Source organism: Carboxydothermus pertinax, from assembly GCF_001950255.1.
Classification (GTDB): Bacteria; Bacillota; Z-2901; order Carboxydothermales; family Carboxydothermaceae; genus Carboxydothermus; species Carboxydothermus pertinax.
On record NZ_BDJK01000018.1, the window covers coordinates 1 to 55,656 of the forward strand.

Here is a 55,656-nt window from a genome sequence, read left to right on the forward strand (position 1 = left end):
CATTGCCCTATCCTCCTGGCAGGTAAAGCTATTTAAAGTATTGCCATTTTAGTTAGGTAAAAACCATTTACACAAAACTATTTACATTCCCATAATTATAAACAACGTGCATGCCAAGAATGGAAAAATGCTGAAATGAAAAGATTTCATGGTCTAGACCGTGCCCAAGGGTATGGTCTATTAAGCATGTCCAAACAAGCTAAATTAACAGCAATTGCAGTAAATTTAAAGAGGATAGCAAGTATACTATCCTCTTTAAATCATTTTATTTTTGTGTTACTACATAAATATTTGTTTAAAGGAAGATTTTACAGCTATAAAAAGCCAATTTGCACCTAAAAAATGTTACTTTTTCAGTCCTCTCGGACGGTTCTTACATGGACCTTTTTCAAAAAAATTCCCCGGCAGAACCGGGGTATAATGGGCTTATATGGTTTAGAAAAAAGATAGGGTATATAAAAATAAATAAACCAAATAGAAAAACCCTTCTCCGAACAAGAGAAGGGCTTTAATGCAAATACACCGCTTCTTCCCTGTCCGCGCAAGGAATAAAAGCTTTCCCTCAGGGCAGGTCTCCTGGCTACAGCTCATCGCTTTTCTTCCCTTCCCATCCCGTTAGGATAGTGGTTAAAAAGAAAAGCTCCCTGTTTACAGTGGCGGGACCGCGCCGTTACCCGAAATTCAGGCTCGGACTTCCCTTTTAAGCCTTATAGGCACCCATTTTGGAGGTATGAATTTGGAGGTTGGAAGTTGGAAAGAACCTTTAAAAGCAGACTTTTTAAACTTTATTATGCTTCTGCTTTTTCTTCTTTTTTGTCCTCTAAAGCAATTTCATCTTGTATTTCTTTGGCTCCCTTACGGAACTCCTTAACCGTCTGGCCAAAGGCTTTACCAAGTTCGGGAAGTTTAGACGGACCAAAGATAATAAGAGCAATTAACAAAACTACCAAAAGTTCTTGCCAGCCAAAACCGCCAAACATAATTTAGCCTCCTTCAAATAAATTATCCCTTTTTAATCCCTGGGTGATGTAACAATTAAGGCATAAATCTTCAGCATTTATTGGAGTAAAGGTTTTACCACATTTTTGACAAGTTTTTACTAAGATTTTTGCCAAAACTTTTTCCTTCTTTAAATATACATCATTCACAGTAATTTTACCATCGTTTTTTAAGATTTTTTTAGGACAAGCCTCAAGGCAAAGACCGCAATTTAGACAAAAAGCAGGATTAAATAGCAGTTGACCCTCTTTGATAGATAATGCCCCGGTTGGACAAAGCCGTTCACATACCCCACAACCATTGCAATCGCCCAGCGCTTTCAAGTTTTCCCCTAATGCATTTTCCCCGGAAATTTGCCCCTGATAAAGTTCCAGTGCTTTTAAAAAATAGCGGTGTTTTAACGACACGCGTTTGGCAAAAATATCGTTGGGGTCGTCTTTTTCTTTTAAAAGAAAACTTGCTGCGGTATTTCTTAACTTCCCCGTTAAAAAGCTAAAAAACTCCCGTCGGGAAAATTCTTTAGGCGGTTGACCCTTTTGGTGCAGGATAAAAGCTGACAAATTTCCCAAACGTTCCTCAGCAGTCTTTAGGTGTTGCAGGAAAAGTTCCTTACCTTGAGAATAACGGCAACCATTGCAGCTTTCTAAGTAAAAATTCAATTTCTTTCCTGACGCCGCAAGAATTGCTATTTCCCCGGTATCTAAAAAGCCGTAACAGGGAAGATTAATTTTGCTGGAATTAGCGGGGTTTAAAGTACAACCAATATGGCCTTCTTCCTGAATTTCGGCAACTTCTTTTAACGGGGTTACCCCACTTAAATTAATCGCCCCGGTGGGACATACAGCTTTACAAAACCCGCAGTTTACGCAGTCTTCTTTATTTATGGCGATTTTCTCCCCGTCTTTAAAAATAGCCTTGGTAGGACATACTGTAACGCATTTTCCGCATTTAAAGGGTAAATAGCGATGTTCTAAACAAAAGGAAGGCGCGATTTCCGCCTTCCCGGTAAAAGCCTCAAAAAAATCGCTCATACTCTCCCGCCCATTTCAAAGTATTTAAGCAAAAAATGGAACAAGTTATCGATCTCCCCAAAACCAAATACCGGACAGTCTACCTCTAAATTTAAATCACTAACCACCGCCACCAGAAGTTCCGGTGGAGAAAAAGGTTCCTGGTAAATTTCACTTCTAATTACCTCTATCCGGGGAAATGGCCGGTTTTTAAAGCCTTCCACCAGGATAAGGTCCATATCCCGGTAAAATTCAAAAACTTCTTCGAGTAGTACTTCCCTTTCCACCATAAACGCTGCCTTGCCAGGTCCAAGAATTCCAACCTTCACTCCGCCCGCCTGCCGGTAACGATAAGTATCCTTTCCCGGTTGGTCCACTTCAAAGCCGTGAACATCGTGTTTTACAACCCCTACTTTAAACCCATGCCCGGTAAAGAGCTGCACTAATTTTTCTGCTACGGTAGTTTTGCCGGAATTAGAATAGCCCACTATCTGGAGTATCGAAGGCACTTAAGCTTCCTCCTTCAATTAAAACAATATTAACCGGATCATTGGTTTTTAAGGGCGGACAATTTTTGGGAATTTCCACCAGAGCATTGGAGTTTAAAACCCCTTTTAACGAGCCGGGGGAAAGCCAGGGTAAGATTTTTACCCGAAACTCTCCTTCTTTTAAGTAACAATAGCCCCGGGCAAAACGCCGTTGTCCCCGGGTTTTATCAAAGGGGTGATCCAAAAATGCCTTCACCCGGGCATGGTAAATATTTTGCCGACCGGTTAATTTTCTGATCACGGGGTAAGCAATTAGCTCGAAAGAAGTCATGGCTGCCTGGGGATTTCCCGATAAACCAATAACTATTTTCCCGTTAGCCACAGCTCCAATCACCGGTGTACCGGGTTTAAAATCGGTTTTCCAGAATAAAATTTCGGCACCGATACTTTCTAAAGCTTTAATTATTAAATCATATTCCCCCACCGATGCTCCCCCGGTGGTCAGCACCAAATCGGCCATTTCCAGCCCCCGTTTTATTTCTTGCGCAATTAAATTTAAATCATCGTTTACAATCTGACCTAAAACAGGCTCTCCTCCGGATCTTGCCACCAATGCCCCGATGCTGTATAAATTGGTATTGCGAATTTTCCCCGGACCGGGAATCTGTTCAATATCCACCAGTTCACTGCCCGTGCAAATAATGTAAACTTTAGGTATTTTATAAACCGCTACCTTCTTTTTCCCAGCCAACGCCAAAAGAGAAATGGTATTAGCATTAATTACCCGGTCTTTTTCAATTATAACATCCCCGGGTAAAAAATCTTCTCCCTTTTTGACAATATTAGCTCCAGGTTTTACGGGAAAGTCAATTACTACATAACCGTTTTCTTCCACCACATCTTCAAATTTAACTACCGCATCGGCACCTTCGGGAATCATAGCCCCGGTCATAAGCTTAACCGCTTCACCGGAGTTTACCGGCCTTGTAGCCGGCACTCCCGCTGGAAGGTAATCGACAATTTTAAACATCACCTTTTGGCCTTTTTCCCGGGGAGTATCAGAACTCCTAAAAGCAAAGCCATCCAAAGGAGAACGGGAAAAAGGTGGCACCATTATATCAGCAAAAACATCCTCCGCCAGTACCCGGTTCTGGCTCTTTAAAATTTCCACGGTCTCAATGTCGGGTTTGGGGACATATGCCAAAAGCATATTTAAAGCTTTTTCCAAAGCTACGTTGGTTTCCATGTTACTACTCCTTTGAAATAAAAATTTTTAACAGTTTTTCATAATCCGCCGGGGTATTAACATTTAAAAGATATTCTTCCTTCTGTAAGTTTGCGGGAAGGTCTTCAAAATTAATAACCTTAACTTTAACTTGCGGGTAAAACTCAATAATTTTATTTTTCTTAAGAGCTAAATGTTGGTCCACCACAGGATAAATACTTTTCCGGTAAATACCAATTAGAGGCTCAATTTTGCCTTTAAACGCCAGAACTGTTACATCAAAATCCCCGGTATTTACTGCTAAATGACCAGGAATACCAGCCGGCAACAATGGTAAATCACAGGCAGTAATAAAAACCTTTTCATTAGTGGCAACCCTTAAGGCCGTTTCAATCCCTGCCAGTGGCCCCTGGGCCGGATAACGATCGTTATACACCGGAAGCCCAAGAAAATCATACTCGCTGGTGTTGGCAACAATAAAAAGCTCAGAGGCAATTGGTTGGAAATTAGTTATTAAATGTTCAATTATAGTTTTTGACTCAAGGGGAAGCAAAGCTTTGTTTCGCCCCATGCGCGAACTTTTGCCGCCGGCCAAAATGGCAACAGTTAAATTTTGCATTTAACCCTCCTTGAAATTATTTTCTTTAACCGCATTTACCTCTTTTGTTATGCTTTCTTCAATTTCGGTAGTAGCCTTTTTAAACTCCCGGATTCCTCTTCCTAAAGCCCGGCCAAGTTCTGGAAGTTTGGAAGGTCCAAAAATGACCAAGGCAATAACCAGGATTACCGCTATCTCCGGAAAACCAATATTGTTAAACATAAGCCCCCTCTTTGATTCAGTTTTTTTACCAAACAGTAGCTAACCGCTAATCAAAGCAAAAATACTAAATTTTGAGATTAATTACGCTAACAGGTGAATCCCCCGTTCGGTAAATTTACTGGTTAATTTTATTTTACCACAAGAGGATTCACCTGTTTGCTTATTTTTTATCATTTTGGATTTTTTCTTTAGTATTTTAGCCCTAGCAGGAATAAATTTTTAAAACATCCCTACCTTCAAAGCTACCACGGAACTGTAGAACAGTTCCCGTCCGATAATTTCGCCCACCAGGGTTAAAAGGAAAAGATAGGCTACCATATTCTTTTCGGAAAAACCTTTTTTTACTACCAGCAGAGACACCAGGGCTAAAGGTATAAGCCAGCCCAAAACCGTCCTGAACCAGAAAGCCCCGCTCTGAATAATGTTTAACCCGTTTTGATAACCGGCACCCTGCCCGGATAGCAGCACGGACACATACACCATAAAAACAACCAGGCTTAAGGCTAAAACCATTCCGGTAAAATTTAGCGGTATTGGATTATCCTCTCCCCGGAATTGGAACAAAGTACCGATATACAACGGTCCAAGCAAGGCAGCCGTAAGCAAAAAGAAAACAATGGGGCTGACATTATTCCAGGCGGGACGAGCCGGTAAGACATAGATCATTGCAGAAGACACTACCGCCAGGACGGCAATTAACGCTGTAATCCCGCCGGTTATTTTCCGCAGACTCTTTTCGGAATCCTTCCATAATAAACAGTATACTACAGAAGCCAGTAAAAATAAGGAAAATAACACAACTTCCCGGCTCAACCAGGAGCTACCAATATTCGTTAACGCCCGGTAGGCGTTAAACGGGTGGCCAAGGTGAAATAGGGACACCAGCAGGCTTAAGGCCGTAACCCCAACAATGGTCTTGGCAGCCAGCCGGCCTGAGGCAATTTCGATCTTTTCCGAAAAAGCATCCAGTAACCAAAGGGTGACCAGGGCACCGGCCGCCAACTGCGATAAAACGGTAAAAAACACTAACGGGTACTCCATTACCTGTCCCTCCTTATTTGAACTCCCATTTTCGGGTTCACAAACCGGGTAGTAGGTTTGGTAATTGAAGGGTCGGGAAATCCGGGCAAACTCTTTACCGTCCCGTATTCATTAAATGAGTTTAAATCAATAACGCTGAGGGCTTCCATCGGGCAGCTGGCCACACAGACCGGTTTCTCCCCTCGGTCCTGCCTCTGAGCGCACATGTGACATTTTTCCACTTTTTTATACCGCTCATTAAATTGGGGCACGCCATAAGGACAGGCCATGATACACATTTTACAGCCAATGCAACGGTCATGGTTCTGAATAACTATGCCATCCTCACGCTTGGTATAGGCTTTCACCGGGCAAACCCTGACACACTCCGGTTGTTCACAATGATTACAGGCCAAAGACATGAAATTCCTTTCGGGTAGGGGAAAGCCTTCCTCTTTAAGAGGATAAACCTTGCGCCAACGAATAGACGGATCCAACTGGTATTCATTTTTACAAGCCATTTCGCAAGCGTGACAACCTATGCAGCGCTCCGAATTCACCAGAAAACCTAACTTTTTAGCCATTTCAGTCTCCCCCCTTTACACCTTCTCCAGGTTTACAAAATTGTCATGAAACGCCAGTCCCGGCATACCGGTGGCTTTTCGACCCATGTCGGATGGAACGGCCTTAAGCGTATAATTGATATTATAGTTTTTATCTTTATACCAGGCCTCATATACTGCTACGGTATCAGGGGGTACGGTTTCGGTTATTTTAGCCGGCAAAATGACATATCCAAGATCGTTATACACTTTTACGTAATCTTTATCCTTAATACCATATTTTGCTGCTAAGGCAGGATGGATCTCCAATACCGGTTCATCGTTGATGGCAGCCATCCAGTCAAGGTTTTGGAACTGGCTGTGAAGGCCCAGCTTCCAGTGCGAAGAAATACACCGTATAGGGTACTTATCCGGTGGCTGTAATTCCTCAACGTAAACCGGCAGGGGATGATGCCCGTACTTCTTTGCTTCCTCGGACCAGAATTCGTACTTGCCGGAAGGAGTTCTGAATTTGCCGTCCTGCCAAGCAATAAGTCCCTGCTTTGCTTTGACGGGACCTTTCTTGAGCTCTTTCCAGTCGCTGATCCCAAACTGGCCATATAACTTGGAGTTAAATTCCTTGCCAACCCATTCCTCCAGGTCACCTGCTGTGGGAAAAGTGCAAGAACCCGGCTCCAGCTCATTTAGCTTTTGGGAAAGCCCCATGGCAATGTGCAAATCATGCTTGGCTTCATACATAGGCTTTATTGCCTGCTGATTTAACGCCAGCCAGTAGTGCCAATAGCTGACATTCACGCCGGGAGCTTCAAAGGGAGTGGTTACGGGAAGAACTATGTCGGACATTGCCACCGTTGGTGTCATGAAAAGGTCGCAGGTAACCACCAGGTCCATAGCTTCAAAGGCTTTTTTCACCACCGATGTTTCCGGGTCCTGGGTTAAAGGGTTTCGGCAGGCAATCCACAGCATTTTGATTGGCGGGTTCTTAGCCGCCAGGACCTCGGCACCAAAATTGTTGATATTGATATACCGGTCGCCGTCGCCGCTGCTGTCCGCAGGAGGTTTTTGTAGCATAGCATGGTAGTTAAAACCCCAGGTCTCCAATTGGGCATATTGCGCCCCGCCACCGGATTTACCAATGTTTCCGGTCATAGCTGCCAGGGCATCGATAGCCCGAACGTTTTGCCCACCGTTAGTATGGCGTTGCATACCGTATCCAATCCAGATGTTGGCCGGTTTGGTAGTTGCGTACTCATGGGCCAGGGTTTCGATGACCTGACGGGGTACTCCAGTTTTTTCGGAAGCCCAGTCGAGAGTAATGTCCGTTTTTAGATAAGTGAAAAACTCCTGATATCCTATAGCATTTTTTGCCAGCCACTCTTCGTCATACAATCCGTTATCAAGAATATATCTGGCCATCCCCAAGGCCAAAGCTCCATCCGTACTGGGTTTAATCTGAATATATAAATCAGCCTTGCTGGCCGTCTGGGTAAGCAGCGGATCAATAACCACGATTTTACAGCCGCGTCTTTGGGCTTCTTCCACAAAATACATGGAATGTACCGAGCACCAGGCCGGGTTAACACCCCACAAAATAAGGTACTTGGAATTCACCAGGTCTTCCGGGTCATTGTTATAAATTGTCCCAAAGTCGAAGGTCTGGGCATCGATACCTGCCGGCCAGCATGGTGTACCGAGTGCCCTGGTAGTATAACCAATGCTGGACATCAAACCCTCTATCCCGTAATGCAGGATGTCAAAGTTTCCCGAGTATTTGTTTAAACAAATCGGCAGGGTCGATCCGTATTCCTTTTTAATCCGAAGGATAGTCTTTGCTATTTCCGTAAAGGCTTCATCCCAACTGATGCGTTCCCACTTGCCCGAACCACGACCTTTTTGCCGCATGGGGTATTTGATCCGGTCGGGGCTGTACACCATTCTCGTGTAGCTATAACCCTTGGCGCAAAGCCTTCCCCGGGTAAAAGTGTTATTGGGATTGCCTTCAACTTTCACCAACACCCCATCCTTAACGGTTGATATGATCGAACAAGTATCATAACAATTCCGCGGGCAGGCATTCAAAAAAGTTTCTACTTTTTCGGCATCTTCAGCAGTAGCCTTATTCAAACCCATCAGCTTAAAGTCCAAAAGGGAACCAGCCACCCCTGCAACTAGAGCACCTTTAATAAAGGAACGCCTCGTAAAGGTGAATTTTTTCTCCATTTTCTCCCTCCTTATTGGTTTTTTGCCTCCACATCCAAAAACCCGGCCAACACGAGGGCCATTCCCCTGCAGGCATCGTTTTGGCTGTTGGCCAGGATATCCCGGCAATGGGCAGGAAGCCACTTGGATAAATGGTTAACAAAGAAATTCCGGTAAGCAGTTAAATGTAGATTGAAGTTACTCAAATCCTTTTGGGCCAAAAATTTCGCCGCTTGGTGCAGCAGGTAGCAGGCAAACTCTGCTTCAAAACCGATAAAGTCATCGGGTTCACAGTTTTTGTTCTGAACCTCCAGGCCCATACTCCGGTAAAACTCCCTGACTTCTAGGGTTTCCTTCTGCATCAGCAAGCCTTCGGAGTTAAGGTAGGCGCTCTCATAAGGCGGAGCCACTAATTTGCCAGGGCCAACAAATAACCTGTTAAACTCGTAAACAGCGCTGCTGTCATAAGCTTGGAGCAGGAATAGCCCTGAAAGGTAATCCTCGTTTTGAGTGAATTCTTCCAGGCCGGACAATATCTCCACCGCTTCCAGCCACCTCTGGCCATCATCCCACAGGTGGCCAAAATAATAACTTCTGATAACCGCATAAAACCGGTACCGGCATTCGATAGCTGAAAGGTCATTAGATTTGCGGTTTTGCTTCATTTTTACCTCCACTTTGGCCGGCTGAATTTTGCCCTTTTCCATTCTTACCATCGGTTTCCCCTATCATTTTTTTGAATTTTTCGGAAAGCTTTGGTTTTTGGGGAATCTTGGGATTGAGAACGCCACGATACTGCTTAGCTATAACCCCACTTTCTATACGAGTCTTTTCTGGAGAAGTTACCGTTTCACAACCCCAAACCGATAAAGCTAAAAGAAAGGATAATGCCAAAGACGCCAAAAGAAATTTTTTACCTGCCACCTATATCTACCTCCTTATCTGCTAAAGTGGCTTTTCGACACACTGGCAAAATAGTGTTCGAGAACTAAGTTTTCCGGAAAAACCCATCACCTCCAAGTCGGCAGCTTGTGAAAGAGCCATCTTTCTCGAAATAAGCAGGCAACCACTTTCAATCACAAGCGAGGCTTAACGCCTCGAAACTTTTAACTTTTTAATTTAGTGATTCGTTGCTACAAAAATTTTACCTTTGTACGTTCTTCTAAAATAAAAGACCGGTACTTTATTGCTTTAAACAATAAGTACCGGTCTTTAGCTCCAACCTTTTTGACTTAAAATCCTAAGCGCTACAAATAAGTTTAATTGAACATCCAAAAGGTTTAAATCCATCCCCAATAATTCCTCAACTTTTTTTAACCTGTATCGTAAGGTATTCACATGAACAAAAAGTTTCTCGGCAGTAGTGTTAATATCAGCATTGCATTGAAAATAAGTTTTCAGGGTTTCAAGGAGCTGCCCTTCATTTTTCCGGTCGTAATCCATAATCGGTTCCAGCAAACTGTAACAAAACTTTTTCAGCTCCCATTCTCCCATTTTATAAAGTAAACTAAATACCCCCAGTTCATCAAAATAAGTTACATCATCAATCTTATTGAAAAATCTTCCCAGCTCTAATGCCGTTTTGGCCTCCTGATAACTGCGAAACAGTTCATCGGCCGTAGGATAGAGGTGCCCAATGCCCACGGAAAAAGATTTTTCTAGTCTACCATAAACATATTTTTTAACTTGCCGAATTAAAGAATCAATTTCTCGTTTAAGTTCTAAAAAAGTTACTTTTCTTTCCAAAGGCAAAAAAATAACCAGATACGTTCCGCGCCTGGTAACTACAGGATTAGGCCAGTACATTTTTAAGGATGATTGCAACAAAATTTTGAGGTGCTCAAGGGTTTTTTCCGCTTCCGCCAACTCTTCCTCATCAAGCCCGACCACTGCCAAAACATGAGGAGAGGAGAAATCCAGCCCTAAAGTTTTTCCCCGTTGGATCAAAACTTCTTTGTTTTCAAAATTGTTATATAACAAATCGTGAAGAAATTCATCGCGATATTTTAAATGAATTTTTTGGATCTCTCGTTCCTGTTTTAATGCTATTAAAAAAATCTGAGCACTTTGTTTAAGGCTCTTTGCCATTTCATTCGACCAGGGATTTTCGGTTAGAAGGAGAAAGATAAAGCCTTCCAGCTCGGTCCAAATCAAAGGATAAGAAGCATAGGGAACTGCTTTTCCTTCGGATGTTGCGATTATGCCCCTTTCAATTTGGGACTCCAACGGTTTTGTTGCCTGTTGCTTTATTGTTACAGGTAAAAAATCATTCCAGAGAAAAGTTTCCTTCCGCCCCGTATCCTGATACACAAGGATTTTGCCAAAAGGATCAGTTATAATTACCGGATTGCCCAAAAAATCCACCAAAATTTTAGCTAAAGAAGGTAAACCCCCTCCCCCGGTTAGAACTCCTAAAAGCTTAGACATTAATGTATTTTCAGCCAATAAGCTCACCTCACTTTAGAGAAATCGACAAAAAATAACTTACAAAATTATCAAAGGCTACAATTTTGACTTACATAACCCCTTCCTATGAAATGCTGGGGGGAAAAAGCGAATCGACGGACGGGTCAATTTGATATCAGGCAAAGAAGGCAATGACTTTAAAAACTTTGTCTCATCCATTTCATCCAAAAAAGCCATCTTCAAGGCACCGTTGGTACAAGCATCGATACAAACCGGTCGCAGTCCCTGATCTAAGCGACTTACGCAAAAATCACATTTATCTACCTTGCCCGTTTCCACATCAAACTGGGGAGCACCATAAGGACATGCCTTTATACAGGTACAACAGCCATCGCACAAATCGGGATCATGGACTACAATACCATCGCGGCGTTTCCTAAAGGTGTGATTAGGGCAAACTCGAAAACACTCCGGGCTTTCGCAGTGATTACAAGCTAAGGAAAGATAAAAAAAACCTCTTTCCTTTTCCCTCTTCCATTCCACTTCTTCCACGCGACGAAAACGCTGCGTCTCCCCAAGCCCAAAATAATTTTTGCACGCCACCTCGCAGGCCCGGCAACCAAGACACCTGCTCACATCCACCAGAAAACCTACTTGTCGCATTTCGCGCCTCCTTTTGCGGGACACAGGTTAACAAATGTATCATGAAAAGCAAGAGCCGGGCGTCCCGTTACTTTTCTTCCCATATCAGTAGGACTACCGTTGATCAGGTCGTTTAGGTTATTCTCTCCGCTACCCTGCCATCCCTGAAAACATACAAGCGTATCTTCACTAACCGCGACAGTAAGTTTTACCGGAAGTAAAATTTCACCCTGCTGGTTATAAACCCTGACATAATCACCATTATTTAAGCCAAACCTTTTAGCTGTTTTTGGGTTAATTCTAAGACAAGGTTCCTTAATCCCCCAGGTGAGCCATGGTAAATTTAAAAACTGCGAGTTGTTACCCACCGGATAGTGCGGAGTAATTAATCTAAAGGGATAGGCCTGGGGAGCTGGAGTTTGTTCGGTATAAGTTGGTAGTAAAGGGAATCCCTCCCGGGAAGCGGTAGCAGAAGCTATTTCAAATTTTCCGGAGGGAGTTTTAAACTTTAGATCTGCAAAAGCCACCTCCGGCCATTTAAGCTTCCTGGGGCCATTTAATAATTCTCTATAATCTTTGATCTCCAGGCGAGAGTAAAGTTCCTGGTTAAATTCGTTTGCCAACCACTCCTCTTCCTTGCCCTCGGTGGGGAAACCACATACGCCAGGTGACAATTCATTAAGTTTTCGGGATAATTCCCAGGCAATCTCTAAGTCTGACTTGCATTCCCCAAGGGGAGCTATAGCCGGCTCATTAATCCCTACCCAGTGATGCCAATAGCTTGGTACAACATCCCATTCTTCAAATTGAGTGGTTGCCGGCAAAAAATATCGGCATAACGGGAACTTTGATTCATAAATTGGTCCACTTGTACTATTAATTCAAGATCTTCCAGGGCACTTTTAAGACTTGCGGTCTCCGCATCTTGAAATAAGTTTCTCTGCGTCAGCCACAGCATTTTCACCGGTGGATTAGCAATTTTTTCTAACTCTTTCCCCAAGGTATTGATATTAACTTTCCTATGCAAAACAGGATTTTTAGAGGAAATATAATCCCTCGTATAAAAAGAAAACAATTCCCAATGTTTCATTGAAGCATAGTACACGCCAGCTCCAGATTTGCCCAAGTTTCCGGTAAGTGCCGCCAGGGTTATTATGGCTCTGATATTCTGCCCTCCATTAGTATGCCGTTGTAATCCAAATCCAGTCCAAAGGGCAGCCGGAGAGTTTTTAGCGTATAGTTCGGCAACTTCCCAAATTGCCTCTTTCGGCAAAGCGGTTCTATCTTCGACCCAATCGTAACTAATAGTTTTTAAATATTCAAAAAATGCTTTATAACCATAAACATGATGAACCAAAAATTTTTCATCATATAAAGCATTATCCACAATGTATTTGGCAATTCCCAAAGCCAGGGCACCATCGCTACCAGCCTTAGGCTGAAGATAAAGATCTGCTTGTATTGCGGTTGCCGTAAAAATTGGATCGATAACCACTACCTGAGCTCCCCGGTTTCTAGCCTGGTCGATAAAATACATCTGGTGGACTGCGGTCCAGGCGGGATTGACGCCCCACAGAATAATCACTTTACTGTTTACCATATCCTCTGGGTCAGATTTTTCTACTGTCCCAGTACAGTAAAGATAGGCATCTAGACCCGCAGACCAGCAAGCACTGCCCTCGGTTACTGTAATAGAACCTAAACCATCAAACAAAGCCTCCGGGGCATAATGCAAAAGCCCCATATTTCCGTAATGCTTACATAAACAAACCGGCAAAAAACTGTCGTAACGTCCCTTTAATTCCAGCATTTTACTGGCAATAATTTGCAGAGCTTCATCCCAGCTGATCCGGCGCCAGTTCCCTGAACCTCTAGGAAATTGCCGGAGAGGATAAAGGATGCGCTTAGGACTATAAACCCTTTCCACGTAGGCATAACCCTTGGCACAAAGTTTTCCCCGTGTAAAGCCGTGAGCTGGATCGCCACTTACCCGCACGAGTTTTCCCTTTTCCACGTAACTTAAGATACTGCAGGTCGAAAAACAATTCCGCGGGCAAAGGTTACGGAAGAGTTTTTGCAAAACAAACACCTCGGTTTTAAATAATTAGCCCAAGCTTTGCTTTTAACTTTACTTTTTGCTTTCGGTTTCCCTTATTTCCTTGCTTATACTTTCTTCAATTTCGGTAGTAGCCTTTTTAAACTCCCGGATTCCTCTTCCTAAAGCCCGACCAAGTTCTGGAAGTTTGGAAGGTCCAAAAATAATAAGAGTGATAATTAATACTACCAGCAGTTCCTGAAAACCAAAATTACCCATAGAAATGCCTCCCTGTTCAAATAATTTTCCATGATAATATTATACTTCACCCTCATAGGGAAATTTAAGTCCAATAAATTTTGCAAAATTTCCAGGTTTTACAGATCCAAAACCCTTCTCCTGAAGAAGTTTAAAATTATTTTCTGCAGCAATTTTTATTACTTCCTGGGGCGGTATACCGGCTTTTAAATAAAGGTCCATCTCTTCCCAGAGTGCTTCTCCAAAACTTAAAAAGGTAGTTCCGCTGTCGGTCCCCATACCAAGTTTTACCCCAAGTTCAAAGGCTTTTTTAACTTTTAAAAGCTGCTCCTTATACACATAAAAAGCCGTTTCTCTCTCTTTTGGGCTCAGTTCTTCGCGGTAAATCTGGTTACGAATGGCCGCAACGGTGGGAATCCACCATGTACCCGCATTCCGCATTTTTAAAAGAAGCTCTTCAGTTATGTAGTAGCCATGTTCTATGGTATCTACCCCGGCTTCAAGGCAAAGCGAAATCCCCTCCGGGCCATTGGCATGGGCAGAAACCATTAGCCCCAGTTTATGGGCAATATTGACTATTTCTTTTAACTCTTCAAGGCAAAATCCGGCAGGTCCAACTTTCCCCCTTTCCTTTAAACTCACCAAGCCAGTAACAAATACTTTTATAAACTGCGCTCCGTCTTCGTGGAGATGCAAAATTTTTTTGATAGCATCCTTTTTATCTTTTACAGGGATTCCCGCAATTCTTCCATAATAACCTTCTTTATAAAGTCCGTTTCCCGAAAATATTCCTTTTAAGTAAGAACATTGGTTTTTTGCAGTTTTCCAGAATTCGCTCTTATCCCCGCACTCGCGAAAACCCATTATGCCATGGCTGGTTAGTTTTGCCATGATTTCAGGAAGAGTAGGTCCATTTTGTTCCATTAAGTTTAAGTGGAGGTGGACATCGGCTAATACAGGATACAAGTAATAAGGAATTTTTAATTCCGCATCCCCTTCTTTTTCAATCTTCGAAATGATTCCGCCGCTTATAGTAATAACACCAGGTTTTATTTGATCTCCATCAAAATACCCCCAGGGCAAAATTCTTAAACTTTTTCCACTAAAATCAAAAACTTTTAAATTCATCCCCCATCTCCCCTTTTTAAGAAAATAAATTTTTTATATAATTGATAATGACTTAACCTAGGGAGGCGTTTATAATGGTTAAAACTGGCGATTTAGCTCCAGATTTTTCCCTGCCTTCTACCGCGGGGAAAAATTTAAGCTTCAAAGATTTCCCCGGTAGGTAGAAAGTCATGCCGAAGAGGTTCTAAAGTTTTTACAGCAGGTGGAGGTATCCTAATGGAAGATAAACCGATGACGTTGTTTGAACACCTGGAAGCTTTACGGAAAGTAATTATTATTAGCGTTATTGCCATAGTTATTGGCTCAATAATTGCTTATAATTATGTCGACTATTTTCTAACCATCCTCCTTCAGCCGGTTACTGCTCTTAAAATGAAATTAGTTTTTATAAATGTAACCGAAGCATTTATGACTAAAATTAAAATTGCAATTTTACTGGGTGCTATAGCTTCATCACCCATAATCTTATGGCAACTGTGGACCTTTATTGCTCCAGGGCTAAAACCCGAGGAACGAAAATTTATCTTGAGGATGATTCCAATAATAATATTATTATTCGTCGCTGGTATCCTCTTTGCCTTCTTTACTGTATTTCAAATTGCCACCAGATTTTTATTACAGTTTGGCGGCGATGTTATGAGTCCAATGATCACTATTGGTAAATATATTTCTTTTGCTTTAAATTTTCTAATACCCTTTGGCCTGGTCTTCGAGCTGCCGGTAATTGTTTATATCCTAGCTAAGCTAAATTTTATCTCCCATGAATTCTTAGTAAAAAACCGGAAATACGCCTTACTGGTGATATTTATCTTAGCCGCTGCACTAACCCCAGGCCCCGATGTCATTAGTCAGCTCTTAATGGCCGCACCCCTTTTAATCCTCTATGAAGTAAGTATCTTTATTGCCAAGTTTGTTAAACCAAAAGATATTGCTAAAAGTAGTTAAAGAGGGCGAAAACTCGCCCTCTTTTCTATTCGGTTTTTAATTGCCAAGTATCGCCGTTTAAATTAATATATACTTCCATTGGGGCTGCTTTAATTAAAGTGTTACTTACCCGGCAGTATTTGGTCTGGGATAAAAATACTGCCCTCTCGATTCTATCTTTGGGTAAGTTTTCGCCTTTAAAACAGTAGGTCATTTTTACATGTTTTAAAATCCTGGGATGTTCCTCCGCCCAGGTCGGTTCAATTTCGAGCCAAAACTCATAACCCGTCACTTGCATTTTATTTAAAATTGCGACTACGTCCATCCCGGTACAGCCACCTAAAGACATCATCATCATTTCTGCAGGACGGGCTGCCGTATCCTCACCACCGGCGGCATCGGTATCCATGAATACTTCATGATTGGAAGGACCTATCCCACGAAACTTCATTTTTCCTTCCCAGGTAACCTTAATCATCATTTCACCCCCTGCTTTTTCTTTTATTTTATGTTTTTTTAACCGATTTGTCGAGTCACGAATATTTTCATTCACCAAAGACTATAAATTTTTAGGAAAGGAGGGTGATACATGGAATACTTAAAAAAAATTACCATTGCCCTTGGGGTAGTTTTACTTAGTATCGTCTTACTTAAAATTGTTGTTTCCTATAAAAACTACGAACAATACCTTGAATTAAAACAAATTATGGACACTCCCTGGGAAAAACTTAATAAAGCTACCCTGCAAAAGCTTGCCGACGGAGTATTTCCGGTGGCAGGAAAGGAATATTTAATTTCCGCCAACTGGCAGGCCCCTCGGGAAGGAGGCAGGATTCACCTCGGGATAGATATCTTTGCTCCAGAAGGGACTGAAGTCCGCGCTACTCTTTCCGGTACCGTTGAAAAAACCGGATGGCTTCCTCTTGGGGGTAACCGGGTATTAATAAAAGATCAAAGCGGCCTTTACCACTACTATGCCCATTTAAAAGGAATCCGCCCGGAAATTAAACCCGGGCGGAAAATAAAAAAAGGTGAGGTTATCGGTTATGTGGGACATACCGGTAACGCCGATTTTACCCCCGATCACCTGCATTATGGCCTTTATGCTCCTGGAATGCAGGCCATAAACCCTTATAATCTGTTGAAATACTGGGAAAACAACTAATTATTCCTTTTTAATGATATCGGTTTCGGGACAGCAGTTATATTCAAATTGAATTGTCAGGTGATTGATACCAAAACGCTCTCTTAAGATATGTTCAATGCGCTGATAAATAGAATTAGTTTGACTTAAAAGGACATCCTCTTGAAGATTAACATGAGCTTCAAAAAATAAATGGTTTTCATTTAATCCCCAAAGATGAACATGGTGGACATCCCGTATCCCTTCAATTTTTTTAAGTTCTTGGACAATCTCCAGGATATCGATATCTTCCGGTACACCCTGCATTAAAATATTGGTTGCTTTCTTTAATATTTCAAAACTTTCTTTTAAAACATAAATACTGATAATAACCGTTAACAGGGGATCTATCCAATAAAGACTAAAATAATAAATAACTACGCCCCCAACAACTACTGCCGCCGAGGACATGGCATCACTAAATAAATGGAGATAAGCGGATTTAATGTTCATGTCTTTTTCTGAACTATGGTGCAGTAAAAAGGCTCCTAAGGTATTAGCTACTAAGCCCACCATGGCAACTATAATCATTATCCTTCCTGTAACCGGCTCCGGATTTATGAATTTAAAATAGGCCTCCCGTAAAAGAAATCCCGAAAGGAATATTAATACTGAAGAATTAATAACTGCAGCTAAAATAGTCGACCGCTTGTAACCAAAAGTACGCTTTTCATCACTTCCCTTCTGGGCAAGTTTTAAGGCAAAGTAGCTAATAATTAAAGCTAAACCGTCACTAAAATTATGAAGGGCATCGGATATTAAAGATAAACTATGGGCATAAATTCCTCCAATAATTTCAGCGACAGTTATAATAAAATTTAATAAAGTTGTAAAAAACAAATTAGAAGTATGATGATGAGCGTGATTATGTCCCGACACGTTTAATTTCTCCTCTCATAAACTTTGCCTCACTTATTTATGGCCAATATGCTTTTGACCCTCCTGTAAAATTTTTAAGATATGTTCGTCATCTAAGCTATAATAAACCATTTTTCCTGCCCGACGGTATTTTACCAGACGGACATTTCTTAAGACCCGAAGTTGGTGAGAAATAGCAGACTGGCTCATCGATAAAGCCGCTGCTAAATCACAGACACAACATTCCTTTACTTTTAAGGCCAGTAAAATTTTAAGCCTGGTCCCATCCCCCAGAGATTTAAAAAGCTCTGAAAGCTCGATAACCTTTTCTTCGCAGGGTAAATTGTTACGAATCATCTGAACAGTCTCCTCATCAAACAAACTTACTTTGCATACTGGAGCTTTTTCTTTCATTATTTCACCTCATATGTTCATTTGTTCATATTTTATTATATGTTTTTCTTATCTTTTTAACAAGAGCTGGTTTTGTAATTAAAGAAAAAAAGATATAATTTTTAAAAAGAGGGGGAAATTGCCTTGAATCTTTCGTTAAAGCACCTTTTTATCTTACTTTTACTTTTTACCGTCAAACCCAAAAGAGAAAAAGACCTTCATAATTTAATCTACCTCTTGTACTTTTACGGTCGTCCCTTTGAACCGTTTTACCGGTTTAATTTTATAAAACGGGGTAAGGGAGTTTTTAGCCCTTATGTTCAGCAATTACTGGGAGAACTGCGCCAATGGAATTTAGTGGAGAAGGATTCATTAAAGTTAACCCCAAAAGGTCAGGCAACATATATGGATTTTTCCTCTTTAATTTGGTATGAACCTTCCTTAAAAAAGCTTTATGAAATTTCCATCCGTTATGCCCAAAACCCTAACCTCATTGCTAAGGACATTCGTTTAAATTTTATTGTGCAAAAAACTCCTGCTGGAAAAAAAATTAGCATCTAAAAAGGACTGGCTTAAAAGTATCTTAAGCCAAATTTCCTGCTTATTTTTCCGGATTTTGCGTCATTTTTTCAGAAAAGGCTCAACTAATTCAATAGGGAAGGGGAATAAGACGGTAGAATTTTTCTCGGCGGAAATTTCCACTAAGGTTTGCAAGAAGCGAAGCTGCAGAGCAGTTGGAACTTTACCGATTAAATCTGCTGCAGCGGTAAGTTTTTCCGCCGCCTGAAACTCACCTTCGGCAGAAATAATTTTGGCCCTTCTTTCCCGTTCCGCCTCCGCCTGTTTGGCCATGGCCCGCTTCATGCCTTCGGGCAACTCTACCGCTTTTAACTCCACAGAAGTAACCTTAATCCCCCAGGGGTCCGTAGCTTCATCGATGATTTTTTGCAGCTCGTGGTTTATAGCTTCCCTTTTAGTTAAAACATCATCAAGCTCCGCCTGGCCCAGAACTGACCTAAGGGTAGTCTGGGAAAACTGGGAGGTAGCATAAATGTAATTTTCCACTTCTACCACCGCTTTTACCGGATCCATCACCCGAAAGTAAACCACGGCATCGACTTTGATGGGAACGTTGTCCCGGGTGATTACTTCCTGAGGAGGTACATCCATCGCCACAGTCCGCAGGTCAATTTTCCACACCCGATCAATGACGGGAATAACGATAATAAGACCCGGACCCTTAGCCCCAATCACGCGACCCAAGCGAAAAATAACCGCCCGCTCGTACTCGCGGATAACCTTCACCGCCGAAAAAAGGAAAAATAATACCAGGACCAAAAGTGGCCCCATCGCCCCTAATAAGGAAGCTAAAATGTCCATTGACATCCCTCCTGAAAAAGTTAGGTTAATTTTCTTTCCCCCTCATCCACAATTAAGGTTAACCCACTAACCCCAACAACCGTTACCGGTGTACCCCGGAGTATTGGTTTACCATCAGCGGATTTTGCTTTCCAGATTTCCCCCCTTACCATGACAAATCCCTCCGGCTGAAGATCCGCGGTGACTTTGCCGGTTAGGCCAATCATTCCTTCGGTACCGGTAGTAGGTTTTCTTTTTTGCGCCTGGACGGCAAGTTTTATTAAAAAATACACTCCAATGGCCAAGAGTAATACCATTGGAATTATGTTTATTAAGTTTATACTTAGTCCCGGTAAATCGGTACCAAAGAGAAATAACGAACCAAGGGGTATACTTATCACCCCTCCCACCCCTAACGCTCCAAAAGTCGGAAATAAATTTCGGCAATAATTAGTGCCAAACCAAAGAGAAGCAATAAAATTCCCGCTAAAGTAGTTGGCAAAACCGAGAGGCTGTAAAAGGAAAGTAAAAGACAAACTACCCCGATAATCCCGCCTACAAATCCGCCGGGATGGACAAACCGAAATTCCAATTAATCCCTGCCACCAAAATCCTCTCCTTTTGGCTTATTATACCATAAATTTACTTTTGATATATTCTTTACATAAAAAAAAGCTGTCATTTCGACAGCTTAAGGCTTAATTCTCATTCCGTTGTTAAAGTGATTCATACTTCCTATTAAATCAATCAAACTTATCGCTTCAATAATCTCTTTATCAGTTATTCCTATTTTTTTCGCTTGCATTGTATAGTTTCTAATACAAAATTCGCAGTTGTTTAATGTAGAAATCACTAATGCAATCAAAACTTTTGTTTTTGGATCAAGGGAATTTTCCTCCCAAAGAACCTTATGTTTTTCCACAAATAGTTTTAGGTAGGCCGGATTATTTGCCATTACCTTTATTGGCAAAGGAACTTCACCAAAATTCTTTTTAAAATTTTCATAAATAGGTTTTAATTCTTCTGCTACTTTTTCTTCTTCAATAGGCATTACCCGATCTTCCATCGAAATACCCCCTTTTTATAATCGTCATATTAATTTTAACTTTATCTATATTCGCCGTCAATACTATTTTCGAAATATTTGTTTAGCATTAATAAACCCTGTCTTAATAGACAGGGTTAAAATTTTAATTAATTGCTTTTTTCTTTGATTAACCTTTCTACTTCTTTAATTTTGGATTGCAATTCTAAAATTTCCTGCTCATACTGCTTTACTTTACCGCCGGATACATGAAATCCGCTCTGCCCCAAAACAAAAAACTTTTCTTCCTCTACCTCTTCAAGGGTTTCTTTAAGTTTTTGAAGTTCTTCCTGGAGCTGCTCTAAACTCATTTCTCCATACTCCATTTGCCGCTCCCCTCCATTTTGTCTAAATTTTTTGTTTAATTATACTATTCTTTATTTTCGCTGTCAATGTTTAGATTTTTCTGTTTATCAAGTTCAAGGTTAACAAGACGGTCTGCGGCTTTATTGTCTTTCCGGTAGACATGGGTTAGAGTCACTTGTAGCGCAGGATTGGAAGCTAGCTTTCTAACTTCAGCATAAATTTCTTTCAATTTTTCATCCCTTACTTTATATAAGCCGTTAAACTGTTTTACCATAAGCTCACTATCAGCATAAATCTCGGCTTCTACCTTTCCGTGCCTTTGGGCCAAAAAGGTCAGTGCCATTAATGCCCCTTTAAGAGCTTCCCACTCCGCAACATTGTTGGTAGTAAAACCAAGATATTTACTTTTTTCGTAAAGAACCTCGCCCTTTTCATCATAGATAACCATAGCAGAAGCGGCAGGCCCCGGGTTTCCCCGGGAACCTCCATCGATATGAACTTTATACTTCATCTTAATCCCCCAGGAGTTCATTTACTTTATAAACCACATATTGAATATAAGGTGCGCAGTTTTTTATATCATAAGGAGCAGAACTGGCATCGTTACAATCATGCCGAGTTAAGGTGTGGCAGTTAACAGCACCAAATTTTTCCTCAAAGCCCTTGTAAAGCTTCTGGGCCAGTTCCCGAATTTCCGGCTTTTTTAAGCCCTTTTGCGCACCTTTTAAGCCAAGCATCATTAAACCTCCGGAAATAGCTCCGCACATATGACCAAGGCTCCCGATACCTCCGCCAAAGGGCATGGCTAAAGCTGTATAGGTTTTCGCAGCCAAACCCATTTCCTCCGAAAAAGCAGCAACTATCCCTTCAGCACAATTGTAACTATCTTCCACAAAATTGTAAACCGCTTTTTGTGCTACTTTTTCCACGTTATTTTGAAGTTTTTCCACAGCCATTGTCAGCGCCTCCTTGTGTATTTCGTCACTTTTACTTCGCTACATAAAGTATTATAGTAAACCTTCTCGGTAATGGCAACTATATATTTTTTTAAAATGTATAAATTTCTTTCCCCTGCAAAAATTAAAACAGGAGGTGTTATGGTGGAAAGCAGTCATAAACCGGCAGAAATAAATTTACACCAAAAAAATCGTTTCTTTGCAAGAAGCTGGGTTGATAAAAACGAAACTGGAGTGAAAGAGGAAAAGGAGGATAACAATGCCTAAAAAAACAGAAAAAAATAACAATAATAATAATGAAAAGAAAAAACGTAATGCAATGCCCGTTGAAGCTGTTACCGTTGATGATCCAGTAACTCAAACTTTAGCCGCAAAAAACATAAATCAGGAAAAGCAATAAAAGTATGGCCGGCTTTTGCCGGCCATATTTTTATAAGAGCAATTTTATAAGCCAACAGGAGTCAGCCCTACGGTTTGAGAGGAATGCGCCCTACATTTTATTTATTTAGTTTACTTAGTCCGCCATACCAAAAAAATAAAGGCAGCAGAAGCTGCCACTATAACATTACCTTATTATTTATACTTTATTTCACCGCTTCGGCAAAGTTCTTGCCAAATTCAAAACACCGTTTTAGAGCGTCAGTATCGGGATTCCAGAGTTCTCTGATCCCATCCATTACTACTTCAAATCCCGCTTCTTTTAATATTTCGGTAATGATTTTAACCCCTTCACCGCTCCAGCCGTAAGCACCAAACGCCGCCGCTTTTTTGCCTTTAAACTGTAAGCTCTTGATTAAATCAAGCTGTCCTGCTAAGTTATATAATATATTCCTGTTTACGGTGGGTGAGCCGGCTAATATAGCTTTAGACCTAAACACCTCTACTACAATATCATTATTGTCCGACCGGGCACAGTTATAAAGTTTAACGGTAACTTCCGGGGCAGCGGCTTTAATCCCCCGAGCTATTTCTTCCGCCATCCGGCGGGTACCGTCCCACATGGTATCGTAAATGATGGTGATTTGGTTTTCTTGATAATCCTTCGCCCATTCTAAATATTTATTAACTATCTGCAAAGGATTATCCCGCCAGATAATCCCGTGGCTGGGCGCAATCATTTTCACCGGAAGATTTAAGGCAAGAACTTCTTCAATCTTCTTTACCACCCGGGCACTAAAGGGGGTCAAGATGTTAGCATAATATTTTAAGGCTTCCTCAAAAAGTTCATGCTGGTCCACTAAATCATTAAACAGCCTTTCCGAAGCATAATGTTGACCAAAAGCATCGTTGGAGAATAAAATCTCTTCCCCGGTCAAATACGCCATCATGCTATCGGGCCAGTGGAGCATCGGTGCTTCAATAAAAATAAGCTTTTTACTGCCAAGATCCAAGGTGTCCCCGGTTTTAACCACCTGGAAGTTCCAATCCTGATGATATTGACCTTTTAACGATTTTACCGCGTTGGCCGAGCATACAATAGGTTTATCGGGAATAAGGCGCATTAATTCCGGCAGCGCCCCGCTGTGGTCAATTTCCCCATGAAGAGCTATAACATAATCAATTTTATGTAAATCAATTTCCTCGGAAAGTTTTTTTACATACTCTTTGTCAAATTTTATCCAAGCAGTATCAATTAGTGCTACCTTTTCATCCCGGATTAAATAAGAATTGTAACTTGACCCCCGGTGGGTGGAAAGCTCCTCTCCGTGAAACCGCCGAAGCTCCCAGTCAATTTTCCCGACATATGTAACTGCGTCGCTAATTTTCATACCCATATCCGGCACCTCCTGTAATTTTGATTATATTTATAATATACCATAAATTTTCATCCAAAACATAATTAATAATAAAAAAGCCCCGCTCGGGGCCATAATTTATAATTTTCTTTTAAAACTTTCTTTAATATTTTTCCACTGGGATTTCTCGGAATAGTATCAGCAAAGAAAATCACTTTTGGCTGTTTGTATTTGGCCAATCGTTTTGCCGCGTATTCGATGATTTTTTCTTCCGTTAAAGTGGCTTCCGGTTTTAAAACAACTGTCACACACACCGTTTCTCCCCACTCCGGTGCGAAGGGGCAGAATGGATGAGGGGCATTAAGATCAATACTTTATCGCGGTAGTAAATGTTCATTTCGTACATATACATCATTCCCGCAAAATAAACCGTCCGGTGGGAAAGTAAAACTCCCTTTGGTTTGCCAGTAGTACCGGAAGTGTAGAGAATTTCCGCAATACTACACCCCCGGCTTTTAAGATGGCCTATAACGAAGTCCGGAGTATTGTTTAAATAAAGACCAACTTTTCCCCGGGTTGAAAATCCTTTTCTATAAAATATGCAGCTAATTTATCACTTCTTTGCTCAATCTCCTGCCAGGCCAGGTAAAGTACAAATCCCCTTTAGGCCAGTAAACTCCCAGGTCCTGGGGATATTTTGCCGCGTTTCTCTTTAATAAAGAAACTAAATTCTCCACAAAACTCCCTCCTTTTATTCGTATACTTTCTCCTCTTTCCGGTCCGCTTCCCTGGCGTCTTTTTCAAGGTTTCTGCCGGCCATGCTTTCTTCCTGCAGCTTTTTATAATACTCGTGTTGAATAATCAAGTTCATAATTTCACTGGTGCCAGTCCAGATCATTAAGATCCGGCTGTCCCGCACCATTTTTTCAATGGGATAAATATTGGTATAACCAATACCACCCATAACCTGCATGGCGTTATTGGTCACCCGCCAGGCCATTTCGGTGGCAAACTTCTTGGCTTCGGACACCAACCGCCGCTGTTCCGAAGGTTCAACTCCCTGGTCTATCAGGCGGGCGGTCATATTGGTTAAGGCCCGGGCAGCATCAAGCTCGGTCAAGCTTTCGGCAATTTTAAAGCTAACCCCCTGAAATTCCCGAATTTTCCGGCCAAAAGCCTTCCTCCGGGTAGAATAGCGAGCAGCGATATCCAGAGCTCCAGCGGCAAGACCAATCGCCCCAATCGCGCTGGTCATCCTTTCGGGCACCATCATCTGGTAAAAGATTTCCGCCGCACCGTTTTCTTTTCCCACTAAATTTTCCCTGAGCACCCGTACATTATTAAAAACAATGCGTCCAGCTCCTCCTCCCCGGGTACCCAGGAGTCCGTAAACATAACCCACTTCTACCCCGGGGCCCCTCTCCACGATAAAAGCACTTAATGATTTATGAGGCGGTGCATCCGGGTCGGTTTTGGCATAAACAAAAAAGTAATCGGCACCTTCCGCTCCCACCACAAAACGCTTTTGCCCGTTTAAAATATAGTAGTCCCCTTCTTTTTTAGCGTAAGTAGTAGCTCCAAAAAAGTCCGAACCACCCCGGGGCTCGGTCAAAGCTTCAGCAGTAAACATTTTTCCGGCAAGGGTAGGCTTTAAATATTTTTCCTTTTGCTCTTCGGTACCAAAGGTGTTAATTGCTTCACCCACAATACTGACCAATGAATACAGACAGGCAAGGGAAGTTCCCAGTACCCCTATTTCCTCCAGGGCGATATATTCTTCCTGCCAGCCCAGCCCCCGACCGCCATACTTCTTGGGAAAACGCAGGCCCAAAAGATTTCTTTTCCCCGCTTCCACCAAAAACTCCCGGGGATATTGCACCCGGTCTTCATCCATGGCTACCAGTAAATCTCGCGGTACCCACTTCACAAACTCCCTGACTTCCTCCCGTAACTTTCTTTGCACTTCAGAATATAAATGTTCGTGCACTTTAAAGCCTCCCTTTTTTAAGAATTTTCCAAAGCTAAAAGCGCAGCACCCAGGGCCGCGGTAATTGTCGAATCCTCAGGCACCACCAACGAAATCCCAAGTTTTCGTTCTAATGCCTTCACCACTCCAGTATTTTTAGCAACCCCGCCGGTAAACACTATCGGCTCTACCACCCCTACTTTCTGAGCCAAAACCGCCGTCCGGGACGCGACCGCCTCACAAATCCCCCGGGCTACCGTTTCCCGGCTTTGCCCCTGGGATAATTTTGAAACCACTTCGGATTCGGCAAAAACGGTGCAAACGGAAGAAATCCTGGCCGCTTCACTACTTTTCTCGGCAAGTTGTCCAATCTCTTCCAGACTTACTTCAAGAGCCTGGCTCATTACTTCTAAAAAACGGCCCGTTCCCGCCGCACATTTATCGTTCATCGCAAAATCTAAGACTTTACCGTTTTTCCCAACCGCTATAACCTTGCTGTCCTGCCCGCCGATATCAATAATAGTTCTGACCCCGGGAAAAAGATGCGCCACTCCCCTGGCCTGACAGGTAATCTCCGAATACTCCCGGCCGGAAAATAAAACCCGACCGTAACCGGTAGCCACCGTACCTTTAACCTTCTCTTCCGCAACTCCTACCCTGGCCAGTATTTCCTTGATAAGCTTTAAAGCAGAATCTTTGCCCGAAGGTCCGGTACGCTGGTATTTAAAGTCTATAACTTTCTTATCTTCAGCAATTAAAACTACTTTAGTTGTAAGTGACCCAATATCCACTCCCAAATACAAAGGGAAAACCTCCTTCTTAACTCTCTAAATTCTCCAAAAACGCCTGCACCCGGTTTAGTACCGTTTCTTCCGCATACAGTCGGGAATCGGTCATATCGGCATCGACAATTAAACCAGGTACTCCAAGAGTGCGCATGAGCTGCCGGCGAATTTCCTCCTGCACAAAAGAGTACGCTTTGCAGGAACGGTTGGAATGCATCACAAAACCGTCCGCATTAAATTCTTCAATAAAGGACCTTAGCTGATTTTTGCGAAACTCTAAATCCCGGTTTAAAAAAACTCCGGTATAAGACTCAGCAATAGCATAAAAGAGGGGTCCACCTTTAATGTTATTGGCCCAGCCTCCAGTATAAGAGTCGGTAACAAATACCGCTCCCCTTTGGGCAAAATAGCCGTAAAAGCGGTAAAGGCCATACCAGATGGGAATATTGTCCCAGACCAAACGGTACTTTTCCCCCTCCACCGCCGGAATTCCCGCTTTGTATCTTGCCTCCACCTCACGGTACATCTCTTCGTAAAAATCCCGGGCTACTTCTGTACCTCTCACCACTACCAGAGGGCCTAAATTAATAAATAAATCAGTAACATTTACCGGCGATGGCTTATGTTTAGCAAAATCTCTAATCCCTTTCCATAAATCCACGGTCTCATTGGAAAGCTTAACAATTTTTTCTAAGCGGTTTAGGTCTAATTTTTTCCTGAGTAATCTTTCTAGGCTTTCTACCAGCTTTTCAAGCTGCTTTGCTACATACTCAATTTGCCACGTCTTCGGCTCCCCGCTAATAAAAGGGGTATCAATAATAAAAAGAGGTATATTAAACTCCCGGCTTAAAGTTTCATACCACTTTAAAACCGTGCCGCAAATGTTGTTGCAGACTACTAATAAATCCGGTCGGGGTAAACCATTAAACGGGATATCCTGGGGGTTCCAGATACTACCGAGGTTACTTTTGGCATAGGAGCATAAATCAATAGAATAACCGCGGTTCTCGGCTACCTGACAAAGATGAGTCGATACCCGACGCGCCCCGCAGATTGCTCCATAGTTTTCGGGATACACCGGCTCAAGTCCAAACGCCCTTAAGATTTCTACCGGCGCACCGCTGGTAACCCAGGCGGTTTTATAGCCAAAAACCCGCCCCATTTTGGGGACGAGCTTGGTTTTTAAATAGTGATTTCTTAAAATTTTATTCATTTTTTCGTTCGCTTTTAGCGGTTTAAAAACTTTAGCCAACTAAATCCCCCCAATCCTTTCCCGAAACGCCTGCAACCGGGTTTTATTTTGTTCTCCGACTACTCCACCATCCACCTCCAAAACCAACGCCGGTATTCCTTCCTTTTTAAAGTAATCCAGAAGATAAGGCACATCCCAGGCAAAGGGGTCACAAAACTTGTTTTGCACTAATAAAATCGCCCTGGCTTTTTTACTTTCATAAAGAGTTTTTAAATGCTGGGCCCTCTCCCACATCCCCTTATGCCGGCAGGGGCAGGGAGGTTTAGAGATATAATAAGAAGCAATTTGGGCAAAGATATTATCATCGTCAACAACCTCGCCGGCAAAGTGGCGAAAACCGGTGCAGGTATCGTCATAAAATACCCGAAAACCCTGCTCCTCCAGGAGCTTATAAAGATTATTTTGGGTAATAACCGCTCCGGTTAAAATAAGCCCTATTTGCTTTGAATCTTGATTTTCGCTAAAATCCTTAAAAGACTCCAAATATGCTAAAGCTTCATCCACCGGCATTGTTTGGATTTTCTTTAAGAGGTCAAAAATTTCCCAGGAAGATACATAAGGGGCAAGATTTTCTAAAGCTTTAACCTTTGCCCTGAGAGCCTGGTATTTTTCCCAGGTAGCTTTTAGTTCTGCTAAATCGTCTAAATCTTTTTTGCCGGCAAGCTCCTGCCAGAGATTGGTAAGCGCCTGGGTGTAGTATTCCCGGGCTTCCGGCGTAGTTAAATCTACCGGCGGTACCAGTAAAAATACTTTATCGTTTCCTAAAAGACTTTTAGCAATACCGTACATACACTGCATGGTGTCACAACTATGGGCAAAACCAAACAGCATGTCTAAAGCTTCTTCCTCCATTTCCGCAAGACTTCCCTTGGCATAAGAACAGCAGTAAGACGGAAGCCTTACCGGCACTTTTGCTTCATCCCGAGGAAAGTAGCGGACGGTAGGAAAACCTGCCCCTTCGGAGATTTCTACCGGCCAGTAACTGCAAAAATACGCTAATTTCATTGTTTTGCCTCACTCTCCATTTCTTTTAGCGCCCGCCGCAGTATTTTACCTATGGCGCTCTTGGGAAGGTCTTTTTTTAACTCAATAACTTTGGGTACTTTATAATGAGTTAAATTTTCCCGGCAAAAGGCTTTTAAATCTTCAACCGAAGTTTTTGCTCCCTCTTTTAAAACAACATAAGCTTTAACAATCTCTCCATAGTAAGGATCCGGTACCCCCAAAACACAGGCTTCTTTTACCTCGGGATGAGAATAAAGCACATCCTCTACTTCCCGGGGGTAAACATTAAAGCCACCGGTTATTATTAAATCTTTCTTTCGGTCCACGATATAGAAGTATCCATCTTCGTCCATCTTGCCAATGTCGCCGGTATAAAGCCAGCCGTCTTTTAAGACTTCCCGGGTAGCCTCGTCATTTTGATAGTAACCTAGCATTAAGTCCGGACTTTTTAGCCGGATTTCCCCAATTTCTCCGGGCGGTAAAGGTTCCCCGGTAAACGCATCAACAATCTCCATTACAGTATCGGGAAAAGGAATCCCGATGCTGCCAGTTTTATTTACCCCGCGGTAAGGATTACAACACTTGGCGGTTACTGCTTCGGTAAGGCCATACCCTTCTAAAATTTGCGCCCCAGTTAGCTTTTCAAACTGCTCTTTGACCTCTGGCGGCATGGCCGTTGCGCCTACAAAACAGCCTCTAAAGGAAGATAAATCGTATTTGGTTAAATCTTTATGATTTAACATCGCTACAAACATGGTGGGCACGCCGGCAAACAACGTTGGCCGGTGTTTAGCCACCCCTTTAAAAAACTCTTCCACCGAAAAGCGCGGCATTAATACTACCGTTGAGCCCGATAAAAGGGGAGCGTTCATCCCAACGCTCATCCCAAAGCCATGGAAAATTGGTAGTATGGTAAGCATGATGTCCCTGGAAGTTAAATCTCCCCAGGCTTTTACATGCCAGGCATTTACAACTAAAGCGTATTCGGAAAGCATTACTCCTTTGGGTTTACCGGTAGTCCCCGAGGTATAGATTATAACTGCCGGGTCATTTTTTAGATCCCGGGTTTTTTGGTAGGTAAACTCTCCGGTTCTTTTAAGAAACGGTAAAAAGGCAAATATCTCCTTTAAATCGTAGGAAATTGCTGGCTCTTTTTCTTTTAATTTATAAAGTAAATTTAGGGGAAAAGAGAGAAAATCCGCTATAGAAGTATAAATCTTTTTTACCCCGGTAAAGCTTTTTAGTTTATCCGTAAAAAGGGTTAGAGCAAAAATGGCTTTAACTCCGGCATCGTCGGCTATAAACCGAAGTTCTCGTTCCGAAAGAAGGGGGTTTAAGGGGACAGCGACAATTCCGGCTGCCATTAAGGCAAAGTAAACAATTACATACTGGGGAGAGTTGGGCAGCATTATTCCTACCCGGTCACCCGGTGCTAAATTAAGTTTTTTTAAATTTGTAGCTAAATTTTCAGTATATTCCAATAATTTTTGGTAAGATATGCGGGTATTAAAAAAGATAAGTGCAGGATTTTCATTGTTCCAAGCTTTCTCGCGAAATAATTCATATAAACTTTTTTCAGGGTAAATAAGATTTAACGAAACATTAGGAGGATAATGTTTGGCCCACGGATAATCCATCAATAAATCCCTCCTAAAAAGGGTACTTTAATTAAATTTAGCCCTGAATAATGTTCAATACAATCGTTCAAGACCTAATGGCAATATATGCAGGTAAATGGTATTATTTGCTCGCTGAATGGCATTTTAAAAAGCTGCCCTACGGCAGCTTATAAGGTAAATTTATTTTTTAACTGTTCAAGCTTGGTAATTAACCCCTGGGTTTCCTCAGCCATTTTCTGGACACTATTCATGGCCGCCGACTGTTCATTGGTCGCCGCGGCTACATTATTTACCGCTTCAGTAATATTTTGCATATAAGCGGGCAAAGATTGGTTTTGTCGTAACAACTCGGGTAATAGGCCCATAACCCCTTGCAGTTCCGTTTGTAAAAAGGAAGTTTTTTCTGTACTTTCGGTGGCTATGGTAAAAGTTTCCTGCATCTTTTCCTGAGCTTCACGCATATTTTTAAAAATAAGATCAATAACTCCTTTGATTTCTTCGGCCGCCTCTTTTGATTTCCCAGCCAGTTTGCGAACTTCCTCGGCTACCACCGCAAAGCTCTTTCCTGCTTCTCCGGCCCGCGCTGCTTCAATAGCTGCATTTAAGGCTAAAAGGTTGGTTTGGGCCGCAATTTCGGTAATAAGTTCTAAAGCCACATTAATTTCCTGAGTGTGGGTAAAAAGTTCATTGATCGAGGTGGCCGCTACCGTAAGACTATTTTGGATTTTGGCGTTCTCGGAGCTAAAAAGGCCTAAACTTTCTCGACCTTTAGTAAGTTTATCTCCCAGCTCCTCGGCCAGCCGCGCAATATTTCGGATTGTTTCATTTATTTCTTCCAGGCTTGAATTTATTTCCTGGGTCGAAGCTGCTACCTCTTCAATCCCAGCAGAAGTTTCGGAAGTGGTATCTACCAAACTTAATACAGTATTATTAATCGTTTTGGTGATTTCTTGAAGTTCCAGCGTAAGTCCCTTTAAAATTTTAATAAATGATGTTTTTAAATCGTCTATAGTATTTAAGTCAGTAATCCCCAGGCCTTTATTTTTTTCGGCCAAAATTTCTATCTCCGTTAACATCTCTTTTAAGGGTTGAATAATTCTTTTAAAATTGCTGTAACTGATCACAAGTCCAATGATTGCCCCGCCAGCCGCCCCAATTAATATTGCAATATAAATATTAATGGCAAAAAGGCCTGATAAATAACCCACCAAACCGGCCCCAGGCACAGCATAAAGAACAGTGCGCAAAAGATATTTTTTTAAAGTTAAATTTTTTATTTCCATCCCCATCCCCCTGATTAATTTATGATTTTTCTAATAAATTCGATTTATTTTTTGTTTTTCCTTCTGAATCTGATTCATTATTTCATATTTTTTCGTTTGTAGTAAGTAGTACAAGTTTTTGTTTAAATATTTTATTAGAATTTTTCTTACTAAATTCACAAAAATTTTTTTGTTAGTTGACTACCACCTTATTTCCCGCTAAAATATTAATGCAATGTTGTTGCCGATGTAGCTCAGGGGCAGAGCAACGCACTCGTAATGCGTAGGTCGTGGGTTCGAATCCCACCATCGGCTCCAGGAAAATCAAGGCCTCCAGGGTTCGCCCGGAGGCTTAATTTTTTAACGAACCATAACTTCGCAGTAAAAATTTTTTGTTTTTAATTTTTTTAAAATATGGTATTATTTTTTTGTAAGAATTCTAATATAGAGCAGGTGATTTTATGTCCGAAGAAAGATTTAATAAGCTTGAAACACAATTAGACCATATGGCAAGAATGATTACCGAATTAATCCGGATTGTAGGAAATACTAATGCTGCTGTCGAAGAATTACGAAGTGATGTTAACGAACTTAAAAATGACGTTAACGAACTTAAAATTTCCAACCAGCAAATCAAAGAGGAAATTGCGGAAATTAAAATCACGCTAAAGGAACATGGAGAAAAGCTTGATTACGCCCTTTTAAAATTACTAAATCACGATGTAAAACTTCACAATCTTAAAATAGTTCAACCTTAATTATTAAAATCCTTGAGTTTGTTGCATGGTTTAATTGCCAAATTCCCCTATAGGCTACACTAGATATTAAAGCCTCCGGAAATTCCCCGGAGGCTTTAGTATGTACGTAAACATCGTTTTTAACCCTCAAAGCTTAAAGTAGGATTTAGACTCCTGTTAAATTTTTAAAACATACCCGTTTTCTTTTAGCCATTTTTCGTGCTTTTGGTAGTCAGGCATTAAAATCTTAACTTTAGTCCAAAAAGCTTTACCATGATTTTTCTCCTCTAAATGCACAAGTTCATGCACTACTACATAATCAATAACCGGCAAGGGGGCCATAATTAACCGCCAGCTAAAATTTAAGTTGCCCTTGCTTGAGCAGGAACCCCATCTTCTCCGGGCATTGGTAATCTTTATTCGGGAATATTTATAACCGCCCATCTTAGCATAAAACTGTACCCGTTCAGTTATCTTGATTAAAGCTTCCTTCTTATACCATTCGGTAAATACCTTTTCTGCCTGCGGCAGTGCTTTCTTTGCAAGATAAAACGCATTTGCAAATTTAAGAGGCTCGATCTGGTCTTCCACTATCTGAAGTTTATAATACTTTCCAAGATATAAAAAGCCTTCACCGTTAACAAACTCTTTAGCTCTAACTTTTGGGTCCCGGGCTTCCACTTCTTTTTTCTTTTTAATAATCCAGTCGTAGTGCTTTCGAATAACCGCAAAAATGGTGCTTTCACTTACTCTGTAAGGCGCTCTAACTATTAAAGTAGCGTTATCGGTTATTTCCAGAGCAATGGTCTTTCTTTTGGTGCGAATTATTTTTTCAATTTTTATATCCATGTTTTTCACTTCCCGTAGTGATAATAGGCAAGTTCCAGGAGTTTTTGCGTTATTTCGTTTCTTTTATTAAATATTACTTTTGCTAAGCTATCGGCATGATAGGGAGCAGGATTTTCAGCAACACCCTTACCGGCAGAAGCTTTTGGAACTAATTTCTGCAGCAGGTGGTTTCCTACATAGGTTTTTAACCGCTTTTGCTTGGTGTAGCTTTCCCAGAAGTCAACCGCTTTGGTCTCTCTCTTAATTATTTCAATTACGTCTCTGGTTAAATCAACAAGGAAATTAACTTCTTCCTCACTCAGCTCATTAAAGGCTTTCTGCCCAAATAACTCCTTTTTCAGCAGGCCAAAAAACGGCATTTCTTTCTTAGGTTCAAACCCAAAGGTATTTTCTACTTCCCGACCCTTTTGAATTTCCTCCCTAAATCTTTCTAACTCTTCGGCAAGTATTTCCCACTTTTCGTGATATTCTTCCAGCAATCTTTTTAATCTATCGGAAAATCTTTCATATAGCTCCGGGTCTTCTTCAAAATGATCAACAATATGTTCTTTAATAGCCGTTATCAATTCCTGAGCTTTAACTTTAGCTGGCTTTCCTTTTAATTTATTTAAAAATTTATCATCTAAAAGCGGGGTTGGCGGAATTTTGGGGTCGATTCCCTTGGCTATTATGTACTCTTCTACGATCTCCCTTATTTTCCGGCTGGCATCGCTTATGCTTAATTTACCGTCGCGATAACGATTTCGGGCTGCTTCTTTGATAAAGCTTAATATCTTTAAATCGGTTAGATATTTTAAGGCCTCAGCATCCGGAAGAACCGTATCCATCGCCCGATTGAAGTTTCGAACCAGCATGATAAATTCATTTCTGATTTTTTCGTCAACTAAAAGGTCAATGCAATCATCAACCTGATACCTCCAGTCTTTAAGGCCATTTTTCGCAAAAAATTCTTCGAGCTGTCTATGGGTATAATGCAAATTAGCAATACTTTTTGCTTTATTAATAACAACCTTGGAGATTTCGGCTAAATCTTCATCGGCATAAATTGCCAGCGCTTCTTCTAAATGATTTAAAACGCCAACATAATCCACCACATAGCCGCAGGATTTGTTTTTGTAAACCCGGTTTACCCGGGCTATGGCCTGCAGTAAGTTATGACCTTTTATTACATTATCAAGATACATAACCTGTTCTATCGGAGCATCAAAACCGGTAATCAGCATGCTCTGAACTACTAAAATACCTACATCCCCCGATATGCCACTCTCGTTAACTTTACCAAAGGGAAGGCGAAAACTCTGGATTATTTTTTCGTGCTCCACCGGATTGGTATAGGGCTGATAGATAGCTTCATCGTTCTGTTTACCGGAGATTACGACTCCTACTTTTAACTTTTTTAGCGTCCCCAAGTCTACTTTCTGGTTCTGGCTCTTTTCCAGCTCAGCAATTTTTTCTTTCAAGGCGTCTTCTAAGGCCTTTTTATATCTTACTGCAGCTAAACGTGAAACAGTAACCACCTGGGCTTTAAAGCCATTAGGGAAGATATGCGTCACATAATGGTCGATCATGTCTTTTGCTTTATCCCTGATTACTTCTTCTGCTTCAAGATAGGCCTTCCAGGTATATTTGCCTAAGATTTGGCGTTTTGTCTCCTGATCAGCATCCCGAAAGACATCCTCAAACCTGGCATTGGCCGCTTCTTCATCGGAAAGTTCGGCACTGTGGACCCGGCCTTCATAAACTATTTCTACCGTAACCCCATCGTCTACTGCCTGCCGGATGCTGTATTTGTCTATGTACTGGCCAAATTCTTGCTCAGTCTTATCAATCGGAGTTCCGGTAAAAGCTATTCTAACCGCATTGGGCAAGGCTTTTCTTAAATTGGCTCCTAAAAGCTTGTACTGAGTGCGGTGCGCTTCATCAATCATTACCAGGATATCGGGCGATGTATTTAATACGGGAAACTCCCGTTTTAAATCCCGTTCCTGAAACTTATGCACCATGGCCATAACCAGATCGGGAGTGTTGGTTCTTAAAAGCTGTTTAAGTTCATCGATGCTTCCCGCAAGATTTACAGTAAAGCCAACGCTTTTTGAGGTGTCTCTTAACTGCTGTTCTAATTCTTTCCGGTCGGTTATAAAAACTATCTTGAAACTTCCAAATTCCGGCTGGTGGTACATTTCCCGGACCATGTACATCATGGTCAGCGACTTTCCCGACCCCTGGGTGTGCCAGACAATCCCGCCCCTCTCTGCCGGAGTTTTCCCCTCTTTTAACCGTTTAACCATCTTTTTTACAGCTCTAAACTGCTGATAGCGGGCAACTACTTTGATTACACCGCCTTTGGAGTCTTCTTTAAAAATGGTAAAGGTGTGCAGTAAGTCGAGGAAATTCTGTTTTGAAAGCATCCCGTGAATTAAAAGCTGCTGACTGGTTACGCTGCCTTCGGGATTTACTTCGGACATGGTATAAGGATACGGGTCTTTCCATTCTACAAAATGTTCAAAGTCCGAGGTAATGGTACCGTATTTGGCTACCTGATTGGAAGTGGCAATCATAAAAACATTGTACCAGAAGAGTTTTTCGTTTCCTTCTTTAACTCCTCGCCGGTTGGAGTAGCGCAGGAGCTGGGTTATAGCTTCGGTCAGGGGATCGGCAATCGCCGGGGACTTGCACTCCACAACCACCAGAGGTAAGCCGTTTACAAAGAGAACGATATCGGGAATAATATGTTTTTCTGTTCCCGGAATGTTTACTTTATACTGCGATACAGCTAAAAAAGTATTGTTTTCCGGATTTCTAAAGTCAATAAATCTGACCGTAGGGCTTTTTTCACCGGTCCTACGGTTTTCGGATACAGAGGTGTTTTCTAAAAGTAAATCATGAATCTCCCGGTTGATTTCCAAAAAGGAATTGGCCTGAGGAGTGGTAATCTTCCGCACTACCTCATTTATCTGGTCGTCCATAAGCCAAGGATTAATTTTTTTCAAGCTTTCTTTTAAAACGCTTTCTAAAACTACTTCTTTAAAGCTTTCTCTGAACTTAAACGACTCACCAAAAGCTGGTTCAAAAGCTTCAGTAAACGAAGTAATCTCTTTTAACTCTTCGGGATTATCTTTATTTTGCCGGTATACCTTCCAGCCCAGCCTTAGAAGCTGGGCTAAGAAGGGATTTTCTACATAATGCTCCTCATCAAGCTTACTGTACATTTAGAAAAGCCTCCCAAACCAAATACTTAAAGCAGGGAATTAACCCTGACCCGCCCGGTCAGTAAATCTTCCATCAGGCCTTTTTTAATCCTTTCAAGCTTTTCTTTGTAAGCCTGTTCTTTTTCAATGGCTTCGTCAATTTGAGATAAAACTGCAGCAATGCGTTGTTGTTCGGGAAGAGGGGGAAGAATAAATGTACTAGAATCAATAATTATTTTGCTTAGATTAGGTTGCCCAGAACCCTGTAAGTTTGAAAGAGTTCTTTGCATAAAGTTAGTAAGTACATAAAATAAAAATTCATTGTATAATAGATTTTCATTTGGAATTTTTAAAGCAAGAACTGCTTGGTTGGTAGCCATATTATTTTTAATTATTCCCACTTGACCAGCAGTAGCTCCATACATTGCAACAACTACTGTATTCGCACGAACAATTTTGGCGTTTGAAAATCTAAGACCCTTTTTCGTTATTTTTTCTTCTGTATCAAAAATATATTTTTTATTTATCTCCCCAGACTTAAGCCATCTTATGTTTCCTCCATAAAATTCAGGCTTTTCTCTGCTTGGAGTTCCACCTGCTGAAGAATCTACTACTTCTCCTAATTTCACAACTTTCCACTCTTCCGGAATTCTCCCCAGGGGAGAGTCCTTAAATTTATGAGTTTTTTCATCCCTTATCTGCCAGTTTTCGTCAATACCTTTTGTCAATAAATCCTGCATTAACCCCTGTTTTAAGCGTTTATATTTTTCAATAATAGCGTCAGTTTTTTCGATGGCATTATCAACAGTTTCAAGGACTTCGGCGATTTTTTGTTGTTCAGATAATGTTGGCAATATAAGTTTAAAATCTCTAATTATTGGTAATCTTAAGGACTTTACAGTCGAACCAACAGCATTTTTTGAAAAGTACCCACGATAGTAAAAAATTGTATAGTATAAATACTTGCCACTAACTTCTTTTTCAAAATCAAAAATAGCATAAGTTCGCTGATGTAAATTAAATTTTCCATCAAAGTATTTTGGAACAAACTCGACACCTTCACCAGGTAATATAACTGCCTCACAATCAAAAATATAGTTGTTAATTAACTTGACTTCACCAGACCTATCAAATAAAGGATACATTCCATTTTCTACAGCATCTTGTACGTTGCTATTTCCTGTCTTTATAGAACTAAGATAACCCAGCTTAACCCTTTTCCATCCCTCTGGCACTTTTTTATCCTCATTCATAGTAACACCCCAGTTTTTGCAGAAACTCATTTAGCTTATTTACTTCTTCATCTCTTGCTTTTGTGAGTTCAGAAAGCGATACATTATACTTGTCCCAAAGATTTTCAAAGACTTTGACGATTTCTTTCTTTTCCGCATTTAGATACTTTTCAAGCTGTTTATCGATAAGTTCATAGAATTTTCCCAAAAGTAGTTCTTTAACTTCTTCCTCGGTTAAGTTTTCTTTTCTTCTGGAAACTTCATTTTCAAGATTTTTTTCTTTTTGCGTTTTTTTGCTTCGGGCATTTTTAATTTCTTTTTCTTTTTCAGCTATTTTAGCCAATAACTCCTCCCATCTTTTAGCTTCTTTAATTGCCGATTCGCTCTTATTTTCTTTTAATTCTTTTACCAGCTCTTTTAGATGATTTTTTACTTTGCTTGCCGTTTTCTCTCCCTGCTCTTCTTCATCCCATTCTTCAACTTCATCTAAAAGTTCATTTAGTTCGCCTTCTACTTCCGCAATTTTACTTTCCAGTTCTTCTATTTCTTCGATTTCCTTCCCGAAATATTTTTCCTTAATCCTTTCATCATTCACCAGGTTTTTATTCCAGCCGGTAGCAGCTATACTCTTAAAATCATAAAGAAGTTCTTCCCACCAGTTCACGAAAACGCCGGCAATTTTAAATTCATCAAGAGTTCCAAGAGGCAAAAGCTTTTCCTTTAATTTATTCAGGGCAGCGTTTCTAAAACTCCAGAGGTTATTTCTTCCGTAAAACTCTAAAATCTCCTGTTCTACTTCCTGCCACCAGTTTAAAAGCATTTCCTTATGTTTTGCTATGGTATTTTTCACTTCATTAGCATTTTCAAGGACTTCTCTTATTTGACTTTTTTCTGTTATTAAATCATTAAACTCTAAATAATGCTCATCTTTTTTTTCTAAAAGAATAGCGTAAGAAATCCCAAATTTTTTAAACTGCTCTTCATACCTTCTTACTTCCCGTAAAGGTACCCCACCGGTAAGATGGGCCCGCACATCTTCTATCTCTGGCTCTGGAGAATTATCTACATATCTTCTGATGTTAAGATTAAAGTCATTTTCTTCAATTTCTTTTATATCCACCAGTCTTGAATAGCCAGGTATTTCCTTTTTCTCATCAAAAACATTTACAATTTTTTCGATATCTTCAGGGCGTAAGAAGTTTTGATTTCTTCCTTCGCCATATTCCCGGTCGGCATTGATAAATAAAATTTTATTTTTTAAATGTTCGGGTTTATTTTTATTAATCACTATGATGCAGGCCGGAATCCCGGTATTGTAAAAAAGTTTAGGCGGAAGCCCAATGATTGCTTCAATTATACCTTCTTTAACAATCCCTTCCCGAATTACCTTTTCCTGTCCGCCCCGGAACAAAACGCCGTGAGGCATAACGGTGGCCATAATCCCATCATCTTTTAAGCTGGCAATCATATGCTGTAAAAACATTAAGTCAGCTTTTTTGCCGGTTTCGGGTGTAAAACCGTATTTAAACCGCTCCGGATACTGCATGTTTGCCCGGGTATAATTTTCGGAAAAAGGAGGATTGGCCAGCACCCGGTCAAAGCGCTTGATATACCCGTTTTCTAAAAACATCGGAGTGGTTAAAACATCTTCATTTTCAATATGGGCATCTGAAATACCGTGTAAAATCATGTTCATTTTACAAATCGACCAAGTGAGTCCATTTAACTCCTGCCCATAAAGTCCTAAGTTATAACGATCCTGCCCTTTCTCTTCTACATAGTGAAAAGCTTCAATCAAAAAGCCTCCCGAACCAACCGTCGGGTCGTAAACGGTCATGTTCTCGCCGGGTTTAACCAGCCTTACCATCAGTTTTTTGACACCGGCAGGAGTATAAAACTCGCCGCCTTTTTTCCCGGCCGAATCAGCAAATTCTTTTAAAAGATACTCATATGCTGCACCCAACAAATCTGGAAACTCAAAGCTTTCCGGAGTCAGAGTGTATTTATTGAAGTGATGGATAAGGTCAATTAACTGCTGGTCTTTAAGCTTTATTTTTCCTTTGGTAGCGTTGAAATCAATATGCTTTAAAACCCCATCTAACTCAGGATTTGCTTCCTCTAAAGCAGAAAGCGCTTTATTCAACTGGTTTCCTACGTCCTCTTTTAAGTTAAGTATGTACTCCCAGCGGGCTTTTGGAGGTACATAAAAAATATCGTATGAATTGGGGTCTTCCGTTAATTCTTTAATTTGTTCATCAGAAAAGCCTAAGTTTTTATACATGTTTTCCAGCTCTAATTTCTTGGCAGCAAAAACATCTGAGGTATATTTTAAAAAAAGCATACCAAAGATGTATTCCTTGTATTCGGAAGCATCCATTTTTCCCCGCAAAATATCTGCTGCTTTAAAAAGATGGGTCTCTAACTGCGCTAAAGTTATTTTTTCAGTTGCCACTGCCATTAACCTCACCCTTAAACTAGTATGTTGCCTGTTTTTATTTTTTCGTCAAAATATATTTTTTTCTGCAATTAAATAAGTCTTTATTTAAGCTTTCTGCTTATCTTCAATAGCCTCAGGAAGGGAATCATGTCTACAATGCAAGATAAAATTTACACCTTACCTTTCACTTATTTTCTTCATTTTTCTGCAAATCCCTCTTTTTGTGACATTCTTTTACTCCAGCAAAAACGAAAAAACACCGCTCTTCAATTCTTTGACTTGGAAGCGGCGTTTTATATATTTTTGTGTTTAATTGTGATTTTTTCTTATACTTATTGCTGCAACCATTAACGGTGGTACGAAATCTTTTGTGATACCTTTCAGGAAGCACTAAAACTGCCACAGCATCTTCAAAACCAGCTTCTAAAATATCCATGGCCTTAGCCGCCTTAGCTTTATACTCTTGAAGTTCCTACTTTTTCAAAAGCCAAATTCCCATTTTCATTACTGTATTAATTACTTTTTTACCAACCATTATGCTCTAAAAATACCCGTTCCCCGGGTACCAAAAATTTTTATTCTTGTTTTATCACGGTCAAAAAACTAACAATTCTTTTTATTGCCTCATCACTTAACTGTACCTTATTTTCGTTTATCGCATCTATAAGCCATTTTTTATTTACAATACGAACCCCTTTTACTGGCTTGTCAATTTTTACAAAAGCATTGGTAAACACGATAATTGGGTTTATAAAGGGTGTTTTTTCTAAAAGCCCGACCATTCGTTCTTTTAGCCAAAATGTTTGCCCCAGCACCTGCTTTAAAAAATCTTTCTCCAATTCCTTCGAATTCAGAAGCAGTTTTCCTTCCTGAGATAAAGTTACTTCTCCTGAATGGCTCTTGGTTTCAATAATAAATATGCCAGTCGGCCCAACAACAATGTGGTCAATGTTTCCCATAGGACAGGGAAAGTCGTTAAAAACTGTATAACCTTCTGGCAATTGCCCGAGTATTTCAGAAATTTTCTCTTCAGCTTTTGCTCCTTTAAGAGCCCGGTTTATTGGCTGGTCTACCTCTTTGGAGTCTGTTGCAATCATAAATACAGCTATAAAAACCCCAATACCTACTCCCGCAATTAATAGGCCAAAAAGGTTCACCCAGTAAGAATTAAATAAAAGTATTTTACCGGCAAATTTCAACAAAAAACTCCCTGCCAGAATAAACCCAAGCAATGTACCATAAATTATTAGTGTCCTTTTTTCAGCCATTTTTCTGGCCCCTGACCCAGCTTTACCAACCTGTTTAGCCATCCTGACTATGCTCTCCTTTACCACAGGTTACACAATTTACAAGTCTTATATCCCTTTTATCACCTGCTCCATACTAAAACAAGTGTCAATAGCAGATTTAAATTGACCCACCCTGGCTTTTTTTAAAATTAAGCTTTGACATGTGGATTACCGTAGAGACCGGTTTTTAACCTCTCCTTTAGGCGGTAGCGGTTCCCCCTTATGTTGATTATATGGGCATGGTGTAATAGCCTATCCAACACTGCAGTGGCACGCACCAGATCAATAATGCGACCTCCGGTGTAGTCTTCTTTCCTTGATTCTTTCATAAATGACTTCGCAATTGAATATCCCCAGATTCATGAGCTCTTGAATAGTATCTTTGTATGGGTCAAGCTTTGACCCTCTTTTGGGTTGCGGCTTCCTTTCAGGAATGCCCTCTGCTCTGAGGTATTTTCTTACCGTGTTTCTATTTTCGGCTTTTTTAATTATTTCCTTTTTTACATGGTTACATATCAATTTGGCTTAATCAATTTTTAAGATATTTATAATTTCATTAACATCAAGCATTTGATTTTCATTAATAATTTCGTCCAATGCTTCTTTTAGTTCAGGTCTTAAGATCCAGAAAAATTTATTTTTTCTTTTTTATGCTTAGCTCCTAAAAAAGGGATGTGCCAATAGTTGTAATTATTTGGTTTGTTTTTTTCTTTTGGTACTTCAATACCAAAATGTTCAGCAATTCTTTTACCCAATCTTGAAGCAATGCTGTTTAAGTATTGATAATTTTTTCCTATCTCATCGGCTAAGTTCGAAGCAGTTTCGCATTGAAAAGGCTTTGTATAAATCATTAAAAGTAATGCTAAATCTTTGGTTGTAGTTATATTACTATTTAATAATGCTTTTTTCCATTGGTCTTTGGTGATATTAATCGGATCATTCCACTCAATTCTTTTATAAGGTCTTGGCAGTTCTGTAATTATTCTAACTGGCGTTCCCCCCTCAACATTTTTTAAAAACTTATTTTGAACTAGCATGTTTATGAGGTACTTCTGCCGCTTTTCTAAAAGTTCTGGAGTCCAATCTTCGGTATTTTCTATAAATATCTTACTTGCTTTAAAGGCATCTACCCGCCCTCGCAGATATCTTTCTTTTTTCTCCTGAAAGTCAAGGTTGCTTAATTGAGAATTTTTCATTTTACCTATCAAAACCAGGTTAGCCAGACGATTAGTCCACTTCTGCCTTTCTTCTAAGCTAAATATTTGCACCCATTTACTATCTGGTTTGGGATTTTGCGGTAAAACATGCTCGACTGAGATTTTCTTATAACTACTTAAATGGGCTGTTTGGTCATTAAAAAGATATTCGATTTTTAAAAGTACATACTTACAGTAAGGCTTCCTATAAAAGTTTTCATCATTAAGATTGCGCTGTAATTCTTCAGCATCAATTAAAAAAACACTGCTGTTTAAAAGCTTATCAATTTCTTCCTTTTCGGTATCTTCAATTTCTCTTAAGATTTTATTTACTGCTTCTATCCGTTCCGTGGGTGTTTTCTGGCAAATCCAGTCACCAGCAAATTTATATTCCAGTTTGCGTAGAAATTCTAAGAGTTTATCTGTGGGGTGGTATTTGTAGTAAAAATATAAAAGCGGAGGTACCCAGTCATCCGAAGGCAGTCCAATTTTCATTATGGTAATTAAGTTTTTGTAGTCATTGGGAAGGCTGTCTTCGGAAAGCTCAATAATTTTTTCGTAGATATTTTGGTAAGTTTTCAACAGATCAATTGTTTCTTTTCCAAGCTTGAGTTTTCCTTTACCATAAATGTTATTTTCAAATTCATTTAAAAGGTTTGCTCTGGCTTTTTCTTTAACAAAAATCGTCCTTATAAAAGCAAGAAAACGGTCAAATTTTTCCCCAAAATATTCTTCTAATTCTTCCCATTCCCGGGCATATTTACGCACTTCGTTTTCATCGCTAATTGCTCCGATATTTTTTGATTTTAAGATGTCAGCGTTAGTGAGAGGTATCCCCCGATCGTTTAAAATAGTAAATAGTCTAAAAGCATCCTCGGTATTATCTGTTGATACAGAAATAAATAGAGCTTTGTTTAATATAAATTCGACAAACTCCTCGATTTTTGTTTTTTCCTGAAAAAGTTCGTTCATTAAGAGAACGGCTGAGGCCATATTCGAGATAGAAGGATTTTCACTTTTTCTGTATTCCTCAAGCTTTTCTTTTTCTTTTGTTCCACCAATTTTTATGATGTACTCCTCAATGAATTTTTCAACATCATCCCTAATCTTAAATACCATTCTTTTGCGGGATGGAATTTTTTTAAGTTTGTTTTCTTTTTGGTAAATAAGCTCCTGCAAAGTATCCTTATATTCCGTTTCAGCTATCAAGTCTCTTAACACAGCAAACATCAAGAAAAATGTTGTCAGCCGTTGCTGACCATCAAGCACTTCATATTCAGGATAATCTTTTGTTTCAGTCTTTTTAAGTACCAGTGAACCTAAAAAGTATTCGCTATCCTGTTTGTTTGTAAAAGCATAATAAAGATCATCTATAAGCTCGACAATATTTTCATCTTGCCATACATATGGCCTTTGGTATTCCGGGACTAGAAACCAAAATTCATGAGAAAATATTTCTACTAATTTTTTCTTTACTGCGTTAATTTCTCCCGGCATTTTTACCACCTCATAAAGTATTTATATAGAACTTTATTCGTCATTTTCTACTTTTTTCCTTCATTTTTTACTTGATTACATCTGGTGCATAAATGGCAATCACATTCACTGATGTTTGAGGATAAAGAAGAAATATTTTATACTATCAATAAAGATTTAGCTTAAGCAAATGTACCGTTCCTGTTCTGCATACGGAAATTAATACTTTCAAGGAGTGACAAAGTGTGGAGCAGTTTTCCTACGAAATTGATAGCGGGATAAGTTTATCAGAAATCGAAGAGTATTTTGAGAATATCTGTGAGAAAAAAGAAGGCAAACATAAGTATACTGGTAAGGGATGGGTAGTGGAGCTTGTTCCTGAAAAACCGAGGACTTTTGGAAAGATATCCTTACCACGTACACGAATTATTTTTAGCGGCAATAAGGAAATCTGTAAAGAGCTAATTAAAAATTACAGAAAGAAGTTTTTAAGAGTGGGAGGATGATAATAAGGTTTATTACAAATTTTGCTTTAGGCAATAAAAAACCCCGAAGCCTTAAAACTTCGGGGAGAGGAGGATTATTGGATATCCACTTTAAATCCTCGCAGATTATCCTGTGCCTTCTTGAGCCTGATGTTTAAAATGCCGTTTTTATATTCAGCAGTTGCTTTAGCAGGTTCTACTTCTACCGGCAAGTACACTACTCGCTCAAAGCTGCCTGTAAATATTTCCTTGCGATAGAATTTATCGTTTCTTGCTTCTATTTCATCTTTAACCTGTCCTTTAATAATTAGATGATCGTTTTGGACATACAGCTCAATCTGGTTCTTATCTTCTATGCCAGGGAGTTCTGCCTTAACTAATATTTCATCGCCTTCATCAAGAATATCTACCCTTGGGATTGATACACCTCTACTAATCGGTGCAAAGGCTTCGGCAAACAGGCGATTTAAATCTAACACTTCTCTAAAAGGATCAAATCTTCTCATAAGCATGGCTACCACCCCCTGTCATAGATTTTTAGGTTTTATTTTTATTTTAACTTTCCTTGACCTTCCACTTATAATTATTGACCTTCTCTGACTTTCAGGCAAGAGTAGTTATTTTTGAAAAATAAACGTTATCGCTGTTTATTGCTGATTAAAATTATATATAAATCATTTGCTAAATATTTCTTGGTATTTTATTTCTTTCCTCTTATTGACGTATTTCCGCCAAATACTTTATAAGCACTTCCTCAAATTTTACTGCAGTTCCCCAGTAAGAATCAAAGAATAATTTCCTAAACAATAAAATAGTTGTCGAAGTAAATAGTCCTTTTTCGCCATTTATACTTTGGACCCACTAACATCCCAAATAAAAAACCTCCGATATGGGCCCACCATGCTATTCCAAACCCAAAAACTGGGCCAAATAAAGTTAAGATGCCATTGGATAGCTGCGAGATATACCATAAGCCAATATAAATAAAAGCCGGAACGTCAATAAAAATTGGGATAAAAATTAAAAAAAACAAAGTCACAATTTTAGCCAAGGGAAAAAGGACAAAGTACGCCCCCATCACTCCGGCAATTGCTCCCGAAGCCCCAACTGCAACAATGTCCGAAGTAAAATTAAATACGTAATGCACTGTCATTGCTACAATCCCGCTTAAAAAATAAAACAATAAAAATTTTAAGTGCCCCAGGCGGTCTTCCACATTATCCCCAAAAAGCCAGAGAGCCCACATATTGCTAAGAAGATGCATAAAGCTTCCATGTAAAAACATGCTGGTAAAGAGGGTTACTCCACTCCAAACTATCTCTGACAATAAGCCTTGTCTTAATCCTTCGGTCAGACGTAGAGGAGTAAAACCAAAGGTATGCAAAAAAAGCTCGCTCGTCTCCCGGGAAAGGGAAATTTGAAAAATAAATACAAGCACATTGGCCAGGATTATTAAAATTGTCATCACCGGAAATTTTCGGCTCGGGTTTACATCTCTTAAAGGTATCATCTTTATTCTCCTTTTCTCTTTACTGAGTTAATTTAAATTGGAGGCTTTAAACTCGAAGGGTAGAGTTAAATATTTCGCCGTCTATGTGTTATTTACCTTCATTTTGACCCAAATATTTGAGTTTTTTCAACCAAACCGGTTTCGAAACTTTCAACCTTTCGACGGCAAACATACCATATACACACAAAAGCCCCCAGAGCATTAACTGGAGGCTTTGCTTCATTTTATTTTTTCTTTGCTAAAATACCGTGATATTTTGCAAAAAGGTTTTTTGGCTTCCCTAAAATACTCTGCAACTGTCTTCTATGCTAAGTTATTTAGAAAAATAGGTGCCAGACTTATTTGCGAGTTCACAAAATTATCATTAAATTCATCTCTGCTAACTTATGAGTTACTAAATTAAAAGTTAGTAACTCATGAGTTAGTAACATTATAAATTTCCATTGTGTTTATGGCAAAATAAAAGTACAAAGTTTGGCAAGGTAAAAGTGCAGAAAAAGTAATAATAAAAATGCCATAGCCAGCAGTCCTAAAATCTAACAATATCTTGTTAGTACAACTAATTCAAAAAAGCTAATCTCATCTTTTCCAGCTACCCCGCAAAGGATAATCTTAAAAAGCCCGTAAAACCGGGCTTATCTTTTAAGTATTTTCTTTATTCGTACTTTTTAGAAGCTTATAATATTCTATTAAAATCCTGTCTAACTCCTGACTTTTCTTTACCACTTCGGGATTGGTTAATTCCGCTACCTCATCTATTAATTGAGCCAGTTCTGCCTTTAATAACTCAATTGTTTTTAGTAAAATTTCAATTTTTTTATTTTGCAAAAATACCACCTCCGGGCTTATCCTGCCCAAAAGGAGGTGGTTTGATTCCACTTTTCCAGACAAATTTTAAAAGCGAGCGATTTATGTCCGAAGAAAGGTTTATCAAGCTTGAAGTTCGTTAGCTCAATTTCTCATTTAAAAACCAGACACTTTCCAAAAAGCATAGTTCCGTTTCATCTTCATCTACAATCTTATGGAGACTTACAATGGTTTTCTGTTCAGAAAAAATTCCGGTTAATACTCTTACAGTTTTACCATATGTTACTTCTTTCTCGTATTTAACTTTAAGCCTTTTGAGACTATAATTTGAGATAATTTCCAGAGGCACAGTATCTAAGGCCCATACCACATATTTTACATTATTGGCATGACCATTAGAGTCCAGGTCACTGTACCTTACCTCAAACTGCTTTTCAATATCAATACTCAAAAGCTTTTGTGGTTCTTCAATCGGCAGAATATTATTATTTTCATAACTCACGCCATATATCCCGTACAGATAGTCGTTAATTTTTACCGGCCTTCTTTTTTCGGTATTAATTAGAAGCCACCGAGAATTGGCCTTGGCAATTTTGATTTCATCTTTATCATATATTTCAAACCATCTATAGGCAAAAAATTTATTGAAAGAATGCGGGGCTGTTCTTACTAATACTCTTTCATTAAACCTTGGATATCTATCTACTTTTATATCCCAGTTCATCAGAACCCATCCGAGATTATTTTGCGTTAAATAAGCAATTCCTCCCAAGTTTTCGCTTTGGACAAAGGCTATATCGTTAAAATAATTGATGAGGCTGGTGATTAGGGTTCTCTTTTGATAGTCTACATCGTAATAAGGAATTCGGTATTCAAGCTCAAAGATATTAGAATTCATCTAACGGCTTCACCTTCCTGCTGTTACGAATCATTCAAATAAATAACTACTCCATAGTTTTCGAACTCCAGGGAAAATACCGTATAAGTATTAAGGCCAGGACAAATCCTCCTACGGCCAGGATGTTTAAAACATGAAATACCGCCGGCACTCCCAGGTGGTCAGCAAGCACCCCAAGTAAAGTTACTCCCACTCCTCCCATGCCTACACCAAAACCCATAGTAAAGCCGCTGGCAAGTCCTTTTCTGTGGGGTATAAGTTGCTGCCCGAGCACCACCGTGGTCGAAAAGGTACTGATTAAAGTTGCCCCAACCAAGGCAAGTAAAACAAAGTAGACAAAACCGTTGTTAGTACGGGAAAAGAAGAAAATTAGCGGAATTAGTAATGCCATAGAACCGGCCATTACCTTCGGCGCCCCTAAAATATCCGTAAGTGGTCCTCCCAGCAATGTACCAACGGCACCAGCAAGTAAAAATACCGAAACAATGTAACCTGCTAAATGGGGATCCCCTTTTAAATAATCGGTATAATACAATGGCACGTACGTATAAAGACCCGCATGCATCCAGGTACGAAAAACAATGTATAAAAGAAGAAGGAAAAAAGCAGCAATGGTTCTTTTTTTACTTTCAGCCTTTATCTCCTGCCCGGATCCCTGACCACTTCCTCTTGCTTTTTTCTCCACCACTTCGTCCCGAAGAGAATTAAGGCGCGGCCAGGAAAACAAAAATAATACCGCTATTATAAAGCTTGGCAGTAGGAAGAAAACCGTTGCCTTTAAGCCCCCTTTGCTTAAAAGCCAGGCCATATATATCGAACCCAAACCAAAACCTAAATTGCCACCCACCGAAAATACAGCCATTCCTCTTCCTTTGCGCATACCGCTGGCCAGATTGGCTACGCGGGAGCCTTCAGGGTGATAAGCTGCAACACCAACGCTTGCAATTGTAACTACAATTAACAGTAAATAAAACCAGGGCATACGGCCCGTAACCGCTACACCCACTCCGGCCAGCAAACTCCCTAAAGGCAATAACCACCTAGCTGAACGCCTATCTGCAATATATCCAAAAAAAGGTTGAATAACGGACGATGCTATATTTGACATTAATACTAAAAGACTGGTCTTAGCATAGCTAAGGGCAAAAGCCTGTTTTAAAATCGGTAGCAATGCCGGCAAAGCCCCTTGCGCCATATCCGTAACCAAATGCCCTAAAGACAAAAGCAAAAGCACCCCTATATTTGCCTTCTCCGATTTTGCCGTTTTTTCCACCAGTATAACCCCCTCGCTGCCTTTTTCCATAATAGAGCCAAAAAGCCCCAGGTTTTCCCCGAAGGCTTTTTTACTTATTTATTCCGCTCCACTTTCCGCCGGTTTTTCTTTGGCAATTACTCCTCTTGGCTTTCTTTCAACCTTAATATTATCCATAAATAAACTTATAACAATGCCCGATAATACTATAAACATTGCTACAAAAAATACCAGGTGAATAGATTCCGCCAGAGCGTGTTTTAATGGCGGAATTATGATGTTTTTTAATTGGGGTGGAATCTTCTCTAACACTTCCGGTCTTAATAACGTATTAAAAAGCCCTTGAGGGTCGGTTTTGGCTTTCTCCAGAAAACTTGCAAAAGGTCCGGTAGTTAGGCCTGGTATTTTTTCCACCACCGGCAGAAAATCTTTCTTTAAAAGCTCAATGGAGCGGTGGTTTAGGACCACCCCAAAAATTGTTACCCCAAAAGTTCCACCAATACTTCTAAAAAACTGGGTTGCCGAAGTCGCTACTCCCCGCTGTTCCGGTGGGAAAGCATATTGCACTGCAATGGTTAAGGTCGGCATCACCAGCCCCAATCCCAAGCCCAGGACTATTATATATAAGGTCACCATCAGGCGGGTGGTATCTACAGTCATAGTGCTTAGGAGATAAAAACCTAGAGTCATTAAAGCCATACCGGCAGTTAAAAGATTTCTAAAACCAACTTTGGCAACTAACTGGCCGCCTAAGATACTGGTAAAGACCATAGCAAACATCATTGGTATCATGGTATTACCGGAGTTGGTTGCCGAAATCCCTAAGACTCCCTGCATAAAGAGGGGTAAAAACATGATAGCTCCAAACATACCAAAGCCCATTAAAAAGCCGATTATATTAGAGATGGTAAAAATCCGGTTTTTAAATAGTCCTAAACTTAATATCGGCTCCGCGGCCTTTTTTTCGACCCCAAGGAAAATTACAAAAAACACCAGCGAAGTAATAAATAAACCAACTATCTGCCAGGAGTTCCAGGGGTATTCTTTGCCGCCCAAGCTAAGCCCCAGTAAAAGAGAAGCTACAGAAATAATCATCGTAACGGCGCCGGTAAAATCTATTGGCGCATTAACTTTAAGCCTTTTCTCACCGGCCAATCCAATAAAAACGGTAATTGCCGCTAAAATTCCTACCGGTAAATTAATATAAAAGACCCAGCGCCAGGAAGTATGGTCTACTATCCAGCCCCCCAGAGACGGCCCAACAATCGAGGAAAGCCCAAACAAGGCCCCCATAACGCCCTGCCATTTGCCTCTTTTATCCGGCGGGAAAATATCCCCTACGATCGTCATCGCCATGGGCATTAAGATACCGCCACCAATGCCCTGCAGACCGCGGTAAATAATAAGCTGGGTCATGTTTTCACTGGTACCGCATAAGGCAGAACCTAACATAAAAAGGCCAAGGCCAGATACATACATAATACGCCGGCCGTAAATATCCGCAAGTTTTCCGGCAATGGGCACAAAAGAAGTGGAACTTAACATATAAGCGGTAGTAACCCAGGATAAAATATCAAGGCCGCCTAATTCCCCTATGATTCTTGGCATGGCAGTACCAACAATCGTCTGGTCCAAGGACGAAAAAAACATGCCCAACAATAATCCGATAAGTAAAATTTTTCTCTTAGAATCAGTTTCCATCCTTTTTAACCCCCTCTTTGAAATAGCGTATAACTTTATTTAGTAGCTTTATTAACTCTCTACTGTCTTCTTCACCTAAAAAGCCTACCAATCCATAAAACCGTTCAAAAAACTCTTTTTTGCCCTGTTCAAGAATTTCTTGACCCTTTTTTGAAGGTTTGACCAAAACTATCCGCCGGTCTTTTAAATCCCTAACCCGCTCAATATAGCCGCCTTCTTCTAAAGAATTGAGCATGTGCGTAACTGCAGCAGGAGTAATTTGCAACCGTGCTCCTAAATCGGAAACCTTAACTCCCTTATCACCCTGGGAAATCATCTCCTGCATGGTAGCAAGTAAAATAAATTCACTCTTTTTAATGGCAAAACGCTGCCCGTGAAAACCATCGCCTCTTTTAAATTGAATCACAGTACGAATAAGTTCTTCGGCAAGCTTTAATTTTTTATCATCTTTAATAATAATCTCACTCCCTTACTTTTTATTAGCTAAATATTTTACTCACTAAAGTATTTATCATTTTAAACTTTTTGTCAATATTTTAAGGCCACAATTTACATTATTTTAATCATAAAAAAAGCTTCCAGCTAAGACTTGGAAGCTCAACAATTTCATTACTGCTGTCGTAACTCCTTTACATATTCCTCAATTACCTTGTGGCAACAACGCCCTAAAGGGTTTTCGGTACGACAGCGCCCTCCACCACAAGCTCCCGTTAGCGCAAAAATTGCCTTTAAATCCGGGCCAACTTTTTGGAAGGCTTCTTTGATTTCCCGGCGGGTAACTTTATTGCAGTAGCATAAATAAACATCGTCACTGCTATCTTTGTACCATAACTTTGGATATACATCACTTACCAGGTAAGTATTACCGCCAAAATAAGCGACCTCACAATCAGGATTGGTACAAGCATAGTATACTCCCTTTTCAAAAAAAGCTTTTAAATCTTCCTTAAGTAAATTATAAACCGTATCCAGGAAAACTTGAGTGCCCGGGTCTCCACATTTAGGACAATTCATTTTAATTCCTCCATTTTATTTTTAATTATACCACAAGGTAAAACCCCTTTTTTGTCGAATATTTAAAAAAAGAGCCAAGATTAGAAGCCCAAAATTAAAAACAGGCAATTATGCCTGCTTTTCCATTTGGAGCATTTTTTCTTTTAAGGTTAGTCCTCCAGCAAAGCCACCCAGACCGCCTCCAGCGGCCAGTACCCGGTGTCAGGGAATTATTACCGTGATTTTGTTGGTCGCCATTGATCTCCCCACGGCTCGAGCAGCTCCCGGGCGTCCTGCCCGCGCGGCTAATTCGCCGTAGGTTATCGTTTGCCCATAAGGGACCTTTAAAAGTTCTTGGTAGACTCTTTGAGCAAAAGGGGAAGCCCAGCTTAAATCTAAAGGCAACGATGAAAAATCAACTTTTTCACCGGCATAGTAACGTTTTAGTAATGCGGCAGTCTTACAAAATAAACTTGATTTACCGGGATTGAAATCAACTCCGATTTCTGCCAGTGCGTCTTTTGCAGTAGTTTTGGGGAGGGAAACAGCGTAAATGCCCTTTTTTGATACTGCCAAAGCAACATAACCAGAATCGGTGGTAATAATATCACATTCCATAAAAATACCTCTTCTGGAATTTAGTAATTTGAAAGTGGAGTTTGGAAAATACTTAAAATAATCCAATTGCTATAATAATACCATAAAAAGTTTAGCTGAACAAGGGAGTAGAAAGATAACGTTCTCCAGTATCGGGTAAAACGACCACGATGAGCTTTCCTTCATTTTCCGGGCGTTTTGCAACTTCCAGGGCTGCCCAAAGGGCTGCTCCCGAAGAAATCCCAACTAAAACCCCTTCTTCCCGGGCAAGCTCTTTCGCAGTAGCAAAGGCATCTTCATTTTCTACCCGGATTATTTCATCAATTACGTCCAAATTTAGCACTTTAGGTATAAAACCGGCACCAATTCCCTGAATTTTATGGGGTCCCGGTTTACCTCCGGATAAAACCGGTGATGCCGCGGGTTCTACCGCAATTATTTTTACTTCAGGTTTTTTAGCTTTTAAAACTTCTCCTACTCCAGTAATTGTCCCACCGGTACCGACACCCCCTACCACGATATCAACTTTCCCATCGGTATCTTCCCAGATTTCCAGGGCTGTAGTTTGACGGTGGATTTCCGGATTGGCAGGGTTTTCAAACTGCTGGGGAATAAAAGATTTTGGATATTCTTTAGCAAGTTCCAAAGCTTTATTAACTGCCCCGGTCATCCCGAGCTCCCCTGGAGTTAAAACGATTTCTGCCCCATAAGCTTTTAACAGCATTCGCCGTTCCACACTCATGGTTTCGGGCATGGTAATGATTAAGCGATAACCCCGGGCAGCAGCAACCATAGCAAGGCCAATCCCGGTGTTGCCCGAAGTAGGCTCAATGATCACTGTATCTTTATCTAATAGCCCTTTTTCTTCGGCCGCTTTGATCATATTGTATGCAATACGGTCTTTTACACTACCTCCAGGATTAAAATACTCCAGCTTTGCCACCACAGTTGCTTTAGCATCTTTGCTCACCCTTTTTAGTTTAAGTAAAGGTGTTTTTCCTATTAGCTCCGTAATATCTTGATAAATCCGCATTTTAATCACCTCATTTTTAGTATTGTTTTTTTAATTTAATTATATTAATTCCTACTATTCCTGTCAACTATTATGTTTTTATAATCAACAAAAAACCGGAGCTTTTTAGCTCCGGTCCAACGTGCTTACATCATATCCATGTTGGGCATTTCAGGGGCTTTCTTTTCCTTTTCCGGCTTTTCCGCCACTAATGCTTCAGTGGTTAAGAGCATAGCAGCAACGGAAGCAGCGTTCTGAAGAGCGCTCCGGGTAACTTTTGCCGGGTCAACGATACCAGCGGCAATCATGTCAACATATTCTTCGGTAAGAGCGTTGAAGCCATGACCCACCGGTAAGGTCTTAACTTTTTCAACGATAACAGAGCCTTCTAAACCAGCATTGATAGCGATTTGCTTTAAGGGCTCTTCTAAAGCTTTCCGGACGATAGCAATACCGGTCTTTTCGTCACCGGTTGCGGTCTTTTCGAGTTCTTCTAAAGCTCTAATGATTTGGATGTAAGTAGTACCGCCACCAGCAACGATACCTTCTTCTACCGCCGCCCGGGTAGCATTTAAAGCATCTTCAATGCGGAGTTTCTTTTCTTTCATTTCAGTTTCGGTAGCGGCACCCACTTGAATAACAGCTACGCCACCAGCGAGCTTAGCAAGCCGTTCTTGGAGTTTTTCCCGGTCAAAGTCCGAAGTGGTTTCTTCGATTTGCTTCTTGATTTGGGCAATCCGCTTTTCAATGGCTTCTTGGGAACCTTGGCCACCAACGATGATGGTTTCTTCTTTCTTCACCCGTACTTGTTTTGCCCGGCCAAGCATGGAGAGGGTAGCGTTTTCCAGCTTGAAGCCAAGCTCTTCGCTTACAACCTGACCGTTGGTGAGGATAGCAATATCTTCAAGCATAGCCTTTCTCCGGTCACCGAAACCAGGAGCTTTAACGGCAACACAGGTGAAGGTACCGCGGAGCTTGTTAACAACTAAGGTAGCAAGTGCTTCCCCTTCCACATCTTCCGCAATAATTAAGAGGGGTTTTCCCGTTTGCACAACTTTTTCTAAAATCGGTAGTAAATCAGCAATAGCGGAGATTTTCTTATCGGTAATGAGGATGTAGGGGTCATTTAAAGTAGCTTCCATCTTATCGGCATCGGTAATCATGTAGGGGGAGATGTAACCCCGGTCGAAGCTCATCCCTTCTACTACTTCTAAAGTAGTGCCAAAGCCCTGGGACTCTTCAACGGTAATAACCCCGTCTTTACCCACTTTTTCCATAGCTTCGGCAATTAATTTACCGATTTCCTCGTCGTTTGCGGAAATAGCTGCTACTTGTGCAATAGCTTCGGAGGTTTCTACCGGTTTAGCGATAGCCTTAATTTCTTCTACAGCCTTAGCAACAGCCTTTTCAATCCCTTTTCTTAAAATCATCGGGTTGGCACCAGCGGTTACGTTCTTTAAGCCTTCCCGGATGATTGCTTGAGCTAAAACGGTTGCAGTAGTAGTACCATCACCAGCTACATCATTGGTTTTAGTAGCAACTTCCTTTACAAGCTGAGCTCCCATGTTTTCTACAGGATCAGCTAATTCAATTTCCCGGGCAATAGAAACACCGTCGTTAATAATTTGCGGTGAACCAAACTTCTTTTCTAAAACAACGTTCCGGCCTTTGGGGCCAAGGGTAACTTTTACCGCATCTGCCAGAGCGTTTACGCCTCTCTCTAGAGCTCTTCTGGCATCTTCTTTAAATAAAATTTGTTTACCAGCCATTTATACCCCTCCTTTTATCATTTTTATTCTAAAATCCCAAGGATGTCGCTTTCCCTTAAGATTAAATACTCTTCCCCATCAATTTTAACTTCGGTACCGGCGTACTTGCTGTAAAATACCCGGTCTCCAACTTTTACTTCCATGGGTACCCGTTCGCCGTTATCTAAAATCCGGCCGGAACCCACGGCTTTTACTTCCCCTTGCTGGGGTTTTTCCTTAGCAGTGTCAGGAATGACAATACCGCTCTTAGTCACCTCTTCGCTGGGAAGTGGTTTTACCAAAACCCTGTCATGAAGCGGTTTAAACACGTTAACCCCTCCTTTAGAGTTATTTTTTCCTATGTATTGTTAGCACTCACTTCGATAGAGTGCTAATACCAAGTATTATAATATAAAGAGAGCCGGGGAAAAGCAAATTTTTAAATTAGGCATTTTTTAGGCATAATGGCTGATTTACTCCAATTTTTTTGGATTATTTTTCCCAATCTCTCGTTTGTTACTCTTTGTATTGTATTATGTCTGTTAATTCCTAAAACCAATCCATTAATTAAGTTTTTCCCTCTACTTCCGGTTTTATACATAAAGTCGGTTCTTAAACTTACGTGTAAAGGGCAAAAATAAGGGACGGTTCTCATATTGCCGTCTAAACGTAAATATAAGAACCGTCCGAGAGGACTGAAAAAGTAACATTTTTTAGGCGCAAATTGGCTTTTTATAGCTGTAAAATCTTCCTTTAAACAAATATTTA

64 protein-coding genes, 1 tRNA gene, 3 pseudogenes and 1 riboswitch are annotated in these 55,656 nt (G+C 40.4%); of the genes and pseudogenes, 9 read left to right on the forward strand and 59 right to left on the reverse strand.

Annotated elements, in window-relative coordinates; all coding sequences use genetic code 11:
* Positions 1-96: 96 nt before the first annotated feature.
* Positions 97-339, forward strand: a pseudogene (locus tag cpu_RS13430) (hypothetical protein); the annotation flags it as partial.
* 210 nt (positions 340-549) lie between these two features.
* Positions 550-736, reverse strand: a riboswitch (cobalamin riboswitch).
* 52 nt (positions 737-788) lie between these two features.
* On the opposite strand, the gene tatA reads toward cpu_RS13430, so the two are convergent.
* The 17 genes from tatA to cpu_RS06180 form a co-directional block, all read right to left on the reverse strand.
* Positions 789-980, reverse strand: a complete 192-nt coding sequence (tatA, locus tag cpu_RS06105; RefSeq protein WP_075859155.1) for a twin-arginine translocase TatA/TatE family subunit — start codon at positions 978-980, stop codon at positions 789-791.
* A 3-nt stretch (positions 981-983) separates the two neighbouring features.
* Positions 984-2,030, reverse strand: a complete 1,047-nt coding sequence (locus tag cpu_RS06110) for a 4Fe-4S binding protein (protein ID WP_075859156.1) — start codon at positions 2,028-2,030, stop codon at positions 984-986.
* The gene (mobB, locus tag cpu_RS06115) at positions 2,027-2,518 is read right to left on the reverse strand and encodes a molybdopterin-guanine dinucleotide biosynthesis protein B (protein ID WP_075859157.1); all 492 of its coding nucleotides are present in this window, start codon (positions 2,516-2,518) and stop codon (positions 2,027-2,029) included. Before mobB ends, cpu_RS06110 begins: the two co-directional genes overlap by 4 nt.
* Positions 2,484-3,743: a molybdopterin molybdotransferase MoeA gene (locus tag cpu_RS06120; RefSeq protein WP_075859158.1), complete on the reverse strand. Its 1,260-nt coding sequence runs from the start codon at positions 3,741-3,743 to the stop codon at positions 2,484-2,486. The genes mobB and cpu_RS06120 overlap by 35 nt, the downstream gene beginning before the upstream one ends.
* A gap of 4 nt (positions 3,744-3,747) precedes the next feature.
* A complete protein-coding gene (gene mobA / locus cpu_RS06125) occupies positions 3,748-4,341 on the reverse strand; it encodes a molybdenum cofactor guanylyltransferase (protein WP_075859159.1) in 594 nt (197 codons plus the stop codon).
* Entirely contained in the window at positions 4,342-4,542 is a 201-nt protein-coding gene (locus cpu_RS06130) for a twin-arginine translocase TatA/TatE family subunit (RefSeq protein WP_075859160.1), read from the reverse strand.
* Between the two features lie 219 nt (positions 4,543-4,761).
* Positions 4,762-5,583 carry a dimethyl sulfoxide reductase anchor subunit family protein gene (locus tag cpu_RS06135; protein ID WP_075859161.1) on the reverse strand — a complete coding sequence of 274 codons (822 nt, stop codon included), beginning with the start codon at positions 5,581-5,583 and terminating at the stop codon, positions 4,762-4,764.
* Positions 5,583-6,146 carry a 4Fe-4S dicluster domain-containing protein gene (locus cpu_RS06140; RefSeq protein ID WP_075859162.1) on the reverse strand — a complete coding sequence of 188 codons (564 nt, stop codon included), beginning with the start codon at positions 6,144-6,146 and terminating at the stop codon, positions 5,583-5,585. The genes cpu_RS06135 and cpu_RS06140 overlap by 1 nt, the downstream gene beginning before the upstream one ends.
* Before the next feature lie 15 nt (positions 6,147-6,161).
* Positions 6,162-8,345, reverse strand: a complete 2,184-nt coding sequence (locus tag cpu_RS06145; RefSeq protein WP_075859163.1) for a molybdopterin-containing oxidoreductase family protein — start codon at positions 8,343-8,345, stop codon at positions 6,162-6,164.
* 11 nt (positions 8,346-8,356) lie between these two features.
* Positions 8,357-8,989, reverse strand: coding sequence for a TorD/DmsD family molecular chaperone (locus cpu_RS06150; protein WP_075859164.1), 633 nt, complete (start codon positions 8,987-8,989; stop codon positions 8,357-8,359).
* The gene (locus tag cpu_RS06155; RefSeq protein WP_075859165.1) at positions 8,967-9,248 is read right to left on the reverse strand and encodes a hypothetical protein; all 282 of its coding nucleotides are present in this window, start codon (positions 9,246-9,248) and stop codon (positions 8,967-8,969) included. Before cpu_RS06155 ends, cpu_RS06150 begins: the two co-directional genes overlap by 23 nt.
* Positions 9,249-9,536: 288 nt before the next feature.
* Positions 9,537-10,769, reverse strand: a complete 1,233-nt coding sequence (locus cpu_RS06160; RefSeq protein ID WP_075859166.1) for a PucR family transcriptional regulator — start codon at positions 10,767-10,769, stop codon at positions 9,537-9,539.
* 57 nt (positions 10,770-10,826) lie between these two features.
* Positions 10,827-11,393: a 4Fe-4S dicluster domain-containing protein gene (locus cpu_RS06165; RefSeq protein WP_075859167.1), complete on the reverse strand. Its 567-nt coding sequence runs from the start codon at positions 11,391-11,393 to the stop codon at positions 10,827-10,829.
* The gene (locus tag cpu_RS13780) at positions 11,381-12,196 is read right to left on the reverse strand and encodes a molybdopterin dinucleotide binding domain-containing protein (RefSeq protein WP_200800652.1); all 816 of its coding nucleotides are present in this window, start codon (positions 12,194-12,196) and stop codon (positions 11,381-11,383) included. Before cpu_RS13780 ends, cpu_RS06165 begins: the two co-directional genes overlap by 13 nt.
* Positions 12,133-13,452 (reverse strand): molybdopterin-dependent oxidoreductase, encoded by a 1,320-nt coding sequence (locus tag cpu_RS13785; RefSeq protein ID WP_200800653.1) that lies wholly within the window; start codon positions 13,450-13,452, stop codon positions 12,133-12,135. Before cpu_RS13785 ends, cpu_RS13780 begins: the two co-directional genes overlap by 64 nt.
* Before the next feature lie 48 nt (positions 13,453-13,500).
* Positions 13,501-13,686 (reverse strand): Sec-independent protein translocase subunit TatA/TatB, encoded by a 186-nt coding sequence (locus cpu_RS06175; RefSeq protein WP_075859168.1) that lies wholly within the window; start codon positions 13,684-13,686, stop codon positions 13,501-13,503.
* Between the two features lie 39 nt (positions 13,687-13,725).
* Entirely contained in the window at positions 13,726-14,793 is a 1,068-nt protein-coding gene (locus tag cpu_RS06180) for an amidohydrolase family protein (RefSeq protein WP_075859169.1), read from the reverse strand.
* Positions 14,794-15,009: 216 nt separating this feature from the next.
* Here cpu_RS06180 and tatC point away from each other — a divergent pair, with 216 nt between their 5' ends.
* Positions 15,010-15,738: a twin-arginine translocase subunit TatC gene (gene tatC / locus cpu_RS06185; protein ID WP_075859170.1), complete on the forward strand. Its 729-nt coding sequence runs from the start codon at positions 15,010-15,012 to the stop codon at positions 15,736-15,738.
* A 25-nt stretch (positions 15,739-15,763) separates the two neighbouring features.
* Here tatC and cpu_RS06190 read toward each other — a convergent pair whose 3' ends face one another.
* Positions 15,764-16,198, reverse strand: coding sequence for an OsmC family protein (locus cpu_RS06190; protein ID WP_077177202.1), 435 nt, complete (start codon positions 16,196-16,198; stop codon positions 15,764-15,766).
* A 108-nt stretch (positions 16,199-16,306) separates the two neighbouring features.
* On the opposite strand from cpu_RS06190, the gene cpu_RS06195 reads away from it, so the two are divergent.
* The gene (locus cpu_RS06195; RefSeq protein ID WP_075859172.1) at positions 16,307-16,882 is read left to right on the forward strand and encodes a M23 family metallopeptidase; all 576 of its coding nucleotides are present in this window, start codon (positions 16,307-16,309) and stop codon (positions 16,880-16,882) included.
* Here the strand turns inward: cpu_RS06195 and cpu_RS06200 are convergent, their stop codons facing one another.
* Positions 16,883-17,779 carry a cation diffusion facilitator family transporter gene (locus cpu_RS06200; protein ID WP_075859173.1) on the reverse strand — a complete coding sequence of 299 codons (897 nt, stop codon included), beginning with the start codon at positions 17,777-17,779 and terminating at the stop codon, positions 16,883-16,885.
* Between the two features lie 33 nt (positions 17,780-17,812).
* Complete coding sequence (locus cpu_RS06205; protein WP_075859174.1) at positions 17,813-18,172, reverse strand: ArsR/SmtB family transcription factor; 360 nt, start codon at positions 18,170-18,172, stop codon at positions 17,813-17,815.
* 123 nt (positions 18,173-18,295) lie between these two features.
* On the opposite strand from cpu_RS06205, the gene cpu_RS06210 reads away from it, so the two are divergent.
* Entirely contained in the window at positions 18,296-18,712 is a 417-nt protein-coding gene (locus cpu_RS06210; RefSeq protein ID WP_075859175.1) for a hypothetical protein, read from the forward strand.
* Between the two features lie 60 nt (positions 18,713-18,772).
* Here cpu_RS06210 and cpu_RS06215 read toward each other — a convergent pair whose 3' ends face one another.
* The 7 genes from cpu_RS06215 to cpu_RS06245 all read right to left on the reverse strand — a co-directional run bounded on the left by cpu_RS06215 (position 18,773) and on the right by cpu_RS06245 (position 21,856).
* Entirely contained in the window at positions 18,773-19,531 is a 759-nt protein-coding gene (locus cpu_RS06215) for a slipin family protein (protein WP_077177203.1), read from the reverse strand.
* A gap of 20 nt (positions 19,532-19,551) precedes the next feature.
* A complete protein-coding gene (locus tag cpu_RS06220) occupies positions 19,552-19,920 on the reverse strand; it encodes an NfeD family protein (RefSeq protein WP_075859177.1) in 369 nt (122 codons plus the stop codon).
* 2 nt (positions 19,921-19,922) lie between these two features.
* Complete coding sequence (locus cpu_RS13630; RefSeq protein ID WP_075859178.1) at positions 19,923-20,102, reverse strand: hypothetical protein; 180 nt, start codon at positions 20,100-20,102, stop codon at positions 19,923-19,925.
* Positions 20,103-20,201: 99 nt separating this feature from the next.
* On the reverse strand, positions 20,202-20,576 hold the full coding sequence (locus tag cpu_RS06230; protein WP_075859179.1) for a carboxymuconolactone decarboxylase family protein: 375 nt from the start codon (positions 20,574-20,576) through the stop codon (positions 20,202-20,204).
* A 128-nt stretch (positions 20,577-20,704) separates the two neighbouring features.
* Positions 20,705-20,920: a hypothetical protein gene (locus cpu_RS06235; RefSeq protein WP_075859180.1), complete on the reverse strand. Its 216-nt coding sequence runs from the start codon at positions 20,918-20,920 to the stop codon at positions 20,705-20,707.
* A gap of 44 nt (positions 20,921-20,964) precedes the next feature.
* Positions 20,965-21,411 (reverse strand): ribonuclease HI family protein, encoded by a 447-nt coding sequence (locus cpu_RS06240; protein ID WP_075859181.1) that lies wholly within the window; start codon positions 21,409-21,411, stop codon positions 20,965-20,967.
* 1 nt (position 21,412) lies between these two features.
* On the reverse strand, positions 21,413-21,856 hold the full coding sequence (locus tag cpu_RS06245; RefSeq protein ID WP_011343778.1) for a C-GCAxxG-C-C family protein: 444 nt from the start codon (positions 21,854-21,856) through the stop codon (positions 21,413-21,415).
* 144 nt (positions 21,857-22,000) lie between these two features.
* Between cpu_RS06245 and cpu_RS14125 the strand changes: the two genes are divergently transcribed.
* Both cpu_RS14125 and cpu_RS13635 read left to right on the forward strand, forming a co-directional pair.
* A complete protein-coding gene (locus cpu_RS14125) occupies positions 22,001-22,123 on the forward strand; it encodes a hypothetical protein (protein ID WP_268761778.1) in 123 nt (40 codons plus the stop codon).
* Positions 22,116-22,256: a hypothetical protein gene (locus tag cpu_RS13635; protein ID WP_159433979.1), complete on the forward strand. Its 141-nt coding sequence runs from the start codon at positions 22,116-22,118 to the stop codon at positions 22,254-22,256. Before cpu_RS14125 ends, cpu_RS13635 begins: the two co-directional genes overlap by 8 nt.
* 184 nt (positions 22,257-22,440) lie before the next feature.
* On the opposite strand, the gene cpu_RS06250 is transcribed toward cpu_RS13635, so the two are convergent.
* From cpu_RS06250 to cpu_RS06290, 10 genes are all read right to left on the reverse strand, one after another.
* Complete coding sequence (locus cpu_RS06250) at positions 22,441-23,631, reverse strand: anaerobic nitric oxide reductase flavorubredoxin (RefSeq protein ID WP_075859182.1); 1,191 nt, start codon at positions 23,629-23,631, stop codon at positions 22,441-22,443.
* A gap of 65 nt (positions 23,632-23,696) precedes the next feature.
* Entirely contained in the window at positions 23,697-23,963 is a 267-nt protein-coding gene (locus cpu_RS06255; RefSeq protein WP_077177205.1) for an AMP-binding enzyme, read from the reverse strand.
* Positions 23,897-24,202 (reverse strand): AMP-binding protein, encoded by a 306-nt coding sequence (locus cpu_RS14230; protein WP_077177206.1) that lies wholly within the window; start codon positions 24,200-24,202, stop codon positions 23,897-23,899. Before cpu_RS14230 ends, cpu_RS06255 begins: the two co-directional genes overlap by 67 nt.
* Positions 24,198-24,329 carry a hypothetical protein gene (locus cpu_RS14130; protein WP_268761779.1) on the reverse strand — a complete coding sequence of 44 codons (132 nt, stop codon included), beginning with the start codon at positions 24,327-24,329 and terminating at the stop codon, positions 24,198-24,200. The genes cpu_RS14230 and cpu_RS14130 overlap by 5 nt, the downstream gene beginning before the upstream one ends.
* Before the next feature lie 14 nt (positions 24,330-24,343).
* Complete coding sequence (locus tag cpu_RS06265; protein ID WP_075859184.1) at positions 24,344-25,579, reverse strand: acyl-CoA dehydrogenase family protein; 1,236 nt, start codon at positions 25,577-25,579, stop codon at positions 24,344-24,346.
* Between the two features lie 17 nt (positions 25,580-25,596).
* A complete protein-coding gene (locus tag cpu_RS06270) occupies positions 25,597-26,361 on the reverse strand; it encodes an acyl-CoA dehydratase activase (protein ID WP_075859185.1) in 765 nt (254 codons plus the stop codon).
* A gap of 16 nt (positions 26,362-26,377) precedes the next feature.
* The gene (locus cpu_RS06275; RefSeq protein ID WP_200800654.1) at positions 26,378-27,595 is read right to left on the reverse strand and encodes a 2-hydroxyacyl-CoA dehydratase subunit D; all 1,218 of its coding nucleotides are present in this window, start codon (positions 27,593-27,595) and stop codon (positions 26,378-26,380) included.
* Positions 27,596-28,600 (reverse strand): 2-hydroxyacyl-CoA dehydratase subunit D, encoded by a 1,005-nt coding sequence (locus cpu_RS06280; RefSeq protein ID WP_075859186.1) that lies wholly within the window; start codon positions 28,598-28,600, stop codon positions 27,596-27,598.
* Positions 28,597-30,237 carry a long-chain-fatty-acid--CoA ligase gene (locus tag cpu_RS06285; protein WP_075859187.1) on the reverse strand — a complete coding sequence of 547 codons (1,641 nt, stop codon included), beginning with the start codon at positions 30,235-30,237 and terminating at the stop codon, positions 28,597-28,599. The genes cpu_RS06280 and cpu_RS06285 overlap by 4 nt, the downstream gene beginning before the upstream one ends.
* A 149-nt stretch (positions 30,238-30,386) precedes the next feature.
* The gene (locus cpu_RS06290; RefSeq protein WP_075859188.1) at positions 30,387-31,502 is read right to left on the reverse strand and encodes a methyl-accepting chemotaxis protein; all 1,116 of its coding nucleotides are present in this window, start codon (positions 31,500-31,502) and stop codon (positions 30,387-30,389) included.
* A gap of 222 nt (positions 31,503-31,724) precedes the next feature.
* Here cpu_RS06290 and cpu_RS06295 point away from each other — a divergent pair.
* Positions 31,725-31,799, forward strand: a tRNA-Thr gene (locus tag cpu_RS06295).
* 143 nt (positions 31,800-31,942) lie between these two features.
* Entirely contained in the window at positions 31,943-32,239 is a 297-nt protein-coding gene (locus tag cpu_RS06300; protein WP_075859189.1) for a hypothetical protein, read from the forward strand.
* A 156-nt stretch (positions 32,240-32,395) separates the two neighbouring features.
* On the opposite strand, the gene cpu_RS06305 is transcribed toward cpu_RS06300, so the two are convergent.
* The 9 genes and pseudogenes from cpu_RS06305 to cpu_RS06340 all read right to left on the reverse strand — a co-directional run bounded on the left by cpu_RS06305 (position 32,396) and on the right by cpu_RS06340 (position 43,906).
* The gene (locus tag cpu_RS06305) at positions 32,396-33,067 is read right to left on the reverse strand and encodes a M48 family metallopeptidase (RefSeq protein WP_075859190.1); all 672 of its coding nucleotides are present in this window, start codon (positions 33,065-33,067) and stop codon (positions 32,396-32,398) included.
* Positions 33,068-33,072: 5 nt separating this feature from the next.
* A complete protein-coding gene (locus cpu_RS06310) occupies positions 33,073-36,276 on the reverse strand; it encodes a type I restriction endonuclease subunit R (RefSeq protein ID WP_075859191.1) in 3,204 nt (1,067 codons plus the stop codon).
* Between the two features lie 26 nt (positions 36,277-36,302).
* Positions 36,303-37,508: a restriction endonuclease subunit S gene (locus cpu_RS06315; RefSeq protein WP_075859192.1), complete on the reverse strand. Its 1,206-nt coding sequence runs from the start codon at positions 37,506-37,508 to the stop codon at positions 36,303-36,305.
* Entirely contained in the window at positions 37,501-39,945 is a 2,445-nt protein-coding gene (locus cpu_RS06320; RefSeq protein ID WP_011343759.1) for a type I restriction-modification system subunit M, read from the reverse strand. Before cpu_RS06320 ends, cpu_RS06315 begins: the two co-directional genes overlap by 8 nt.
* Positions 39,946-40,108: 163 nt before the next feature.
* Positions 40,109-40,360 carry a hypothetical protein gene (locus cpu_RS06325; RefSeq protein ID WP_075859193.1) on the reverse strand — a complete coding sequence of 84 codons (252 nt, stop codon included), beginning with the start codon at positions 40,358-40,360 and terminating at the stop codon, positions 40,109-40,111.
* A gap of 139 nt (positions 40,361-40,499) precedes the next feature.
* The gene (locus tag cpu_RS06330) at positions 40,500-41,234 is read right to left on the reverse strand and encodes a nuclease-related domain-containing protein (protein WP_075859194.1); all 735 of its coding nucleotides are present in this window, start codon (positions 41,232-41,234) and stop codon (positions 40,500-40,502) included.
* Positions 41,235-41,362: 128 nt separating this feature from the next.
* A pseudogene (locus tag cpu_RS13460) lies at positions 41,363-41,497 on the reverse strand (ATP-binding protein); the annotation flags it as partial.
* Positions 41,486-41,687, reverse strand: a pseudogene (locus cpu_RS13445) (IS21 family transposase); the annotation flags it as partial. The pseudogenes cpu_RS13445 and cpu_RS13460, both read right to left, overlap by 12 nt.
* Positions 41,688-41,830: 143 nt before the next feature.
* Positions 41,831-43,906 (reverse strand): DUF262 domain-containing protein, encoded by a 2,076-nt coding sequence (locus cpu_RS06340; RefSeq protein WP_075859195.1) that lies wholly within the window; start codon positions 43,904-43,906, stop codon positions 41,831-41,833.
* 224 nt (positions 43,907-44,130) lie between these two features.
* Between cpu_RS06340 and cpu_RS06345 the strand changes: the two genes are divergently transcribed.
* Positions 44,131-44,391: a MoaD-like domain-containing protein gene (locus cpu_RS06345; protein WP_075859196.1), complete on the forward strand. Its 261-nt coding sequence runs from the start codon at positions 44,131-44,133 to the stop codon at positions 44,389-44,391.
* 74 nt (positions 44,392-44,465) lie between these two features.
* Here the strand turns inward: cpu_RS06345 and cpu_RS06350 are convergent, their stop codons facing one another.
* The 13 genes from cpu_RS06350 to cpu_RS13940 form a co-directional block, all read right to left on the reverse strand.
* Positions 44,466-44,882 carry an Hsp20/alpha crystallin family protein gene (locus cpu_RS06350; RefSeq protein WP_075859197.1) on the reverse strand — a complete coding sequence of 139 codons (417 nt, stop codon included), beginning with the start codon at positions 44,880-44,882 and terminating at the stop codon, positions 44,466-44,468.
* Between the two features lie 287 nt (positions 44,883-45,169).
* Positions 45,170-45,880, reverse strand: a complete 711-nt coding sequence (locus tag cpu_RS06355; protein WP_075859198.1) for a rhomboid family intramembrane serine protease — start codon at positions 45,878-45,880, stop codon at positions 45,170-45,172.
* A 642-nt stretch (positions 45,881-46,522) separates the two neighbouring features.
* Positions 46,523-46,708, reverse strand: a complete 186-nt coding sequence (locus cpu_RS06360) for an aspartyl-phosphate phosphatase Spo0E family protein (protein ID WP_041537639.1) — start codon at positions 46,706-46,708, stop codon at positions 46,523-46,525.
* A 118-nt stretch (positions 46,709-46,826) separates the two neighbouring features.
* The gene (locus tag cpu_RS06365; RefSeq protein ID WP_075859199.1) at positions 46,827-47,585 is read right to left on the reverse strand and encodes an acyl-[acyl-carrier-protein] thioesterase; all 759 of its coding nucleotides are present in this window, start codon (positions 47,583-47,585) and stop codon (positions 46,827-46,829) included.
* 46 nt (positions 47,586-47,631) lie between these two features.
* The gene (locus cpu_RS06370; protein WP_234970201.1) at positions 47,632-48,858 is read right to left on the reverse strand and encodes an MFS transporter; all 1,227 of its coding nucleotides are present in this window, start codon (positions 48,856-48,858) and stop codon (positions 47,632-47,634) included.
* Between the two features lie 78 nt (positions 48,859-48,936).
* Entirely contained in the window at positions 48,937-50,538 is a 1,602-nt protein-coding gene (locus tag cpu_RS06375) for an MDR family MFS transporter (protein ID WP_075859201.1), read from the reverse strand.
* A complete protein-coding gene (locus cpu_RS06380; protein ID WP_234970202.1) occupies positions 50,528-50,944 on the reverse strand; it encodes a MarR family winged helix-turn-helix transcriptional regulator in 417 nt (138 codons plus the stop codon). The genes cpu_RS06375 and cpu_RS06380 overlap by 11 nt, the downstream gene beginning before the upstream one ends.
* 203 nt (positions 50,945-51,147) lie before the next feature.
* Entirely contained in the window at positions 51,148-51,552 is a 405-nt protein-coding gene (locus cpu_RS06385) for a copper chaperone Copz family protein (protein ID WP_075859203.1), read from the reverse strand.
* A 108-nt stretch (positions 51,553-51,660) separates the two neighbouring features.
* Positions 51,661-52,149, reverse strand: a complete 489-nt coding sequence (locus cpu_RS06390; protein WP_256445531.1) for a methylated-DNA--[protein]-cysteine S-methyltransferase — start codon at positions 52,147-52,149, stop codon at positions 51,661-51,663.
* A gap of 91 nt (positions 52,150-52,240) precedes the next feature.
* Complete coding sequence (gene cysK, locus cpu_RS06395; protein ID WP_075859204.1) at positions 52,241-53,161, reverse strand: cysteine synthase A; 921 nt, start codon at positions 53,159-53,161, stop codon at positions 52,241-52,243.
* A gap of 125 nt (positions 53,162-53,286) precedes the next feature.
* Positions 53,287-54,909 carry a chaperonin GroEL gene (gene groL / locus cpu_RS06400; RefSeq protein ID WP_075859205.1) on the reverse strand — a complete coding sequence of 541 codons (1,623 nt, stop codon included), beginning with the start codon at positions 54,907-54,909 and terminating at the stop codon, positions 53,287-53,289.
* 23 nt (positions 54,910-54,932) lie between these two features.
* The gene (groES, locus tag cpu_RS06405) at positions 54,933-55,217 is read right to left on the reverse strand and encodes a co-chaperone GroES (protein ID WP_075859206.1); all 285 of its coding nucleotides are present in this window, start codon (positions 55,215-55,217) and stop codon (positions 54,933-54,935) included.
* Between the two features lie 110 nt (positions 55,218-55,327).
* On the reverse strand, positions 55,328-55,656 hold a 329-nt coding region (locus cpu_RS13940), incomplete at its 5' end, for a hypothetical protein (RefSeq protein WP_234970203.1).

Excerpts from the sequence above, each read along its gene's own strand:
- cpu_RS13635 (WP_159433979.1), top strand. The coding sequence starts at position 22,116 with ATGCCTAAAAAAACAGAAAAAAATAACAATAATAATAATGAAAAGAAA.
- cpu_RS06205 (WP_075859174.1), bottom strand. The coding sequence starts at position 18,172 with ATGAAAGAAAAAGCTCCAGTATGCAAAGTAAGTTTGTTTGATGAGGAG.
- tatA (WP_075859155.1), bottom strand. The coding sequence starts at position 980 with ATGTTTGGCGGTTTTGGCTGGCAAGAACTTTTGGTAGTTTTGTTAATT.
- cpu_RS06180 (WP_075859169.1), bottom strand. The coding sequence starts at position 14,793 with ATGAATTTAAAAGTTTTTGATTTTAGTGGAAAAAGTTTAAGAATTTTG.
- cpu_RS06240 (WP_075859181.1), bottom strand. The coding sequence starts at position 21,411 with ATGAAGTATAAAGTTCATATCGATGGAGGTTCCCGGGGAAACCCGGGG.
- cpu_RS06130 (WP_075859160.1), bottom strand. The coding sequence starts at position 4,542 with ATGTTTAACAATATTGGTTTTCCGGAGATAGCGGTAATCCTGGTTATT.
- cpu_RS06230 (WP_075859179.1), bottom strand. The coding sequence starts at position 20,576 with ATGGAAGATCGGGTAATGCCTATTGAAGAAGAAAAAGTAGCAGAAGAA.
- cpu_RS06110 (WP_075859156.1), bottom strand. The coding sequence starts at position 2,030 with ATGAGCGATTTTTTTGAGGCTTTTACCGGGAAGGCGGAAATCGCGCCT.
- cysK (WP_075859204.1), bottom strand. The coding sequence starts at position 53,161 with ATGCGGATTTATCAAGATATTACGGAGCTAATAGGAAAAACACCTTTA.
- cpu_RS06195 (WP_075859172.1), top strand. The coding sequence starts at position 16,307 with ATGGAATACTTAAAAAAAATTACCATTGCCCTTGGGGTAGTTTTACTT.
- cpu_RS06355 (WP_075859198.1), bottom strand. The coding sequence starts at position 45,880 with ATGATACCTTTAAGAGATGTAAACCCGAGCCGAAAATTTCCGGTGATG.
- cpu_RS06285 (WP_075859187.1), bottom strand. The coding sequence starts at position 30,237 with ATGGATTATCCGTGGGCCAAACATTATCCTCCTAATGTTTCGTTAAAT.
- cpu_RS06330 (WP_075859194.1), bottom strand. The coding sequence starts at position 41,234 with ATGGCTAAACAGGTTGGTAAAGCTGGGTCAGGGGCCAGAAAAATGGCT.
- groL (WP_075859205.1), bottom strand. The coding sequence starts at position 54,909 with ATGGCTGGTAAACAAATTTTATTTAAAGAAGATGCCAGAAGAGCTCTA.
- tatC (WP_075859170.1), top strand. The coding sequence starts at position 15,010 with ATGGAAGATAAACCGATGACGTTGTTTGAACACCTGGAAGCTTTACGG.
- cpu_RS06120 (WP_075859158.1), bottom strand. The coding sequence starts at position 3,743 with ATGGAAACCAACGTAGCTTTGGAAAAAGCTTTAAATATGCTTTTGGCA.
- cpu_RS06365 (WP_075859199.1), bottom strand. The coding sequence starts at position 47,585 with ATGAATTCTAATATCTTTGAGCTTGAATACCGAATTCCTTATTACGAT.
- mobA (WP_075859159.1), bottom strand. The coding sequence starts at position 4,341 with ATGCAAAATTTAACTGTTGCCATTTTGGCCGGCGGCAAAAGTTCGCGC.
- cpu_RS06135 (WP_075859161.1), bottom strand. The coding sequence starts at position 5,583 with ATGGAGTACCCGTTAGTGTTTTTTACCGTTTTATCGCAGTTGGCGGCC.
- cpu_RS06150 (WP_075859164.1), bottom strand. The coding sequence starts at position 8,989 with ATGAAGCAAAACCGCAAATCTAATGACCTTTCAGCTATCGAATGCCGG.
- cpu_RS06350 (WP_075859197.1), bottom strand. The coding sequence starts at position 44,882 with ATGCTTATGAGAAGATTTGATCCTTTTAGAGAAGTGTTAGATTTAAAT.
- cpu_RS06325 (WP_075859193.1), bottom strand. The coding sequence starts at position 40,360 with ATGGATATTTTAGAAGCTGGTTTTGAAGATGCTGTGGCAGTTTTAGTG.
- cpu_RS06140 (WP_075859162.1), bottom strand. The coding sequence starts at position 6,146 with ATGGCTAAAAAGTTAGGTTTTCTGGTGAATTCGGAGCGCTGCATAGGT.
- cpu_RS06310 (WP_075859191.1), bottom strand. The coding sequence starts at position 36,276 with ATGTACAGTAAGCTTGATGAGGAGCATTATGTAGAAAATCCCTTCTTA.
- cpu_RS06375 (WP_075859201.1), bottom strand. The coding sequence starts at position 50,538 with ATGGAAACTGATTCTAAGAGAAAAATTTTACTTATCGGATTATTGTTG.
- cpu_RS06300 (WP_075859189.1), top strand. The coding sequence starts at position 31,943 with ATGTCCGAAGAAAGATTTAATAAGCTTGAAACACAATTAGACCATATG.
- cpu_RS06315 (WP_075859192.1), bottom strand. The coding sequence starts at position 37,508 with ATGAATGAGGATAAAAAAGTGCCAGAGGGATGGAAAAGGGTTAAGCTG.
- cpu_RS06340 (WP_075859195.1), bottom strand. The coding sequence starts at position 43,906 with ATGCCGGGAGAAATTAACGCAGTAAAGAAAAAATTAGTAGAAATATTT.
- cpu_RS06250 (WP_075859182.1), bottom strand. The coding sequence starts at position 23,631 with ATGGGTATGAAAATTAGCGACGCAGTTACATATGTCGGGAAAATTGAC.
- cpu_RS06235 (WP_075859180.1), bottom strand. The coding sequence starts at position 20,920 with ATGGAGTATGGAGAAATGAGTTTAGAGCAGCTCCAGGAAGAACTTCAA.
- cpu_RS06290 (WP_075859188.1), bottom strand. The coding sequence starts at position 31,502 with ATGGAAATAAAAAATTTAACTTTAAAAAAATATCTTTTGCGCACTGTT.
- cpu_RS06145 (WP_075859163.1), bottom strand. The coding sequence starts at position 8,345 with ATGGAGAAAAAATTCACCTTTACGAGGCGTTCCTTTATTAAAGGTGCT.
- cpu_RS06245 (WP_011343778.1), bottom strand. The coding sequence starts at position 21,856 with ATGGCTGTGGAAAAACTTCAAAATAACGTGGAAAAAGTAGCACAAAAA.
- cpu_RS06190 (WP_077177202.1), bottom strand. The coding sequence starts at position 16,198 with ATGATGATTAAGGTTACCTGGGAAGGAAAAATGAAGTTTCGTGGGATA.
- cpu_RS06165 (WP_075859167.1), bottom strand. The coding sequence starts at position 11,393 with ATGCGACAAGTAGGTTTTCTGGTGGATGTGAGCAGGTGTCTTGGTTGC.
- cpu_RS06385 (WP_075859203.1), bottom strand. The coding sequence starts at position 51,552 with ATGAATTGTCCTAAATGTGGAGACCCGGGCACTCAAGTTTTCCTGGAT.
- cpu_RS06175 (WP_075859168.1), bottom strand. The coding sequence starts at position 13,686 with ATGGGTAATTTTGGTTTTCAGGAACTGCTGGTAGTATTAATTATCACT.
- cpu_RS06305 (WP_075859190.1), bottom strand. The coding sequence starts at position 33,067 with ATGGATATAAAAATTGAAAAAATAATTCGCACCAAAAGAAAGACCATT.
- cpu_RS06215 (WP_077177203.1), bottom strand. The coding sequence starts at position 19,531 with ATGGACATTTTAGCTTCCTTATTAGGGGCGATGGGGCCACTTTTGGTC.
- cpu_RS06280 (WP_075859186.1), bottom strand. The coding sequence starts at position 28,600 with ATGAAATTAGCGTATTTTTGCAGTTACTGGCCGGTAGAAATCTCCGAA.
- cpu_RS06320 (WP_011343759.1), bottom strand. The coding sequence starts at position 39,945 with ATGGCAGTGGCAACTGAAAAAATAACTTTAGCGCAGTTAGAGACCCAT.